Origin of the sequence: Bacteroides neonati (assembly GCF_000499785.1) — a bacterium.
Lineage (GTDB): Bacteria > Bacteroidota > Bacteroidia > Bacteroidales > Bacteroidaceae > Bacteroides > Bacteroides neonati.
Genome location: NZ_HG726021.1, coordinates 1 through 57,671, shown reverse-complemented (window position 1 = coordinate 57,671; position 57,671 = coordinate 1). Strand labels below are relative to the sequence as shown.

The 57,671-nt window shown below is 39.8% G+C and carries 47 protein-coding genes and 3 pseudogenes (1 of these 50 running past the window's edge); 6 read left to right on the top strand and 44 right to left on the bottom strand.

Annotation, left to right across the window (positions count from 1 at the left end; all coding sequences use genetic code 11):
- From TY03_RS09315 to TY03_RS09305, 3 genes are all read right to left on the bottom strand, one after another.
- Positions 1–1,936 carry the 5' portion of a patatin-like phospholipase family protein gene (locus TY03_RS09315; RefSeq protein ID WP_042369488.1) on the bottom strand. 362 nt of this gene lie to the left of the window's left edge, so 1,936 of the gene's 2,298 nt are visible here — the first part of the coding sequence; the start codon lies at positions 1,934–1,936; the stop codon falls past the left edge of the window.
- 171 nt (positions 1,937–2,107) lie between these two features.
- Entirely contained in the window at positions 2,108–4,153 is a 2,046-nt protein-coding gene (gene htpG, locus TY03_RS09310) for a molecular chaperone HtpG (RefSeq protein WP_042369487.1), read from the bottom strand.
- Positions 4,154–4,257: 104 nt separating this feature from the next.
- The gene (locus TY03_RS09305; RefSeq protein WP_042369485.1) at positions 4,258–6,795 is read right to left on the bottom strand and encodes an ATP-dependent Clp protease ATP-binding subunit; all 2,538 of its coding nucleotides are present in this window, start codon (positions 6,793–6,795) and stop codon (positions 4,258–4,260) included.
- A 605-nt stretch (positions 6,796–7,400) separates the two neighbouring features.
- Here TY03_RS09305 and gyrA point away from each other — a divergent pair.
- Positions 7,401–9,944, top strand: coding sequence for a DNA gyrase subunit A (gene gyrA, locus TY03_RS09300; protein WP_042369483.1), 2,544 nt, complete (start codon positions 7,401–7,403; stop codon positions 9,942–9,944).
- 32 nt (positions 9,945–9,976) lie between these two features.
- The gene (locus TY03_RS09295; RefSeq protein WP_042369480.1) at positions 9,977–11,191 is read left to right on the top strand and encodes a tetratricopeptide repeat protein; all 1,215 of its coding nucleotides are present in this window, start codon (positions 9,977–9,979) and stop codon (positions 11,189–11,191) included.
- A 245-nt stretch (positions 11,192–11,436) separates the two neighbouring features.
- On the opposite strand, the gene TY03_RS09290 is transcribed toward TY03_RS09295, so the two are convergent.
- The 24 genes from TY03_RS09290 to TY03_RS09180 form a co-directional block, all read right to left on the bottom strand.
- Positions 11,437–12,567, bottom strand: coding sequence for a universal stress protein (locus tag TY03_RS09290; protein ID WP_042369478.1), 1,131 nt, complete (start codon positions 12,565–12,567; stop codon positions 11,437–11,439).
- Positions 12,568–12,652: 85 nt separating this feature from the next.
- Positions 12,653–12,943, bottom strand: a complete 291-nt coding sequence (locus TY03_RS09285) for a hypothetical protein (protein WP_042369477.1) — start codon at positions 12,941–12,943, stop codon at positions 12,653–12,655.
- Positions 12,944–13,154: 211 nt separating this feature from the next.
- Positions 13,155–13,994 (bottom strand): tetratricopeptide repeat protein, encoded by an 840-nt coding sequence (locus tag TY03_RS09280; protein ID WP_042369475.1) that lies wholly within the window; start codon positions 13,992–13,994, stop codon positions 13,155–13,157.
- A gap of 18 nt (positions 13,995–14,012) precedes the next feature.
- Positions 14,013–15,854: a BatD family protein gene (locus TY03_RS09275; RefSeq protein WP_042370141.1), complete on the bottom strand. Its 1,842-nt coding sequence runs from the start codon at positions 15,852–15,854 to the stop codon at positions 14,013–14,015.
- A gap of 33 nt (positions 15,855–15,887) precedes the next feature.
- Positions 15,888–16,589 (bottom strand): tetratricopeptide repeat protein, encoded by a 702-nt coding sequence (locus TY03_RS09270; protein WP_042369473.1) that lies wholly within the window; start codon positions 16,587–16,589, stop codon positions 15,888–15,890.
- A gap of 2 nt (positions 16,590–16,591) precedes the next feature.
- The gene (locus TY03_RS09265) at positions 16,592–17,620 is read right to left on the bottom strand and encodes a VWA domain-containing protein (protein WP_042369471.1); all 1,029 of its coding nucleotides are present in this window, start codon (positions 17,618–17,620) and stop codon (positions 16,592–16,594) included.
- A gap of 34 nt (positions 17,621–17,654) precedes the next feature.
- Positions 17,655–18,638, bottom strand: coding sequence for a vWA domain-containing protein (locus tag TY03_RS09260; protein ID WP_042369469.1), 984 nt, complete (start codon positions 18,636–18,638; stop codon positions 17,655–17,657).
- A 44-nt stretch (positions 18,639–18,682) separates the two neighbouring features.
- Entirely contained in the window at positions 18,683–19,756 is a 1,074-nt protein-coding gene (locus TY03_RS09255; RefSeq protein WP_042369467.1) for a membrane exported protein, read from the bottom strand.
- Positions 19,757–19,763: 7 nt separating this feature from the next.
- Entirely contained in the window at positions 19,764–20,633 is an 870-nt protein-coding gene (locus TY03_RS09250; protein ID WP_042369465.1) for a DUF58 domain-containing protein, read from the bottom strand.
- A gap of 56 nt (positions 20,634–20,689) precedes the next feature.
- Positions 20,690–21,685, bottom strand: coding sequence for an AAA family ATPase (locus TY03_RS09245; RefSeq protein ID WP_042369463.1), 996 nt, complete (start codon positions 21,683–21,685; stop codon positions 20,690–20,692).
- Positions 21,686–21,946: 261 nt separating this feature from the next.
- Positions 21,947–23,227 carry an HU family DNA-binding protein gene (locus TY03_RS09240; protein ID WP_042369460.1) on the bottom strand — a complete coding sequence of 427 codons (1,281 nt, stop codon included), beginning with the start codon at positions 23,225–23,227 and terminating at the stop codon, positions 21,947–21,949.
- Complete coding sequence (locus tag TY03_RS09235) at positions 23,220–23,510, bottom strand: HU family DNA-binding protein (protein WP_042369457.1); 291 nt, start codon at positions 23,508–23,510, stop codon at positions 23,220–23,222. Before TY03_RS09235 ends, TY03_RS09240 begins: the two co-directional genes overlap by 8 nt.
- 7 nt (positions 23,511–23,517) lie before the next feature.
- Positions 23,518–24,816 carry a 30S ribosomal protein S12 methylthiotransferase RimO gene (gene rimO / locus TY03_RS09230; protein WP_042369455.1) on the bottom strand — a complete coding sequence of 433 codons (1,299 nt, stop codon included), beginning with the start codon at positions 24,814–24,816 and terminating at the stop codon, positions 23,518–23,520.
- Positions 24,813–25,772 (bottom strand): signal recognition particle-docking protein FtsY, encoded by a 960-nt coding sequence (gene ftsY, locus TY03_RS09225; protein ID WP_042369452.1) that lies wholly within the window; start codon positions 25,770–25,772, stop codon positions 24,813–24,815. Before ftsY ends, rimO begins: the two co-directional genes overlap by 4 nt.
- 249 nt (positions 25,773–26,021) lie before the next feature.
- Positions 26,022–26,180: a DUF4295 domain-containing protein gene (locus tag TY03_RS21830; RefSeq protein WP_002560156.1), complete on the bottom strand. Its 159-nt coding sequence runs from the start codon at positions 26,178–26,180 to the stop codon at positions 26,022–26,024.
- A 15-nt stretch (positions 26,181–26,195) separates the two neighbouring features.
- Positions 26,196–26,384, bottom strand: coding sequence for a 50S ribosomal protein L33 (gene rpmG, locus TY03_RS09220; RefSeq protein ID WP_002560155.1), 189 nt, complete (start codon positions 26,382–26,384; stop codon positions 26,196–26,198).
- 18 nt (positions 26,385–26,402) lie between these two features.
- The gene (gene rpmB / locus TY03_RS09215) at positions 26,403–26,663 is read right to left on the bottom strand and encodes a 50S ribosomal protein L28 (protein ID WP_042369440.1); all 261 of its coding nucleotides are present in this window, start codon (positions 26,661–26,663) and stop codon (positions 26,403–26,405) included.
- A gap of 121 nt (positions 26,664–26,784) precedes the next feature.
- The gene (locus TY03_RS09210) at positions 26,785–28,017 is read right to left on the bottom strand and encodes a CinA family nicotinamide mononucleotide deamidase-related protein (RefSeq protein WP_042369438.1); all 1,233 of its coding nucleotides are present in this window, start codon (positions 28,015–28,017) and stop codon (positions 26,785–26,787) included.
- A gap of 32 nt (positions 28,018–28,049) precedes the next feature.
- Positions 28,050–29,069 (bottom strand): tRNA (adenosine(37)-N6)-threonylcarbamoyltransferase complex transferase subunit TsaD, encoded by a 1,020-nt coding sequence (tsaD, locus tag TY03_RS09205; protein WP_042369436.1) that lies wholly within the window; start codon positions 29,067–29,069, stop codon positions 28,050–28,052.
- A 286-nt stretch (positions 29,070–29,355) separates the two neighbouring features.
- Positions 29,356–30,237 (bottom strand): alpha/beta fold hydrolase, encoded by an 882-nt coding sequence (locus tag TY03_RS09200; protein ID WP_042369434.1) that lies wholly within the window; start codon positions 30,235–30,237, stop codon positions 29,356–29,358.
- Positions 30,238–30,443: 206 nt separating this feature from the next.
- Positions 30,444–32,168: an amidohydrolase gene (locus tag TY03_RS09195; protein WP_042370139.1), complete on the bottom strand. Its 1,725-nt coding sequence runs from the start codon at positions 32,166–32,168 to the stop codon at positions 30,444–30,446.
- Positions 32,169–32,223: 55 nt separating this feature from the next.
- A complete protein-coding gene (locus TY03_RS09190; RefSeq protein ID WP_042370138.1) occupies positions 32,224–33,015 on the bottom strand; it encodes a hypothetical protein in 792 nt (263 codons plus the stop codon).
- A 30-nt stretch (positions 33,016–33,045) separates the two neighbouring features.
- Entirely contained in the window at positions 33,046–34,164 is a 1,119-nt protein-coding gene (locus TY03_RS09185) for a DUF1214 domain-containing protein (RefSeq protein WP_222860401.1), read from the bottom strand.
- A 154-nt stretch (positions 34,165–34,318) separates the two neighbouring features.
- Positions 34,319–35,422, bottom strand: coding sequence for a linear amide C-N hydrolase (locus TY03_RS09180; RefSeq protein WP_052332448.1), 1,104 nt, complete (start codon positions 35,420–35,422; stop codon positions 34,319–34,321).
- Positions 35,423–36,000: 578 nt separating this feature from the next.
- Here TY03_RS09180 and TY03_RS09175 point away from each other — a divergent pair.
- The 3 genes from TY03_RS09175 to TY03_RS21825 all read left to right on the top strand — a co-directional run bounded on the left by TY03_RS09175 (position 36,001) and on the right by TY03_RS21825 (position 41,366).
- Positions 36,001–40,401 (top strand): translocation/assembly module TamB domain-containing protein, encoded by a 4,401-nt coding sequence (locus TY03_RS09175; RefSeq protein ID WP_148335648.1) that lies wholly within the window; start codon positions 36,001–36,003, stop codon positions 40,399–40,401.
- Positions 40,402–40,714: 313 nt separating this feature from the next.
- Entirely contained in the window at positions 40,715–41,113 is a 399-nt protein-coding gene (locus tag TY03_RS09170) for a ribosomal maturation YjgA family protein (protein ID WP_042370135.1), read from the top strand.
- 70 nt (positions 41,114–41,183) lie between these two features.
- A complete protein-coding gene (locus tag TY03_RS21825; RefSeq protein ID WP_074434157.1) occupies positions 41,184–41,366 on the top strand; it encodes a hypothetical protein in 183 nt (60 codons plus the stop codon).
- A gap of 140 nt (positions 41,367–41,506) precedes the next feature.
- Here the strand turns inward: TY03_RS21825 and TY03_RS09165 are convergent.
- The 3 genes and pseudogenes from TY03_RS09165 to TY03_RS09155 form a co-directional block, all read right to left on the bottom strand.
- Positions 41,507–41,821, bottom strand: a pseudogene (locus TY03_RS09165) (hypothetical protein); the annotation flags it as partial.
- Positions 41,822–42,182: 361 nt separating this feature from the next.
- Complete coding sequence (locus TY03_RS09160) at positions 42,183–43,325, bottom strand: OmpA family protein (RefSeq protein ID WP_042369429.1); 1,143 nt, start codon at positions 43,323–43,325, stop codon at positions 42,183–42,185.
- A 110-nt stretch (positions 43,326–43,435) separates the two neighbouring features.
- Complete coding sequence (locus TY03_RS09155; protein ID WP_148335630.1) at positions 43,436–43,849, bottom strand: hypothetical protein; 414 nt, start codon at positions 43,847–43,849, stop codon at positions 43,436–43,438.
- Positions 43,850–44,471: 622 nt separating this feature from the next.
- Between TY03_RS09155 and TY03_RS09150 the strand changes: the two genes are divergently transcribed.
- On the top strand, positions 44,472–45,875 hold the full coding sequence (locus TY03_RS09150) for a site-specific integrase (protein WP_042369425.1): 1,404 nt from the start codon (positions 44,472–44,474) through the stop codon (positions 45,873–45,875).
- Between the two features lie 264 nt (positions 45,876–46,139).
- Here the strand turns inward: TY03_RS09150 and TY03_RS09145 are convergent, their stop codons facing one another.
- The 14 genes and pseudogenes from TY03_RS09145 to TY03_RS22625 all read right to left on the bottom strand — a co-directional run.
- Positions 46,140–46,850, bottom strand: a complete 711-nt coding sequence (locus TY03_RS09145) for a PIN domain-containing protein (protein WP_042369424.1) — start codon at positions 46,848–46,850, stop codon at positions 46,140–46,142.
- Entirely contained in the window at positions 46,834–47,490 is a 657-nt protein-coding gene (locus tag TY03_RS09140; RefSeq protein ID WP_042369422.1) for a hypothetical protein, read from the bottom strand. The genes TY03_RS09145 and TY03_RS09140 overlap by 17 nt, the downstream gene beginning before the upstream one ends.
- Positions 47,491–47,946: 456 nt before the next feature.
- Positions 47,947–48,261, bottom strand: a pseudogene (locus tag TY03_RS09135) (hypothetical protein); the annotation flags it as partial.
- Between the two features lie 339 nt (positions 48,262–48,600).
- A complete protein-coding gene (locus TY03_RS09130; protein WP_042369420.1) occupies positions 48,601–49,830 on the bottom strand; it encodes a PD-(D/E)XK nuclease family protein in 1,230 nt (409 codons plus the stop codon).
- 167 nt (positions 49,831–49,997) lie between these two features.
- Complete coding sequence (locus TY03_RS09125) at positions 49,998–50,213, bottom strand: DUF2589 domain-containing protein (RefSeq protein ID WP_042369418.1); 216 nt, start codon at positions 50,211–50,213, stop codon at positions 49,998–50,000.
- A 240-nt stretch (positions 50,214–50,453) separates the two neighbouring features.
- Positions 50,454–51,245, bottom strand: coding sequence for a hypothetical protein (locus tag TY03_RS09120; protein ID WP_042369416.1), 792 nt, complete (start codon positions 51,243–51,245; stop codon positions 50,454–50,456).
- Between the two features lie 40 nt (positions 51,246–51,285).
- On the bottom strand, positions 51,286–51,684 hold the full coding sequence (locus TY03_RS09115; protein WP_042369415.1) for a hypothetical protein: 399 nt from the start codon (positions 51,682–51,684) through the stop codon (positions 51,286–51,288).
- A gap of 163 nt (positions 51,685–51,847) precedes the next feature.
- Positions 51,848–52,483, bottom strand: a complete 636-nt coding sequence (locus TY03_RS09110; RefSeq protein ID WP_042369413.1) for an antA/AntB antirepressor family protein — start codon at positions 52,481–52,483, stop codon at positions 51,848–51,850.
- A gap of 344 nt (positions 52,484–52,827) precedes the next feature.
- Positions 52,828–53,370, bottom strand: coding sequence for a hypothetical protein (locus TY03_RS09105; RefSeq protein ID WP_042369411.1), 543 nt, complete (start codon positions 53,368–53,370; stop codon positions 52,828–52,830).
- A complete protein-coding gene (locus TY03_RS09100) occupies positions 53,367–53,762 on the bottom strand; it encodes a D-Ala-D-Ala carboxypeptidase family metallohydrolase (RefSeq protein ID WP_042369409.1) in 396 nt (131 codons plus the stop codon). Before TY03_RS09100 ends, TY03_RS09105 begins: the two co-directional genes overlap by 4 nt.
- A complete protein-coding gene (locus TY03_RS09095; protein WP_042369407.1) occupies positions 53,759–54,193 on the bottom strand; it encodes a hypothetical protein in 435 nt (144 codons plus the stop codon). The genes TY03_RS09100 and TY03_RS09095 overlap by 4 nt, the downstream gene beginning before the upstream one ends.
- A gap of 203 nt (positions 54,194–54,396) precedes the next feature.
- Positions 54,397–54,702, bottom strand: a complete 306-nt coding sequence (locus TY03_RS09090; RefSeq protein ID WP_042369406.1) for a hypothetical protein — start codon at positions 54,700–54,702, stop codon at positions 54,397–54,399.
- Positions 54,699–55,037, bottom strand: a complete 339-nt coding sequence (locus TY03_RS09085; RefSeq protein ID WP_074434154.1) for a hypothetical protein — start codon at positions 55,035–55,037, stop codon at positions 54,699–54,701. The genes TY03_RS09090 and TY03_RS09085 overlap by 4 nt, the downstream gene beginning before the upstream one ends.
- A gap of 22 nt (positions 55,038–55,059) precedes the next feature.
- A pseudogene (locus TY03_RS22625) lies at positions 55,060–57,671 on the bottom strand (hypothetical protein); the annotation flags it as partial.

Below are 57,671 nucleotides of genomic sequence, written 5' to 3'. Positions count from 1 at the left end.
TCATCGTTGAGACATAGTTCTCCGAAAAGTTTCTCGAAGCATATAAAGCCTGCAAATACCATCCTAACGTCCAATGCTCAGACATACGGTGGTATTTTTCCTTCGTATACGACAATTGCAACCAGGAATGGTCTTCTTCGGTATTCTTTTTACCTTCCAATTTCATACCGGGATAAAAGTACTCTTTACCGGTAAATATCTGTGCCACCAAAGCCTCACGGGCTCCCATCGTAGGGTATTGCCGCGAATTGAGTGTGCTTCCATTGAAGCTGATAGATCCTCCAAATAGCCGATAACGGCTTTTATCGTATTTATCCTTATCAAAATCGATCACGTTTCCTTGAAAGTAACGATCTTCTATCTGCGCCATACCAAAGCCAAACTCGGCACGCTTACTCGACAGGAAAGGAAGTGCAACCAATAGCTTGACAAACCGCTCGTCTTTCTGATTAAAAGCAGGCTTATCATTTCGAGAGAATAGTTTATCTTTTTTGAAGTAATCGAACGTAGTGATTGATGCGATAAAACGATACGAGGTCGGTATGGTAGTCGCAAAATCAATCTTAGCCATCAACTGAGCGTTATTGTAGATTTTACCTAACTGTCCGTCAAACGAAAACTCCTTTGAATAGTAGTTTAAGTTTTGGTAGCTAAGCCCCAGGTATATCTGGCTCGAACTAGTAGTCGAAAGACTCCCGCCCACACGAACCGCCAGGTTATCCTCCAGCTTGACTTTTAAGTGCAAATCGTATGAGTCATCCTTAGGGTTATATACCGCATGCGGAATAATCTCTGAGATCATATTATCGGAAAGCAACCTGAAATAACCTCGCTTCACATCCTCGTAAGTGAACTCTTTATTGTCGGAAACATGAAACTCTTTTTTCATATAAGCCTGTTGCTGCCCATTGGCACCATCAATATAGATATTCTTAAATCGCAATTCGGGATAGTTGCTTCGATAAACCAAACGCCTCAAACGGATATTATCCATATTTACCCTTCGTCGGATTCGCTTTTTGATGGTATCCATCATACTGATCGCACGATTGTAACCGATATCATGCAGTTCGTCAATTCGCTGAAAATCAAGAAGATTAACATCATCATATTTAAACGTCATTACTACTCCGACGGAATCCGGAAGAGAATAATCGGTTTTCTGCATCACCATATTTTCAATCTGGCTCATCAAATCATTCTCTTTTGGTTTAGTAGGATTAGTAGCTACTACACTGCCGATTATCACGTCGGGATTAAAATCATCCCGCATCACATCGCTCGGAAAATTATTGTAAATTCCACCATCATAAGCCAAAACGCCATTTAGTTCAATAGGCTTGAACATGAACGGAAAACTCATAGATGCCCGTACGGCATCACCTAAATCGCCGTGCTTCAACACCAATTGCTTTTTGTTATATACATCGGAGGCAACACAGCGAAAAGGAACAAAAAGTTTATCAAAGTCTCTGCCACAAGCAGCTGTAGCCCGTGCATAAAGGTCTACAAATACCAAATTCATCTGAATGGGATTGACCACACTTGAAGGCAGAAACTGTGGCTTGATGCTCAAGGAATCTTTGAAAGAGAATCGGATATTAAGAAATTCGGGAGTAGGCTGGTTTTTCTTAAAATAATACATGTATTTCTCTTCTATTTCGCCCGAGTACCAGCGTTTAAACTCTTCCGACTTCAATAATTCTTCCATATCATCGGGAGAGTAGCCCATCGCATATAAAGAGCCTATAATAGCACCCATCGAAGTGCCTGTAATATAATCAATGGGAATATTATTTTCCTCCAACGCTCGAATAATACCGATATGGGTCAATCCTTTAGCTCCACCGCCACTCAACACAAGCCCAACCTTCTGAGCGAATGTGGGAGCAAATGAAAGTAAAAAGACAAATAGCAGTAAAAGAAATTTCTTCATAAATACCAGTCAAACAAATGATCTATTTTTCAATATTGAACGCCCAAATATATACAAAAGTTTCCAATTAATCGAGAGAACCCTCTTTTTTAATATAGAAAAAGAGCATTGCAATACTTTTCAGTTGCAATGCTCTCGTTCGCTTTTATGTAATGAATTAAAAAGGGGCGCTTAAATTAGTTCAATGCTTCTTTTTACGAAGTTATTCAATGCCTCGCCTTTCAACATGTTATTTTGCAACAACGCCAAATCGATCAATTGGCGAACCACCTTATTTTCTGCTGCATACGTTGTGAAAAGAGCATTTTTCTTATGGTTCAGCTCATCCAACTTCGCATTCAGCTCATTCAATTCGTCTTTCTCGGCAGTAGGAATTTCTTCCTCTTTCTTGCCCTCTTGTTTCTTTTTCAAGTCGTCACGACGCTTAGTCGTATCGTCGATAGAGAACTTCAAAGGAACGATATCTGCAGCACAAGCAATCTCTTCATCGGCCAACACCTGTTTTACCAATTTATGATCGGCGTTCAATACCAGGTTGAACATATCGGGCATTTCGCCATAGAAGCTCATACCGGCCTGAATGTTGGCCATTTCTTTCATTCTGCGCATATACTCACTCTGAGTAATCATCACCGGAGCAGCATTTTCGCCCAAAGACTGTGCAATGACGTTAAACTCAACTTTTTCTACGCTCGGCAACTGGCTCTTGAATGCAACAGAGAGCATTTCCTGCTTATCGGGTTCGAGCGCATTCGCTTTCTTATCCTCTTTTACAATCAAATGGTCAATGATATCGCCATCGACACGAGTGAAACGAGATTTTTCGAGCTTCTGTTCGAGCATGCTAATCATCGCTACATCCAACTGACCATCCATCAACAATACATTATAGCCTTTGTTGACGGCAGCTTCGATGTAACTAAACTGCTCGTCTTTGTTATTTGCATAAAGATAAATCAGATTTCCGTCCTTATCTGTTTGATTTTCTTTAATCAATGTCTGGTACTCATCATAGGTGTAATGCTTATCATCCGTATCGGTGAAAAGGGCGAATTTTGACGCTTTCTCATAAAAATCTTCCTGAGTAAGCATACCATAATTGATAAATATTTTCAAGTCATTCCACTTCTCATCAAATTGCGGACGATCGTTTTTGAAGATCGATTGCAAGCGGTCGGATACCTTCTTGGTGATGTATGTCGAAATCTTTTTCACATTCGAATCACTCTGCAAATACGAGCGAGAAACATTCAGCGGAATATCCGGAGAATCGATTACACCATGCAATAAGGTAAGGAAGTCGGGTACGATGCCTTCAACCGAATCGGTTACATAAACCTGATTGCAATAAAGTTGAATTTTGTTCTTATTCAGTTCGATATTGCTCTTTACCTTGGGGAAATAAAGAATACCGGTGAGGTGGAACGGATAATCTACATTCAGGTGAATCCAAAACAGAGGTTCGTCCGACATCGGGTATAGGTCGTGATAGAACTTCTTATAATCTTCGTCCGAAAGCTCGCTAGGCTTGCGAGTCCACAAAGGAGCGGTTTGATTGATGATATTATCTTCGCTTGTTTCAACCTGCTTGCCATCTTTCCACTCTTTTTTCTTGCCGAAAGCCACAGAAACAGGAAGGAAGCTACAATATTTCTTCAATAAAGCCGAAATACGGGCTTCTTCGAGGAATTCTTTGCAATCATCATCAATATAAAGAACGATATCGGTTCCGCGATCTGCCTTCTCAACCTCCTCCAAGGTAAACTCGGGACTACCATCGCATGACCACTTCACAGCTTGTGCACCTTCCTTATAAGACTTCGTAATAATTTCAACCTTCTTTGAAACCATAAAAGCAGAATAGAAGCCCAAGCCAAAATGACCGATAATGGCATTAGCGTCATTCTTATATTTCTCCAAAAAGTCATTCGCTCCGGAGAAAGCGATCTGATTGATATATTTGTCAATCTCTTCGGCCGTTAAACCAATACCGCGATCGGAGATAGTAATGGTATCGGGTCCCAAAGCAACACGAACGGTCAAATCGCCCAATTCGCCCTTAAACTCACTTACTGAAGCGAGTGTATTCAACTTCTGGGTAGCATCGACTGCATTAGAAACCAGTTCGCGAAGAAAAATTTCATGATCACTGTACAAAAACTTTTTTATGATGGGGAAGATATTCTCTGTAGTAACCCCAATATTGCCTTTTTGCATAATAATGTGTATTTAAAATTATGAATATTAAATTGATTTGTTGAGTAGAAAACAAAAAAAATGCCAGACCCTAAAGTCTGACATTTTGACGTCTATTTTGCAGTTTATTTCTCTTCTGATGACACAGTTTTCAGCTCCAGCTCTCCCTTTTCTTCGTTGAGCGAAACCCGAATCGTGTCTCCATCACTAACCGAAGCAGATATGATAAGTTCTGATAACGTATCTTCAAGGTAAGTTTGTATAGCACGCTTTAGCGGGCGGGCACCAAACTGCACATCATACCCCTTAGAGGCTATGAACTGCTTTGCCTTGTCTTCTACGACCAATTTGTAGCCTATCGACTCAACTCGTTTATACAGGCTTTGAAGCTCAATATCAATGATATTCGTTATCGCATCGAGCGAAAGTTGATCGAAGGTGATAATCTCGTCGATTCGATTAATGAACTCGGGAGCAAAAGATTTCGTCAACGCTTTCTGAATAACGCTACGCGAAAATTCATTATCGTTCAAGCGGTTCTGAGTAGCAAAGCCAACTCCACGCCCAAAGTCTTTTAGCTGACGGGTTCCTACGTTCGAGGTCATAATAACAACCGTGTTTTTAAAGTCAACGACTCTGCCATAACTGTCAGTCAATCGTCCTTCGTCCATCACTTGAAGCAAGAGGTTAAACACATCCGAATGTGCTTTTTCTATCTCATCGAGCAACACGATGGAGTAAGGTTTACGACGCACCTTTTCGGTGAGCTGTCCGCCTTCTTCGTATCCTACATAGCCCGGAGGCGCTCCAACAAGACGCGAAACGGTAAATTTCTCCATAAACTCGCTCATATCAATGCGAATCAATGCATCCGAAGAGCCGAACATATATTTGGCAAGCTCTTTGGCCAGATGTGTTTTACCTACACCGGTAGGACCTAGGAACATGAATGTACCAATCGGCTTATTTGGATCCTTCAGGCCAACACGGCTACGGAGAATGGCCTTTACCAATTTCTCGATAGCAGCATCCTGAGCAATCACTTTCGATTGCAAATTCGTCTTCATCGTTGCCAATTTAAGCCCCTCGGCTTCGGCCATACGCTGAACAGGCACACCGGACATCATTGAAATAACGTCTGCAATATCTTCTCCATCAACCGTTTGACGATTCTCCTTCAAGCGTTCTTCCCAATCTTTCTTCATCTCATCCAAGCGAAGCGAAAGTTCCTTCTCTTGATCCCGGAAGCTGGCAGCCAATTCGAAATTTTGCGATTTCACCGCTGCATTCTTTTTATTCTTCGCTTCTTCGATCAGTTGTTCTTGATCTTCCATCTCCTTGGGCACACTTACATTGGTCAGATGGATGCGTGAACCCGATTCATCAAGAGCATCAATCGCCTTATCGGGGAAGTTGCGATCGGTAATATAGCGGTCTGCCAACTTGACACAAGCCTCCAATGCAGCATCGGTATAGTTCACATTGTGATGCTCTTCGTATTTATCCTTGATGTTGCGCAGAATCTGAAGCGTTTCCTCGGCCGTAGTGGGTTCTACCATTACTTTCTGAAAACGACGTTCCAACGCACCGTCTTTTTCTATATTTTTCCTGTATTCATCGAGCGTAGTGGCTCCAATACACTGTATTTCGCCACGCGCCAAAGCAGGTTTCAGCATATTGGCTGCGTCCATTGAGCCCGCAGCCGAACCGGCACCTACGATGGTATGAATCTCGTCGATAAACAAAATCACATTCGGATTCTTCTGCAACTCATTGAGAATGGAGCGAATACGTTCCTCAAATTGCCCGCGATACTTGGTTCCGGCTACCACCGAGGTCATATCGAGAGCTACTACACGCTTATCAAATAAAACGCGCGATACCTTTTTCTGTACGATACGAAGCGCCAACCCCTCTACAATGGCCGATTTGCCCACACCGGGTTCACCGATCAAAATCGGATTGTTCTTTTTACGGCGACTCAGGATCTGAGCCAAACGCTCTATCTCACGTTCGCGACCGATGACCGGATCCAGCTTACCTTCCTCGGCTGCTTTGGTCATATCTGTACCAAAGTTATCAAGTACAGGAGTATCGTTAGCTGTTTTCTTAGAAGCAGCCTGAGCTTGTCGATATCCTTCGGGTTCTTTATTTCCCGGCGAATGGGGTGAATTTAACTCGTCATCCTCCTCTTCGTCTTCCGAAAAGCCCATTCCGGCACTCGTATCGGGCTGTAAAGAGAGTTGCTCGTACACCGCTTTGTAGTCTACGTCATTGTCTTTCAATACCGAAGCAGCCATATTATCGCGGTCTCTCAAGATGGCCAACAAGATGTGCTCCGTATCGGCCACATTGCACTTGAGTCCACGTGCTTCAAGAATACACATTTTCAATATCTTTGCGGCGTTATCAGACAATGGTAGTTCCGTCTCGGGAAGTGAAAGGTCATCGGTCTCATTTCTTAGCCGAGTCTCAATTTGCTGTTTTATATCGGTTAAATTTGTGTTGAGCTTCGACAAAATCTCAATAGCCTTTCCTTCACCGTCACGAAGCAGCCCAAGCAGCAGATGCTCAGGTCCGATATGTCTGCTTCTCAACCGGTTTGCTTCTTCTTTGCTAAAGACGATAACATCGGCAACTCTTTGTGAGAATTGATTATTCATATTTATTTTCCTTCTTCTTAAGCTGTTATTTACTGGCAAATATACGCAATAATTAAGTTTACGCACCATATTCGCGGTATTTATTGTAACAGCAAATGCCGTGCCAAAAAAAACTTCATACACATTATATATATACTCATCAAAACCTCGAAAGGTTTTAGCAAGAATCGAAGTTAATAAAAACACAAGTATCTACGCTAAACCGAACCAGCCATTGAATAAGCAAAAACGTGAAGAAACGGGCAAAGCAATATGAAAACAAAGTACGAAAAATGAAATAAAAATCTGAAAAACAGCAAGATAAGACAAAACAAACAAGAGCTAAACAGAAAGCTTTTCCTTGTTGGAAGAACTAGTATATTAACGCGCTGTTAAGTACGTACTCTTGATACCAAAGAATACGTATTCATTTACAATCAAAGTACGTACTCATTCATAAGAGGAGATACAATGCTAAAAATAGTCATAGCCTACATTCACATAATCCAAACAGATATTAAGAATAGCAAAAACTTTATCCTCGAAAACTTTTGTATATCGCGAAAAAGTAGTACTTTAGCATGGTTTTTGATAAGCCAAGAATGTATAATTAATAATCTTTTTAAATGCTTGAGCAAGACAGAATTATAAAGATAAACATCGAGGAGGAAATGAAGTCATCCTACATTGACTACTCCATGTCGGTCATTGTTTCGCGTGCCCTTCCAGATGTTAGAGATGGGTTTAAGCCGGTTCACCGTAGAATTTTATACGGAATGATGGAACTGGGCAATATGTCGGATAAACCCTACAAAAAATCAGCCAGAATCGTGGGTGAAGTACTCGGTAAGTATCACCCTCACGGAGATTCCTCTGTATATTTTGCAATGGTGCGTATGGCCCAGGAATGGGCAATGCGTTATCCACTAGTTGATGGACAAGGTAACTTTGGTTCCGTAGACGGCGATAGCCCTGCTGCTATGCGTTATACGGAAGCCCGTCTGAACAAGCTTGGTGAAGAGATGATGCAGGACCTCTATAAAGAGACTGTCGATTTTGAACCAAACTTCGATAATACGTTGAGCGAACCCAAAGTGATGCCCACACGTATTCCGAATTTGCTGGTAAACGGTGCTTCAGGTATCGCCGTAGGTATGGCTACCAATATGCCGCCTCATAACCTAACCGAAGTTATTGATGCCTGTCATGCCTATTTGGAGAATCAAGAAGTAACGGTCGAGGAGCTTATGAACTACGTCAAAGCACCCGACTTTCCAACAGGAGGTTACATCTATGGTATAAGCGGCGTACGCGAAGCCTATCTTACAGGCCGTGGCCGTGTGGTTATGCGTGCAAAAGCGGAGATCGAATCAGGACATTCACACGATAAAATCGTTATTACCGAAATTCCTTACAATGTAAACAAGGCCGAGTTAATCAAATACATCGCCGATCTTGTAAACGATAAGAAAATAGAAGGTATTTCAAATGCCAATGACGAATCCGACCGCGATGGTATGCGTATCGTTATCGATATCAAGCGCGATGCCAATGCCAGTGTAGTATTGAATAAACTATACAAGATGACGGCTCTGCAAACCTCATTTGGTGTGAACAACGTAGCATTGGTACACGGACGTCCTAAGATGTTGAATCTGCGCGACTTAATCATGTATTTCGTTGAGCACAGACGCGATGTGGTTATTCGCCGTACCGAGTTTGATTTGCGCAAAGCCAAAGAGCGTGCTCATATTCTCGAGGGTTTGATCATTGCATCCGACAATATCGACGAAGTAATTCGTATCATTCGTGCAGCCAAAACCCCCAATGAAGCCATCCAAGGCTTGATGGATCGATTTGAACTGACCGAAATCCAATCTCGTGCCATTGTCGAAATGCGTCTTCGCCAGCTCACAGGTCTTGCACAAGACCAGTTGCACGCCGAATACGAGGATGTAATGAAGCAAGTAGCTTATTTTGAAAGCATTTTGGCCGACGAAGAAGTATGCCGTCAGGTAATCAAAGACGAACTACTCGAGGTAAAAGCAAAATATGGCGATACACGCCGCTCCGAAATTGTTTATTCGTCCGAAGAGTTTAATCCGGAAGATTTCTATGCCGATGACGAAATGATTATCACTATTTCGCATCTGGGATACATCAAGCGCACCCCTCTAACCGAATTCCGTTCTCAGAACCGCGGTGGAGTAGGGTCAAAAGGCTCAGAAACTCGCGACGAAGACTTTGTAGAGCACATCTATCCGGCTACTATGCACAATACAATGATGTTCTTCACCCAAAAAGGTAAATGTTACTGGCTGAAAGTATATGAAATTCCTGAAGGAACGAAGATTTCGAAGGGACGCGCTATTCAAAACCTATTGAATATCGACTCGGACGATGCCGTAACCGCTTATCTGCGTGTGAAAACACTCCAGGACGAAGCCTATATCAACAATCATTACGTACTATTCTGTACTAAAAACGGTATTATCAAGAAAACATTGCTTGAACAATACTCAAGACCACGCCAAAATGGTGTAAATGCCATTACTATTCGCGAGGACGACCGTGTTATTGAAGTACGTATGACTAACGGTAACAACGAAATCATCATTGCCAACCGCAATGGCCGTGCCATCCGCTTCCATGAAGCAGCAGTGCGCGTTATGGGTCGTACGGCAACCGGCGTGCGTGGTATCCGCTTAGATGAAGACGGTACAGACGAAGTAGTAGGTATGATTTGTGTTAAAGACCTCGAGAAAGAATCAATTATGATTGTTTCGGAGCAAGGATACGGTAAGCGTTCCAACATCGAAGACTATCGTAAAACCAATCGTGGCGGTAAAGGTGTGAAGAGCATGAATGTTACCGACAAGACAGGTAAGGTAGTGACCATCAAATCTGTAACAGACGAGAATGACTTAATGATCATCAATAAATCGGGTATCACAATACGCTTAAAAGTTGAAGATTTCCGTATTATGGGACGTGCTACACAAGGTGTTCGCTTAATTAATCTTGAAAAGCGTAACGACCACATCGGTTCCGTATGTAAAGTTACTACAGAAAGTCTCGAAGATGTCATTCCACCCATGGAAGAAGAGGAGGGCAACATCCCTGTCGATCCGCAAGTAGATATGACGGCAAATGAAGAAACAGAAGAATAGACCTAATATTAATAATTAATCAAACAACAATCATGAAAAGAGTATTATTTTCAATGGTTTTATTGATGGCAGTTAGCTTCGCATTCGCTCAACAGAAGAACGTAAAAGAAGCCAAGAGTATTGCTACCGAGGTAAAACCGGACTTCAAAAAGGCTGAACAGCTAATTAAAGAAGCTTTGACTAATCCTGAGACGAAAGACGATGCTGCAACATGGGATGTAGCAGGTTTTATTCAGAAAAGAATTAACGAAAAGGAAATGGAAAATGCTTATTTAAGAAAACCTTACGACACATTGAGGGTTTACAATAGCATCTTAGACATGTACAAGTATTTCGTTAAGTGTGATGAATTGGCGCAAATTCCTAACGAAAAAGGAAAAGTAAAGAACAAATTCAGAAAGTCAAACAGCGCAACAATGTTGGCTGAGCGTCCGAACCTGATCAATGGTGGTATTCAGTATTTTAATTTAGACAAAAATGCAGATGCACTAAAGTTCTTTGCAACATACGTTGAATCAGCTACTTATCCGATGATGGAGGATCAAAACTTATTAGAAAAAGACACGATTCTTCCTCAAGTTGCTTATTATGCTACTTTAGCTGCCGACAGAGTAGGAGATAAAGATGCTATTATGAAGTATGCTCCTTATGCACTGAAAGACAAAGATGGTGGTAAATTTGCCATGCAATTGATGGCCGATGCATATAAAGCGAAAGGTGACACTGCCAAATGGGTAGAAGTATTGAAAGAAGGTATCCTAAAATTCCCTGAAAACCAATATTTCTTTGCTAATCTGGTAGATTATTACAGCGCTTCTAATCAACCACAAAAGGCAATGGAGTTTGCTGATGAGATGTTGGCAAAAGAACCCAATAATAAGCTTTATTTATACGTAAAAGCTTACCTTTATCATAACCTTAAAGATTATGACAAAGCCATTGAGTTCTACAAAAAGACTATCGAAGCTGATTCTCAATATGCAGAAGCCTATTCAAACTTAGGATTGGTGCTTATTATGCAGGCTCAAGAATACTCTGACAAGTCGACTACAGATATTAATGATCCGAAATATGCTGCAGCTCAGGCTAAGGTTAAGAAGTATTATGAGGAAGCTAGACCATATTATGAAAAGGCTAGACAACTCAAACCCGATCAGAAGGATTTGTGGGCACCCGGTCTTTATAGAGTTTATTATAACTTGAATATGGGACCAGAATTTGAAGAAATTGAAAAAATTCAAAACTAATCAAATAGCATCATCTATTTGATAAAATAAAAAAGAGACGATCACATGTTTTTATGTGATCGTCTCTTTTTTATTGCTATTCTTACTAAAAAATATTCATCTCAAATTATTGTGGAAGAGGATAGTGTTTACGATGAATGACTCTTATACTATCTAATCAATTAGTTTACAATAAATTGAAATTTACTATTAAACATAATTGGTATTATATCATTATTTTAAACGACTTAATTTTAACTCACTGATCATCCGTTAATAACCAGCAATGGTGTATCTGAATGAAATAACATCTTTCTAGCAATTCCAGGATTAAATAATCGAGCAAATATGTTTCGTTTGTAGGATGTCAATGTTATAATATCAATCTTGCTACTTTCAATATATTGCTCCAGGTTTTTTAAAATATCATCATTCATCACTACATCATACTGAATATCCAAGTCGGGATATTGCTTATGGAAATATTCTTTTATTCCTGCCAGCTTAATTTCATTCCAAGTATCTTTCGCATCTTTCATGTCGGTCAAATAAATTAGAGAAACGGAAAAATGGAAATGTTTCCAGTCATTGATAAATGACTCGAAAGCAATCAAGTCTCGTTGATCGAAGTTAGTAATAAAAGCAATTCGTTTAACATTATCAAACTGATTGAACGGTGTATGCTCGGGAATAGCCAATACTGTGGTACGGCTACGCTCAATGATCTCGGCAGTAACACTTCCTATCAAGTCTATGTCTTTCTGATTCTTACCACGAGTACCCATTATAATGATTCTGGCTCGTTGCTCTTTATTGTATCTAAGAATTTCCTCTTCGGGGATACCTTCGCGTAAAACACAAGTATATTTTACGTCTGGAAACTCTCCCGAGGCTACTTTTGCTTTAATCTTATCAGATAAAGTATTTAAGTCGCTATGAACCTTTTGCAGAATAGTTCTAACCGCATCTTCATCATTTATTTGATAGTTAAAAACATCTCCATAAGGCAGTGAAGAAGCATATACCGGAGTAAAATAAACGTGCAATAAAACGACTTCGGCGTCATAAGTTTTTGCAAAATTGAAACCAAACTCGCAAGCTTTCATCGAATAGCTTGAAAAGTCGACAGGAATCAATATCTTTTTACGTTCTCCGTCAACTTTAGGGGACTTCTCTCCCACTATACTTTCAGCTAACCATACAGAACTTTCAGTAATTTTCAATGCACGCGGAAGGTCACTCTCCTTAATCCGTAAGCGAACACCCGATGATACAACCGGTTGTATTTGATTTACATTTTGGATATAAGTCTCTATACCTTCATTCTCAAGTACGTTCTTTAATATCTGAGCTTTGGTATATGTTAGAATGGCTAATGTAACTAATTTATCGTCCATAATTCGATTTGTTTTAAAATGAAATTAACAAATAAGAAATCCCAATTGTTTATCAATCAATTGGGATTCTGTCAGTATCTTTAAATTAAGCGCGTATAAACTCTGTAGTCGGCTCTTTTTGCATGCTTAAGTTTAATTCTTTCAAGATGCATAGCGCCCGGTCAAGTACAGTAGTATCATCGAGCATTACTAACCCGCCATCCGGACCCGGTTCAAGGTGTATCCCAACGCTTTTACCCTCTTTAAAGTTATGCCCCCCAAAGAAGTTCCTTACCGTATCCACATTCAGACCAAGTTCATCTGCTATTCTATGCATGCTACCACTGGGCAATGAATCTTTAATTTTACGTAGCTCATTGAATGTTATTGTTCTCATGACCGATAAATTTAATGGTTAATACTAAGTGATTTTACTATCACGCTATAAACTTAAGGAAAAAAAAAGATAAAACAAATTATTTGCATATCTTTTTTCGTAATTTATAGAAAAACAATTCTTAAAGGGTTGTATTCTAAAATAATTCCCCGAACAATTAGATGAAAATCTATTATTCGGGAAATTATAATTACAGTTAAAAATCTCAACTTTATATAGTTTCAATAGAAGTGGCTGGGACCCAACCCACCTTTCCATCTTCCAAACGAATTTCTTTCCACTCCTTCATTGAATTATCCTTAATCATAACCTTGCTCCCTTCATGGAGAATGAACAATGATGTCCCACTCTCATTGGGAGTGCTTCTAACGGTTACGCTCGGATTCATAACAATAGCACTATCACGATTTGACAAACTCTCTTTTTGTTGCATAGCAAAAACATTGGCAAGTATTGTACATATCAAAAACAGTAGTCCGGTTATAAAACCAACCTTTTTAAGTACAACTACTTTAGAAAAGAAGAAGAAATAGAGAGAAGCAATGAGCAAAATAAAGAAAACAATGCCCCAATTGGCCCATGCATCTACACTCATGCTGTTAATCAGTGCCTTTGTCCAAGACACAAAGAAGATTTCGGGAGTGGGCTCTACCTTATCAATCGTTTTTGAACGAGCTATTTCTAAATTGGCACGTATATCGCTGTTACCCGGCTGAAGCAATAAAGCACGTTCATAATTTAGGATAGCTTTGGCTGTTTCACCGGATTTATAGTAGCTATTTCCTAAGTTATAATAGATTTCGGCTGCTTCTCCTTTATTCAATAAAGCCTCGTAAATCTGAATGGCTGATGCATAATCGTTTTTCATATAAGCGCTATCACCTTCTGATTTGGTGGCATCTTCTAGCTTGGCCGAAGAAAAAGTAGTGTGAGCACCCATACTAACCGAATCGGTAGAGAGCGCTTGCGTTGTATCTACGGCCAATGAATCCTGACCGAAAGCCAGAGCCGAAATCAACAAAGAAAAGGTAAAAAACAATATCTTTTTCATAATGTAATTCATTCTAATTTAATGCTTAATCGAATTTTCCATTTTACTCATTACCTCCATTGAAGCTGAGTAAACTTTATCCATAGCCTGATTCTCATCGCCAGGAGCAAAACGTGCAAATTCACATTCATTTAAAGCATTCAGGAAGTCTTGAATAAGTTCCTCACTTACACCATAATTTCTCAGTTTCTCTTCGATATTATCTTTCGATAAAAGCGAAACCGGAATATTCAATTTATCACTGATATAGCCCCATAGTGCTTTAAGAACTTCGTCGTAGAATTCGCCTTTCTTGTTTTCAGCAAGCAATTTACCTGCAAGCTTCATTCGTTTAACAGCAACTTTATTGGCTTTTTTCGTACGCATCTTGGCCACGTTGGCATTTTCTGCAGCTTGCTTACGGTATACAATAAAGAAAGCAATAAAGGCAATACCGGGTATGATATAGAACAACCAATAAAGAAGCGAACCGAAGAAGAAACTTCCCTTGGGTTGCAAGGTTACATCATTCTGTTTAATATAACGAATGTCTTCACCCAAAATCTTCAAATCTTCCTTATTTGTAAAGTTAGCAATCACCTGGTCTGCATTCCCAGCTCCTTTCTCGACTTTTACCTCATAGTCTTCAGTCTTTAAAGTCTTATAGGATTTTGATTTGATATCGAAATAGCTAAAGGAAACACCAGGTATTTTAAACGTGCCGGCATGTCTGGGTATAGCTAAATATTCAATAACCTTACTTCCCGATAATCCTTCTTTCGTCAAACGAACCTGATTATCGACCTTAGGATCATATACTTCAAAATCTTCCGGGAATTTAATATCCGGATTGGAGATCAGTTTTAGATTGCCAGTGCCCGATACAACCAATTTAATGGTTATGGCATCGTTTGTTTTTACCTCCTGGCTATTGATGGAAGAACTAATACTGAACTCTCCTACACCACCCGAGAAGTTGGCAGGCTTGCCAGCCGGAAGCGCACTAACGTCTATCGTTATTTTAGGGGTAAGAAGCGCTTTTTTGATTTCAACATAGTTGCTACCTCCATTAAAGAATGCATCAAACGGGTCGGCTGTCTGAACAGGTTTAGCCACCGAAGCATCAAAGCGAGCAGGCTCAATGACCAACTTACCCGATTGCTGAGCAAAAAGTACGAACTGTCGATACACGGTTGTAGAATAGTTGCGACCTTTATAATGTTCCTGAGACCATTTTGCATTGGCAGGCATTTCGATTTCCTGCGAATGGAATCCCTTAAAGTCCGGAAGCTTTACATTGTCAAAACGCAATTGAGGTTCTCTCGTATAAATCTTAAAAGTCAACAGAAAAGCCTCTTGTTCATACACCCGCGTTTTGCTGGCAGTTGCCGTAATAAAGAGATCTTGATTTGAAATAGTCGAACCGGATGAGCTACGACTACCACTACTGTTGCTTTGAGCACTACTTCCGGAAGAGGAACCGGCATCAGCATCGGCAGGTAATACTTTTATTCTTAACGAATTAGACACCATTTGATCGCCATCTGCGGTAATTGTAGCTCCCGGAATGGTATAGTTTCCTTCTGAAGTAGCCATTAAGATATAAGTAAACGTAATGCTATTCGTAGAAGAAACATTACCGTTTATTATCTGCGTACTACTTTGTTGTGAGCGGCTAGGCCCCATTAATACATCGAACCCTTTGATAGAAGGTGCTCGGAAATCACGTACTTTTTGTGTAGTCACCGTATAAGACAACCTGAACTGATCGCCTATGGCGACTGCATCAGGCGCTGATGCAGTGAATGATATCTTCTCATCGGCCAATACCGAGATATTCACTGCCATCACTGCCATCAATAAGAAAATTAACTTTCTCATTACTTCTGAAGTTTTTATCATCTATATATATTATTACCAGTCTTTTTCGAGACGTCCTCCCTGTATCACTTGTTGCTTTTTCACCTTATCCTGAACGTCTTTCTCATCTTGCATAACCGACTGCAACAGTTGTTCGGCATTTTCTTTCGACATTTCATTCTCTTTCTTCTCAGGCTTTGGCGGTTGCTGCTGCTGATCCTTATTTTTTTCGTCTTTTTTCTTCTCTTTATCCTTTTGTTGGTCTTGCTTTTGTTGATCTTCTTTGTTTTTGTCTTGATTTTGATCTTGATTCTGTTGCTGATCCTTTAAAAGCTTTTGTGCCAAGGCTAAATTATAACGTGTTTCATCATCTTTCGGGTTATTACGCAATGACATTTTATACGCATCTACAGCCTTTGCATAATCCTTTCCTGCCTGAAATAAAACACCCATATTATGATAAATATGTGCTAATTTCATTTTATCTTTCTCTATTTTGGCAGCCGATGCATATTGCTCCATGGCATCTTTAAATTTTTGCTGTTGAGACAATGTGTTTCCCAGGTTATACATGGATACAGATGACCCCGGATTAGCCTCGAGGGCTTTGCGGTAGTTTACCTCGGCATCCACAAAAACACTATCATTGAATAAACGATTGCCTTTGCGGATATAATCACGTTCTGCCTTCTGAGCAGATACATTAACGGCCAACAATAAAAGCGCTACAATATATATATATTTATTTCTACACATAATTACTTCTTATTAGAGAACAGGTGAATGTTCTTAAACAACGGATTCTTGCGGTTCAATATCAACATCTCAGCCAACAATAACAGCAAAATAATCCATGCAATGACTTGAAATTGTTCATTGAATTCGCTATATACCTTTGACTCGACATCAGCTTTCGCCATTTTATTGATCTCTTGAATAATAGCTTTCTGTGCCGAATTTGTATTATCAACCCGCACATAAATACCTTTCCCGTCTTTCGCTATTTCCTGACACATAGCCTCGTTCAAACGTGTCACAACGACCTTCCCATCGCCATCGCGACGAAAATCATTTGTTCCTTCAATAGGAATAGGTGCGCCATCGGGCGAGCCAACCCCTAATACATTTACTTGAATGCCCTTTTCGGCTGCAGCTTTAGCGGCTTCAACAGCTCCGCCTTCATGATTCTCACCATCGGTAATTAGGATGATAGTGCGACCAACCCCTTCTTGTGGTGTAAAACTACGTGCAGCTAAATTAAGAGCCGCTCCAATAGCCGTACCTTGTTTGGAGATCAATGAGGGATTAATGGATTCAAGAAACATCTTGGCCGATATATAATCGCTAGTAATAGGCAATTGTGTAAAAGCGTCTCCAGCAAAGACAATCATACCTACTTTGTCGTTTTCCATGCCATCGACTAGTTTAGACATCAGCATTTTAGCTTTCTCCAAACGACTGGGTTGAACGTCTTGTGCCAACATTGAGTTAGAGATATCCAGTGCTATAATAACCTCCACTCCTTTACGTTTTACCGTTTCCAATTTAGATCCAAACTGCGGACGTGCCAATAACACTGCAAACAAACCAATAGCTACAAATACTAGCCAGAACTTCACATCCGGACGATATTTAGAAACGTCGGGCATTAGTTGTGCCATCAATTGCGGATCACCAAAGCGTCGGATAGCTTTCCTTCTCTTAAAATTAGAATACAGGAAGAAAGCTGCCAGAAACGGCAATAACAGCAACAGATATAAATATGTAATTTCCTCAAATCGAAACATCTTCTTTGTAATTTATCGATTTACAATCTTATCATTAAGGTATCTTTTTCAAAATAGAGTTACGCAACAGTACCTCAAGCAAGATACATAAGAAGGCAGCCAAAGCAAACCAGCGATACTCTTCCTGGCGTTTGCTGTATTCCTTCACGTTTAACTTTGTTTTTTCGAGCTTATCAATTTCCGCATATACTTCTTTCAACTTAGAGTTGCTAGTGGCACGGAAATAATTTCCATCGGTTGTTCCGGCGATTTCGGTCAATGTTTTCTCGTCAATTTCGACCGGAACATTAATGTACTGAACCGTATTTCCAACGGGATACGGATATGGTGCCATACCATTCGTACCTACTCCAATGGTGTATACGCGAATACCAAAGCTTTTGGCTATTTCGGCGGCCGTTAATGGAGAAATATCTCCTTTATTATTGGTTCCGTCGGTCAGCAAAATGATCACTTTAGACTTTGCCTTGCTATCCTTTAGTCTGGTTACTGCATTGGCAACACCCATACCTACGGCCGTACCATCCTCAATAGTACCGCATTTGATACCTTGAAACAAGTTCAGCAATACAGCATGATCTACTGTAAGAGGACATTGGGTGAAACTTTCGCCGGCAAAAAGTGTAATACCGATATTATCATTAGGACGACCATTGATAAACTCGGCAGCCACTTCTTTGGCAGCCTCCAATCGATTGGGTTTTAAGTCTTCAGCTAACATACTTGTTGACACGTCGATAGCCAACATGATATCAATACCTTCGATCTCGCTATTTTGCCAGTTATTGGTCGTTTGCGGACGAGCGAGCACTACAATGATTAATATCAGTGCCAGTATACGCAACACAAATGGCGCATGTAGCAAGTAGTTCTTATAACTCTTAGGTGTATGTGCATATACCCGGGCATCCGAAATTTGAAGCGTAGCGTCAATTCTCTTCCGTTTAAGAATATACCATACGATATAAGGTATAAGCAACAGCAATAAAAATAAATATTCAATATTGGCAAAAACCATCTTTTTTATGATTTAACTATTAACGATTCAAATGCCTCCTATGGTTATGCAAAGAGGTCGTATAGCTGCATTCCTATGTATACAAACGTTCCAACAAGTGCTGCAGAAAGTAAAGAAATGCCACAGATAAGCAATACCTTGGTGCGTAACGAACGCTTTTCGATAATGGTAATCTCTGTAGGTTGTGGCTTCGCATTTTCTTCTTCAGGTTGCTTCGTTTCATTAATAAACTCAATGGCGTTGATTAAATTCGCATCATTTTCATTCATTTGAGGATCATGCTTAGCAAATTTAACTAAATCGGCAGTCTGAAAGAGATTTTTTAAATCCGAAATAGCTCCTTTATCTTTGATTTCCATCAAGTTATCAATAATCTCAGAAGAGGTCATTTCGAGTGCATTAAAACCAAAGCGTTCTTTAATATAAGTACGAATGGTATCGGTAAGCTCCGTATAATAATCCTTCGGACGCCCCTTCTGCCATATTTTCTCTGTTTTAATACGTTCGAACTCTTTCATTGCCATCTGGTAAGGTGGAAGTTTAGGTTCTACTTTCACCTTACGGATGATAGGCTTATTATCTCTTACACGAATAATAAAGTAGATCAGCAAAGCCAACAATGGAATAACCAAAAGTGAGCAAGCAATTAAACCATACCAATCCTCCCAGGCAAAAGGTGCTTTCATGATCGCCTTTTGACCAAAGAACTGATCTGGTTTAAGAGTGTCAACCGGCACCGAATAAACTTTCAGTGCAAGTGCTTTCGTTTGATAAGCTTTATTATCGACTGTTACCGTCATGGGCGGCAAATAGTACAGAGCCGAATCAAAGGAAGTTACCGTATACTCTTGCGTGATCAATAACCGTTGGCGATCGTTCAGATATTGCGTATCCGGCTTGGCCGTTTCTACAACATCTACTCCCCGTACCAATGTATCCGGATATACAGGAAAAACAGCTCGCTGCTTCGCATCCATTGCTACTTGCAGCTTTATCTTTGCCTGTTCACCGATGAGTATCTGTAATGAATCAATCTTTGCCTCGACCGTAACAGATTGTGCTACCATTCTGCTCGATGATAAAAGTAGCCATGCTATCAGAATTATATTTCTATTCATCTTTCCGTTAATTTCGTTTAGCAAATAAATTGAGTAATGCCCTTACATAGTCTTCATCTGTTCGTACAGATACAGAGTCGACGTTACTTTTCGTAAACGTTTCGCTCAATTGCTCCTGTTTGCTTGTCCACCAATCATGATGTGCACGACGTACAGCTTTTGATGAAGTATCAATCCACTGTTCGTGACCTGTTTCAGCATCTTTTATGCGCATTAAACCAATAGGAGGAAGTTCGGATACCCTCCTATCATAAACTTGTAGAGCTACTATATCATGTTTCCGGTTAGCAATAGTCAACGCATTTTTAAAACTCTCCTGATCGATAAAGTCCGATAGAATGAACGCTGTACATCTTCTTTTCATTACATTGGTCAAATACTCCAAAGCCATTCGTATATTAGTTCGACGACTTTCCGGTTTAAAGTCAATCAGTTCACGAATAATAAAAAGAATATGCTTGCGTCCTTTTTTAGGCGGAATAAACTTCTCTATCCGATCTGAAAAGAAAATAACGCCAATTTTATCGTTGTTCTGAATAGCAGAGAATGCAAGGGTTGCTGCAATCTCTGTTACCATATCTTTCTTGAGTTGTTTGACTGTACCAAACTCTAAACTACCGGAAACATCGACCATCAACATGACGGTTAATTCGCGTTCTTCTTCAAAAACTTTAATATAAGGTTTATTGAAACGAGCTGTTACATTCCAGTCAATATCGCGAATATCATCGCCAAACTGATACTCACGCACCTCGGAAAAGGCCATACCCCTACCTTTGAAAGCCGTGTGATACTGGCCTGCAAAGATATTATTGGATAATCCGCGCGTCTTGATTTCAATCTGACGAACCTTCTTTAATATTTCACTTGTTTCCATTTACTATATTGAGAATTGAAAATTAATAATTGAGGATTATTCATTCTCAATAAAAACTAAGGCACTTCAACCTTATTCAAAATCTTGCTGATAATTTCGTCGGATGTCATATTGCTAGCTTCGGCTTCGTATGTTAAACCAATACGATGACGTAATACATCATGAGCCACTGCGCGCACATCTTCGGGAATTACATATCCTCGACGTTTGATAAAAGCATAAGTACGAGCTGCCAGAGCCAAATTGATAGATGCACGTGGCGATCCACCAAAACCGATCATATCTTTCAGTTCTTTCAGATCATATTTTTCCGGATAACGCGTAGCAAATACGATATCGACAATGTAACGCTCAATTTTCTCGTCCAGGTATACCTGACGAACGACTTTACGAGCTTCCAATATTTCCTCGGCTTTCAAGATAGGCTTTACATCAAATTTGGCGCCGCTGATATTCTGACGGATAATCAACTTTTCCTCTTCCAACTTCGGGTAATCAATCACTACCTTCAACATGAAACGGTCAACCTGTGCTTCGGGAAGCGGATATGTTCCTTCTTGTTCAATCGGGTTTTGAGTGGCCAATACCAAAAATGGCTCAGGCAATAGGAAAGTTTCTTTACCAATAGTAACCTGACGTTCCTGCATGGCTTCCAACAATGCACTTTGCACTTTGGCCGGTGCACGATTTATTTCATCAGCTAATACAAAATTCGCAAAGATAGGTCCTTTCTTAATTTGGAAAGATTCGTCCTTCTGGCTATATACCATGGTTCCGACTACGTCGGCAGGGAGCAAGTCCGGAGTGAACTGTATACGACTGTACTTCGCGTCAATCAACGAAGCCAATGTCTTGATTGCTAATGTTTTTGCCAAGCCAGGCACACCCTCTAGCAATACGTGTCCATCGGAAAGAAGTCCGATCAGCAGCGACTCTACTAAATGCTTTTGACCAACAATGATCTGGTCCATGCCTGTTGTTAAATTGGTAACGAAAGCACTCTGTCTTTCAATCCGCTCATTCAGTTCGCGGATGTCAATTGATTCAGCCATAAATACTTAATATTATATTGTTTAATTACCACAAATAAGTGAATAGCCTCTGCAACTATTGTAAGGCTTTTTAATTTGTCCCAAAAGTACATCTTATAATTAACGATTGCAATTAATTTTTATTAAAAAACAATTCGAAACCTTTAGATTAAGGTACTTTTATATGGTTTAATAGTTGCATAACATTTCGAAAACAAACAATCGCTCTAATACAACTCCACCCGAATATATACGGTTATATATACTCGGGTGGTAAATAAATTATTTCTTAACAAGTTCCGGAATCTTTAGTTTGGTTCCATAGGGCACATTGTCGGGATTCTTTATAATATCTTGATTATACTTCACGATATAGGGCCAAAAAGCTTTTGTTCCATAGAAGCGCAAAGAAACACGTGTCAGCGTTTCGCCTTCTTGTACTACATGAGTTGCCTTAGTGCCTACGATTTTATACGTCAAAGAATCAGGCTTTACCGGAACTGCAGGTTTCACATTAGTGCTTGTCTTTGTCTCCGTTTTTGCTTCCTCCTTTTTATGCTCATTTTTTTCATCTATCGATTCCACCGGAAGCGTTTTTGTCTCAGGTATACTTTCGGCAACTGTATCCTTTACGACAACCATCGTATCCAATAATACCTCCTTTTTTGCGACAGGGTGTGCCACAGTAGTCGATGGCACTTCTTTACTCGTATCCGAAACAAATAAATCCGGATAGTACATAAATAATATAGCACCACCACACAGCAGTAATGTCAGCAGTATGATTACAATAAGATAAGAAGTTGGTGAATTACCTCTGCTCTGAATCTCTTTTTTGCCCGCAGGAGATTTCATTACCACCGGTTTTATAGATCCTTTTTCGGAACTAACCGATTTAATTGAAGATGTTTTTTGCAGTTCAAGTGCTATTATTTGTTCTGCAGTCAACGTACTTCCCTTCTCAACAGAAAGTTGTTCTTGTGACGACACTTCATTTATTACAGCTTCGCTAACCATCTCTTCGGCTACAACCTCTGGATCCACCTCAGGAAGTGGGTCAGGCAGAGTATCCGAAATACTATTGACCGCTACCTCAGCAACGGTTTCCAAAGGTAATTCTTCCGAAGAAGCTATTTCTTCATTTATTGGATCAAGAGTGATCTCTTCCACTGCTTCCTCTTCAACCTCCTCTTCTGCTTCATCGTCAGATTCGTCTATAGGAGTATCTTCTAAAATAGTGTTCTCATTCAAAACAACCGTTTCAAAATGCGCAAAAGGCCTATTGATCAGATCGCGCAATGCTGTATCCGGAGTAAAAGATACCTTGGTATGCCCTTGTATCTCAAAGCGCTCCCCCGTATTTACGTTAACACTCTCACGGCTATCTACATCAATCAGTTTAAAGGTACCTAATCCTTTGATTTTCACATAGCGATCATACTCAAGAGCTTCTTCTATCAAAAGAAAAAACTCTTTCACAAATGCATCTGCATCTTTTTTATCCATACAGTGTTTACCGACCAATAAGTCTACAAGATCCTGCATATAAAATCTTTCATTCATAATCAGAGCTTTTTTTAAACTTATCCTTCTGCAATCCGCTGGGGCGATAGGTCAGAACCAATTTAGGAGGAATCAGCCTTCGTTGCTTTGTTATAGGATTGATAGAAATACGTTCGGCTTTCTTTTTCACTTCAAAAGAGCCAAAATTCTGTATTGTCACTACATTTCCCTCCTGTAGCTGTTGAGTCATCTCAGACAAAACCGTTACCATCAGCTCGGATATATCTTTTGTGGTATATCCCAATCTGCGCGAAAGCTCCGAAGTAAATTCCTTATTATTCATAATCCTCCTATATTATCTTAGCAAAAAGGTCAAAATCATCCGAATCAATAATCTCTACTTTATAAAAATTACCCAAAATCAATGTTACATCAGCACGCTGAATCAACACCTCGGGGTCTACCTCGGGAGAATCAAATTCGGTACGACCGATGTAATAATCTCCTTCAATGCGATCGATCATAACCTTCATCTGTTGTCCAACTTTGGCAGCACTCACTTCGGCTGATATACCTTGCTGAATAGACATCAGTTCATCCAATCGTTCTTGCTTAACATCTTGAGGCACTTCGTCTTCGTATTGCGCAGCAGCATAAGTACCTTCTTCTTCCGAATAGGCAAAAGCCCCCATTCTATCAAAACGAGCTGTACGCACAAACTCCTTCAGTTCCTCAAAATCGGCTTCCGCCTCTCCGGGATGACCTACCATCAACGTTGTACGAATATGAATACCGGGTACTTCTTTACGGAATTGTTCGATCAGTCGGTATGTATCCTCCTTTGTAACTTGGCGACGCATACGATCTAACATATTATCGCTGATATGCTGCAAGGCGATATCCATGTATTTACAAACATTATCGCGTTCACGCATCACCCGAAACAGATCGGTAGGAAAATGAGCCGGATAGGCGTAATGTAAACGAATCCATTCTACACCAGGAACATCCGATATACGCTCTATCAATTCGGGGAGCATTTGTTTTTTATAAAGGTCTACTCCATAGTACGTCAGTTCCTGCGCAATGATCTGAAACTCTTTAACACCTCGTGACACCAGGTATTTTACCTCATCCACAATCTCATCCATCGGCTTAGACACATGGCGACCCGTAATAATCGGAATAGCACAATACGAGCATTTCCGATCACAGCCTTCCGATATCTTCAAATACGCATAGTGCTTCGGGGTTGTCAGCGTGCGCTCAATATGCAATTCGTCATGATAAGCTTTACCCAAATCCTGCAATAGTTCCTTCCAGTTAAACTTACCGTAGAACTTATCCACCTGAGGTATTTCGACAGCCAGTTCCTTCAAATAACGTTCTGACAAACATCCCATAACGTATAGTTTCTCCAATGCACCCTCTTCTTTGGCTTGAGCAAACTCCAGAATCATATTGATAGATTCCTCTTTTGCATCACCAATAAAGCCACAGGTATTTATAACGGCAATTTCTCCGACAGGATTTTCCGAATCGTGAGCTACATCATATCCTACCTCTTCGAGTTGTCGTATCAACTGCTCCGAATCGACTAGGTTCTTTGAACACCCAAGGGTGATTATATCTATTGTTTTTCTTTTCATGCGTTCTCTCCAAATAACGAATCAACAAATTCTTTTTTACGGAAAACTTGCAAATCTTCCATTCCTTCACCCAGTCCGATGTATTTTACGGGAATCTTGAACTGATCGGATATACCGATAACAACACCGCCCTTAGCCGTTCCATCAAGTTTGGTTATAGCCAAAGCCGATACTTCGGTGGCCAATGTGAACTGCTTGGCTTGTTCAAAAGCATTTTGTCCTGTTGAACCATCGAGCACCAGTAACACCTCGTTCGGTGCATCAGGTACCACTTTCTTCATTACATTCTTAATTTTAGTAAGCTCATTCATCAAACCTACTTTGTTATGCAAACGGCCGGCCGTATCGATAATAACCACATCGGCGTTGTTAGACACGGCTGAGTTTAACGTATCAAAAGCAACTGAAGCCGGATCCGAACCCATTTTTTGCTTAATAACAGGTGCTCCCACTCTTTCGCCCCAAATAACCAACTGCTCCACAGCAGCTGCACGAAACGTATCGGCAGCACCTAGATATACATTCTTTCCGGCTTTCTTAAATTGATAAGCCAATTTTCCAATGGTAGTTGTTTTGCCTACCCCATTGACGCCCACCACCATGATTACATAGGGTTTCTTTTCGATGGGAATATCAAAATCAGCCACATCGTCCGAGTTATTTTCGGTCAACAATGCTGCTATTTCATCACGAAGAATGGTATTAAGCTCTTGCGTATTTACATATTTATCGTCAGATGCTCTTTTTTCAATACGTTTAATAATTTTCAGCGTTGTTTCTACACCTACATCCGAAGTAATCAACACCTCCTCCAGATTATCTAACACTTCGTCGTCCACTTTAGACTTACCGGCCACTGCACGAGCTATCTTACTGAACACACTTTCTTTGGTTTTAGACAATCCTTTATCTAAAGTTTCCTTCTTTTCTTTCGAGAAAAAACTAAAAAATCCCATGATAACTATTATTTGTAATATACATTATGCTACAAAGATAGAATAAAGTAATGAAAAACTAAAAAAACCCGTCAACAAAATAAGAAATAAAAAAAGGTACTTAACTCGCACAAGCGTACGTAATTAACAGTGTGATACATACATGCACCACACCCCAATAAATATATTGGTTTTGTAAAAGGACAAAAAAATCCCCTCATTGAAAAACAATGAGGGGATTTTGCTGATTATAGCCTCGCTATAACCCTATTATTTTTTGAAAAAGTCTTGTACTTTTTCGTTAGGAACCATTTGCTCATCAAAAATGTAAGCTCCTGTTTTGGGAGATTTAACCATTTTGATAACCTTAGTGTAAGAACGGCCCTCTTTGCTGCCTTCGTGCAAACTTGCTACTGTTTTCTTTGCCATGGGGTTATACTATTATTATTTAATTTCTTTGTGTACTGTAACTCTCTTCAAGATAGGATTGTATTTTTTCAACTCCAATCTCTCAGTTGTATTTTTTCTATTCTTCGTTGTGATATAACGAGAAGTTCCCGGCATACCGCTGTCTTTGTGTTCTGTACATTCCAGAATCACCTGTACTCTATTACCTTTTGCTTTCTTAGCCATAGTTGTTTCTCCTCTACGTTATCCGATTACTTTAATAGTTTTCCAATCACAATAGCCTTTAGCTACTGCATCATTCAGAGCAGCATCAAGTCCTTTCTTATTAATACAACGCAGACCGTTAGCACAAAGGCTAAGGCTGATCCAACATTCTTGTTCTACATAGTAGAACTTTTTGTTAAACAAGTTCACATCAAAAGTTCTTTTTGTTCTTCTTTTTGAGTGTGAAACATTGTTGCCAATCATGGCTTTCTTTCCGGTAATTTGACAAATCTTCGACATTTCTATCTTATTTTTATAGTTTTTATCTATACTTATTTCAAACAGAGCGCAAAGTAAGCACTTTTATCGATATAAAACAAGTAATTCCTAAAATAATTCGTTATGAAACAGCAATATTTATTCATTTCAGCAGCTCAAGAAGAAGTAAGAGCGCATTATTACCTGCCCTTTCTATATTCATCTCACGTCCACGATTCGAATCTTGTTTCATCGTACGTATTTCATTTTTATAAGCAGCAGCAATCCAGACAGTTCCCACCGGCTTTTCGTTCGTTCCTCCACCGGGTCCGGCTATGCCCGATGTAGCTACAGCACAGTCAGTTTTAAGCGTATTCATCGCGCCTTTCACCATTTCGATCACCGTTTTTTCGCTAACTGCTCCCTGCTCTGCGAGCGTTTGTGGAGAAACATTTAGCAAACTCGTTTTAACCTCATTGGCATAAGCCACAACGGCTCCTTTAAAATAATCCGAACTTCCCGCCACAGATGTCAACCGGGCGGCAATACTACCACCTGTACAACTTTCTGCTGTTGATAAGGTAATTCCTTTTTTTCTAAGCAAGTCTCCAATAATTCTTTCGAGGGGGGCATCTTCTTCATCGAAGATATCGTCACCAAGTATTGCTTTTAACCGCACGCTTGCATCATCTATCAATGATTTAATTTCCTCTTTCGATTGACCGCGACCGGTTAACCGCAAACGAATAATCCCCGGTTTAGGCAAATAAGCCAGCTTAATACATAAAGGCAAAGCTGCTTCCCAATACTCCAGCTTCTCGGCCAGTACCGACTCGGGCTGATTCTTTACCGTAAATGTTTTATGTACAATGACATCCGTTCGAAATTTGTCCGATAGGCGAGGAATAACCTCTTCACTCATCACCGTGGTCATTTCTTGCGGAACGCCCGGCATAGAAACCAACACTTTACCATTGCGCTCAAACCAGCTCACCGATGCACTTCCGACCCTGTTATTGATAACCAAACAATCTTTAGGAACCATTGCTTGGCTCTTATTGAGCGCATTCATCGGGATTCTACCAGGCAAGACCCGCTTAACATTTTCAAAAATTTCTTCGCTAAAAACCAATTCGGTATGAAAATAATCGCAAAGAGCTTGCTTTGTTATATCATCCTTGGTCGGACCTAGTCCACCGGTTACAAGCACAACACTCGACCGATGCATCGCTGCATCTATGGCCTCAATTATTTCATCGGAACGATCGCGTACAGAAACTACGCGAATCACCTCAATACCTACTTTGTTTAGCTCTCTACCTATCCAAGCAGAGTTCGTGTCGACAACTTGCCCTATCAAGAGCTCATCGCCAATGGTTATTATCTCAGCAAACATAAATCTAACGTTTTATGTGTAAAAGCGATGAATTAAAGTGTAACGCGTGAATAGGCCGGAAGGTCAATGGTACAGAAATCTTCATCTTGATACTTAAAACTTCCGGTAATGGCAATCATAGCCGCATTATCGGTCGTATAACCAAATTTAGGAATATAAATGTTCCAGCCGTATTTTTCGGCATGCTCACGAAACGAATTGCGCAAACCATTATTGGCCGAAACACCTCCCGCTACTGCGATTTCATTGATTTTATATTGCTTGGCAGCTTTCCGAAGCTTATCCATCAGAATATCGACCACTGTAGCCTCCAACGAAGCTGCCAGATCTTCTTTATGATGCTCGATAAAATCGGGGTCATCTTTCATCCAGTCGCGCAATGAATAGAGAAAAGAAGTTTTCAAACCGCTAAAGCTATAATTCAACCCCGGTATATGTGGTTTGCTAAAGGAATAAGCCTTCGGGTTGCCCTGACGAGCCAATCGATCGATAATAGGACCACCCGGATAGCCAAGTCCCATTACTTTAGAGCATTTATCAATAGCTTCTCCTGCGGCATCATCAATGGTCTGCCCCAGAATTTCCATATCATTGTAAGCTTTTACCAAAACAATTTGTGAGTTACCACCCGATACCAACAAGCATAAGAAAGGAAATTTCGGTTGCTTATCATCTTCACCTTCTTCTTTAATAAAATGAGCTAACACATGCCCTGTTAAGTGATTAACATCAATCATCGGAATACCTAATGAACGGGCAAAACCTTTGGCGAAGGAAACTCCAACCAACAATGAACCCATCAACCCCGGACCACGTGTAAAAGCGACCGCGCTCAATTCCTCTTTGGTTACTCCGGCTCGTTTAAGCGCTTCGTGCACCACCGGAACAATATTTTGCTGATGAGCTCTCGAAGCCAATTCGGGTACTACTCCGCCATATGCTTCGTGCACAGCCTGATTAGACACCACATTCGACAGCAGATAACCATCCTTGATAACGGCTGCCGATGTGTCGTCACAAGAAGATTCTATTCCAAGAATTATTGTACTCATATTTTTTTGATGTTTAACGGTGCAAAAGTAATGATAAAAGTAGGATTCACAGCAATATTTTCTTTTAAAAAGCATTATTGGATAAAGTTCAATATATTGAACTGACAATGAAAAACAACTTGTATATGCAAGCACCCAAAATATAAAGGGTAGCCTAGACTACCCTTTACTATGCGAATCAGCAATTGAAATATGAATCTTGATTTTAGAAAATTAGAGATATCATTCTTTCAAGCAAACGAAATCTGAGCATAAATAAATAGCACGACAAAATATATTTATATTGTTATGGTTTTGCTGCCTTTATCTCATCAGAAGGTGTCTTCTTGATAAAATTCACAATCAATTCTTTGATATCATCACCACGTTCATTCAGCATATTATGTCCGCAATTCGGCAAGCCAACGAGCCAAGTATTTCGCCTTTTTTTAGCAATACTCAAAGCACTTTCCGGCAATGCAACCCTGTCATCCAAACAAGTAAGAATCAACATTGGCGCAATGCCTCCCATTGACCACTCGTCTTTGGGTGTTCTATTACTAGCCTTCACCTGTTCGCCTGCCAGAACTGGAAATTCACCCTGTTCAGCATCTATTTTCGCCAAATTTTCATTTCCAGGAGCATACATCAACAACCCTTGCAACCTCATCCACTCTTCTTTACTTATATTGGGATCAGTGTATTGCTTGTATAATTCCATCGTTTCTTTGGATGGATTAACATCGCCACCTGCACCAATCAAAATTACCCCTGCAACCTTATCCGAATGATCTTGAGATGCAGTTCTTACAACGCGGTTTCCATAAGTTTTTCCTCCCAAATATACTTTTGTTAGCTTTAAATTGTCTACAATAGCCATTAAGTCGTTTGCATAATCATGCAGCGTAATGTTTTCGATCACTCCGGTACTTGCACCTAAAGTGCGGTAATTATAAGTAATTACTTGAATGCCATTTGCTGCAATAGCCGTAGCCAATTCCTCAAATTGCGCTGCAGGACGACCATTTCCAGCTGCCAAAATTAAACTTACATCACCCTGACCATAAACAAAAATTTCTATCTGATTATTTCCGTTTTTAATAAGTTGTCTCTCAGGTTTTAAATTCTGCGCAAAGGTAAGAGCTGTTATAAAAACGAGCAACAGTGAAGCTATGAGTACTTTTTTCATGACGTTGATATTTAGTGGTTAATAGTTCGTGCTTCTTCATTTCAAATAAAATTTAAAAAGAGATGTTGTAATAAAAAAAATGACAAATTGTATTGTGCATATAAACAAGTTAATAAAATAGGGCAGAGTTTCCCTATTTTATTAACCTGAAATATAGGATGATGCATTTCAACACAAAATGGTCTTACAGTTTTAAATCTTCACGATTATTTTTTATAAACTGTATTTCCCTCTTTTATCGATTCAAGAATTTCAATCTTATTGATTTCTAAAGGGTTAACTTTTAAAGGGTTTTTATCTAATATAACCAAATCTCCTAATTTGCCAACCGTAAGTGTACCTTTTGAGTTTTCTTCAAAATACTGATAAGCAGCCCAATCAGTTAATGTTTTAAGGCCTTCGTAAGGTGTGATTCGCTGGTCGGGACCTAGAATTTTACCACTTCGAGTGACCCTATTAACAGTGGCATCCAGAACACGCATCGAATTGGGAAAGGTTACCGGTGCATCATGATGTGACGTTATCGTCAGTCCGGCATCAATCACATCTCTACAAGGCGAAATATAGTCAGCTCTTGGTTCACCCAAAACAGATTCAACGTGCCAATCGCCCCAATAATAAGTGTGCATCGGAAAAAGAGAGGGAAGTATTTTCAACTTAACTAGTGTCGGTATTTGATCTTTTCGTAAGGTCTGAGCATGAATAATAACCGTACGGTGGTCATCGTAACCATATTTTTTTTCGGCATCTTCTACAGCTTTCAAATATTGATCGATGGCAGCATCGCCATTGGTATGGCAAAGAATTTGCCATTTATTTTTAAATGCCAGTTCAACATATTCATCTGCTTTTTCATCACTCATAACCGGGTAGCCAGTGTAACAACCCTTCTGACCGGCTGGATTTACATGGTAACATTGCGTTAGCCAGGCTGTTTTTCCTTGAGGTGACCCATCCAATGTGAGCTTTACTCCACCAATACGATACCTATTTTTGTATGTATGTTGGGGGCTGTAATAATCATCGCTCATACACTCTGTTCCTAATGTAATATCAGGATAGGAAACAACATCAAGATAAAATTTCCCTCTATCGGCAGCCGACTTTAAAGCTTCCATTTGCTCCACGGTTGTTCGTCCGTCTTGTGCTGTTAAATATCCTTTTTTTGCATATTCTTCTTGCCCCTTCTCTATAAATTTATCCGCCATTTCAGCATCTGATTTTGCTAAAACCGTAAATAACACAGCAAATGCGGCATTTTCTTCGAGTACCCCATTGGGTGTACCATCAGCATTTCTTCTGAACGTTCCCCCTTTTGGATCTTTTGTACTTTTATTATAACCCAAAAGCTGCATTGCCTTAGTGTTAATTACGGCTAAATGACCCGACTGATGAACGATCATGACGGGAATTTCGGTGCTTACTTTATCCAAATCAGTTGCCTTGGGATGATCTTTCTCGGATAGCTGCGAATCATCGTAGCCATTACCGATAATCCAGCCAAACTTTTGTATCATTAACTTGCCGTCTTCAGTGTCTTTATATCTATTCAGCTCACTAATAATAGAGGCATAATCCTGGCCGGGTCCATCGGGAGGAGGCAATAAATTGGCACAAGCAGATGTAAAACCAACGTTGTAAAAATGTCCATGACCATCTAAAAATGCCGGAAGTAATGTTTTGCCTTGCAGATCAATTATTTTGGTACTATCGCCTTTCAACTTCTCAGCTTCCCCCTTAGAGCCGACAAACATAATCGTACCATCTTTTAGTGCAACAGCTTCAACATAATTGGCACTATCACCTTCCATTGTAATAATATCACCATTAATATAAATGGCATCGGCAGCTGCATCCTTTTTAACTTTCTGTTGGCAACTTATTACACTCAATAAACTGAGAACGCATAAAAACAAATTAATTTTTCTCATAATACTTATTTTTTTTCGTTTTTTGTACTTAGAATTCATTTTAGTTTTTGCCTGTTTATTTCGGGAATAAAAATATAAGAGTTGCCCGCAAACCAAATTTTGACTTAACGGCAGTAGGTGCGTACAAGTTAAAACGAGGACCAACGCCTATACTCACTTTTTGTTTACCAAACGATGTTACTCCCGAGAACATAGTTGTTAATGTTACACTACCTGTATTATCTTTCCAGTTTTGAGTCCAATCAATATTCGCAGTTATACCTGCACCACTTTTCCAGTTATGGCTGATAAATGGATTCATGTACATCTGGCTTATATCACTCCTTGATGATGATCCTGCAATACTCCATATCTGGTTTATAAGCGCTCCATATGTCCATCCTCCGGATTGCTGGAGTATAACTGCTGTTGGTCCTACGCCTAACTTCTTAGCAGTAAGAAATTCATTACTTCCGGTTGGAAGCAAAAGCACCGGTCCAACTCCCCAGGTTATTTTGTCAGTACTGTTAATAGGCGAAAAGAAAGCGCTGGCTACAATATCGGATATGCCTGATTCTACAGCGGAAGAGCCACTAACATTATACTGTGATACAATAGGTACAATTATTCTTGTAATCAAATTGACTTTTTTACTGATGGTAAATGGAATGACCGGCTGAAGATTTAAGGTATAGCGCCCCCCTTTGAGTACTCCAATACCCAGATCCATATTGTTTTGTAGAGGAACGCTAACCAATGCTGCAACAGGATTTGACAGTTTTTTTGCTAATTCCGCAGCATCTTCCTGCGCATAAAGCTTGGCTGACACAGAAACCAACATAATAACAAGTAGATAATTGATTTTCATTTTGTTATTCATTTTACAAATAGTATCGTCTTAATTATTTTTCACTTCTACCAGCTCAGGACATTTCCAAGTACCATTGAGTATTTCATGGCGAGGTCTGTACAGCCGTATCATATAATTCCATCCTTTCATGATATATAGAAAGTTAGGCTGATTGGGATCTCCCCCAAAATGTATGGTCACACTGCCGTCTGCATTCTTCTTGGATGTAATAGAATTAAAGTTATAGCTATTGTACTTATTCACCTCGTAATAGCCTTTTGCATTGTATAGTGAAACAGACCAAAACGCATCAACAGGCACATCCTTCAAGGTTAAAGTATATGCTGTTACCCCATCATCATTAGGTGGATTAAAATTGAGATAAATGGCATCTTTTTCCGGATTTCCGCCATAACCGCCGGCTGTACCCAAGAGCTGGCGTACTTGGGTTACTTCCCACTCTGTACCAAAAGCCGCTTTGCTGTTGGGTAAATCTTTGGCCAATGCTAAAAGTAGGTTACGAGTTTTGGTAAGACTTTCCTGATCCCAATCCGGAATATCTAATTTACCCGTATTTGCTTGTTCAACAATAATAGCATCTTGTATTGCAGATACTATTTCATTATCTTCTGCACTATTGGGGTCTACCAACGTTCTGATGGTTATGTGAATGAACTCGGTACCTGTATTTTCTTTTGTAAATGTATAAGATCCGGGCTCATAAAACACACGAATGTAAGAGTCTTCATTGATAACCATCATTGACTGAAATCGTCCTTTGGTGTCGGGCAATGTAATAGTCAGTGGACTACTTAGATCAAAAATACCGTAGGAATACCTTGTATCTCGATTGGTGCGGATAATCGACTGATGTGTAACATCTGCTGGTCCGCTGTTATGACACAGTTTACCAAAGCAACCGTCATCCGTTCTTATTTTGAAATAGTTGTCCGTCTCAGCACGAACAAAATTATCAATAGTTACTTTTTGTTTGCCGTTGGAAAGAGTGATTTGTTCGTACAACTTTTCCGTATTTTCTTTACGAGGTTTGCAAAACGTATTAACCGTTAGGTCAATCATTTCTTTTTGATTCTTGGTTTCTTGGCTGTATACACCAGAACTCAATAAAGTCAATAGTGCTAAAATGCTTAGCTTGAGCTTTTTCATATCAATCAATTATTAATGCGAATCAGTAGTTGAAAGTACTTGCTAATTCAGTTAGTATAAAAGATCTTATTCAATAATCAAAAAAGTGATTTATCGAATAAGATCTTCGAAAATCAAGACATTACCACAGAAAACCTGTCGAATCTAAAGGTAACTACTTATTCGCATGAATAGTAATTTCTTCTATATTTTGCTTTTCTACTCTATCCAAAGGTATTACCTGAAGCTTAACCTTTCCAAAATCAATCGCTTTCAAATCAAGTTTCCGAATCTGTCGGTTGAAGTAAGTTGTATAATAAAACTCAATATTAGTAACATCGCTTACACTTGTCCATTGCGTAGATGATGGAAGATCAGGAGCTTTATGATAGGGATATACCGAACCGATAGGAATATTAAAATTATCAAGAATAACAAAGGCCTGACTCATCAACTTATATGCATCCGACAAAGCAGGAGCAGTAGCACAATAAGCAGTGGCACGTACAAATCGTGATGGAGGGGTAAAATCGCCCGGAATACCTAAAAAGCCGGAGCCAACCCCAAATGGAGACAACTTGAGAACACCCATTACCTCTTTATCATTGGCAGGAACCGAATGAAGATTTACATAATTGCGAAGGTTTGTTAATTGCCAGTCGTATGTCGGTGAATTGGTTATAATTCCTATTTCAGAATCATACACTTTCACTTCGCCATTATTAATAATTTCAAGAACAATTACCTTTCCCGATTTATCGGCAATTCTCCAATGTACAGGAGGAACTGAATTGATCGATTCCCAAATCATCGGTACAATGACTATTTCAGAGAGTCCTTTTTTCACCTCATCAACTGTTGAGAACTGTGTAAGAAGGTATGTACCTAATTGAAGCACAGAAATTCCTTTAGCGGCTTCGCTTTTATCGAATGGCTTATAACTGGCATATCCGGGAAAGTAAAAGACTCCCATTGACAAACCTTTTTCATTGATTCCTTCCCCAAGTATAGGTGCATTTGCGAGTGATATACCTACCGCCCCGTAACGTGACGTCCACTGTTTTCCTGTTTTGCCATCTGGAGTTTCGCCAATCATAGATACACCTCTTGGTATAATAGCCAACTTTGAGTCAAGGTTGAATGTACCCCACTCCATTGTGCGGGCAAGAACATATTCATTTTTTTCACTTTTAAGAAAAATACCAGTACAAGGGAAAACACCCTGAGTACTTAGCATAAAGATAGCAAAAAAACATAGCGTTAGATGTTTTCCTTTCATAAAACTGTTTTTTAATGGTTTATAATTAATGAGACCTACTTAATGAAACAAATCCATACAAAATAAAGTTCATAAAAGCAGTTTTTTTTCTATTAATCGACAAGTATTATTTTTGACTCATTCTTAATAGATTTTGTCTATAAAGAAACTGTATATATATTATTTACAAGCCGTTTCATTTATATTACACTATCATTAAAATAACAATTCACTAAGAACTGTTCTTTTTTTGTATCGTTTTTGCAATGCGTATAATTAGGAAATTTGAATAAGGCATATTTGACAACAGAACCAGTCCTTATTTTAAACCCACACATGTGGTTAGGCATAATAGCTTTCATTTTTTTGACGGATACCTTTTAAGGGCATTCACATCTCATTTTAGAATACGAAAAGGTATATTAATTTTAGTGATAAAAGTAGGATTCGTAACATAATATTTTATATTTTTGTTGGCTAAATTAAAATAACCGCTTATCAGAACGCTGAAGAAGACCGTACGCTGGATCGTAGGTATTATACTCGGAGTATATATCGGAACCATTGTTTTGCTGAATATTCCTTATATTCAACAAAGGATTACCGTATTTGTTGCCGAGGAGTTATCGCATATAATGGGCACGCAAGTAACTATCGGTAAGATAGATATCGGATTGCTAAACCGCATTATCATCGACGATGTGCTACTTGACGACCGCTCGGGCAAAGAGATGCTAAAGGTCACCCGACTTTCGGCTAAATTTGATATTCCTGCCTTGATGAAAGGGAAAATAGCCATTAGTAGTGTACAACTGTTTGGTTTCAATATCAACTTAAACAAGCAAACTCCTGAGTCAAAACCTAATTTTCAGTTTGTAATAGATGCATTTGCTCCGAAAGATACGGCCAAGACTGCCAGTCCTATTGACTTACGTATCAATTCTGTTCTGATACGACGCGGCAGAATAACCTACGACATACTATCAGAAGCCGAGACTCCGGGCAAGTTCAATCCCAAACATATCAAACTACAAAATATCATTGCCAATATATCGCTCAAAGCATTGCAAGCTGATTCGGTCAATGCCTCGATCAAGCGTCTGAGTGTTGAAGAAGGATCAGGGTTCATTCTCAAAAAGCTGAGTATGAAGCTTGTTGCCAATGACAAGAAGATGCATATCGACAATTTCCTTATCGACCTACCGGGTACCTCGCTAAAAATGGATACTATTCATTTGAAATACGACAGCTTGGGAGCTTTTAAGCATTTTGCCGACCAGGTTCATTTTTCATTCCGCACGCTTCCTTCGCATATTACACTCAAAGACTTCTCTCCTTTTGTTCCTGCACTCTCGAACTTCAAAGAAGAGATTGAGTTAGGAATCGATGTTAGCGGAACGGTGAATCAACTGAACTGCTCCAAACTTGAGATTACAGCCGGAAACCATTTCCAATTACGGGGTGATGCTTCACTGCAAGATCTGTCTCACCCGCAAAATACCTATATCTTCGGTAATCTGTCGCGCTTATCGGCCAGTAAAGACGGAATTGGTTTCCTTGTGCGCAACCTCAGTCAGAACTACAACGGAGTACCTCCTATCCTGACACGCTTGGGCGATGTATCCTATACCGGAGAAATATCGGGTTACTTTACCGATTTGGTTACCTACGGTACACTTCGCACCAGCATTGGTTCCGTTCGTACCGACTTAAAGTTAGGGTCGAACAAGGAGAAGGGGATCTTTTCTTATTCGGGGGGTATAAAAACCGAGAATTTCTCTCTGGGCAAGCTGTTGAATGACAATAAGTGGGGACAAACTACCTTTAACCTCAATGTACAAGGCAAGCATTTCGAGAAACAGCGGCCGGCTGTGGTACTGAAAGGATTGATTGCCGCTATCGAATACAGCAACTATACCTATGAGAACATCACGCTCGACGGTGAGTATATACGCGGCGGATTCAACGGAAAAGTGGCCGTCAACGATCCCAACGGCTCTTTGGTGGCCAACGGAAGCGTCAATTTGGCCGATAAGGTACCGACGTTCAACTTTTTGGCTGAGATAAGCAAAGTTCGTCCACACGATCTGCATCTCACTCCCAAATACGAGAATGCAGAGTTTTCGGTTAAGGTAAAGGCAAACTTTACAGGAGGCAGTATTGACCAAATGGTGGGTGAGATCAATGTAGACAGTTTTTTGTTTGTTGCGCCCGAGAAAGAGTATTTCATGCGAAACCTCAATATATCGGCTACTCATCCCGGTAATAAGAATCAATTGAAGCTCACCTCTGAGTTTATCACAGCCGATGTAGCAGGAGACTTTCTCTTTCGCACGGTACCCGCCAGCGTGATCAACATCATGCGCCGCTACATACCTTCTCTTATACCGATACAAAAGAAAGCAGCAACATCGCTCAATAACTTTACCTTCGATATCAATATCTATAATACAGATCTCTTATCGACCGTTTTCGATATTCCGCTGAAGGTGTATACCCACTCTACCATCAAGGGGTACTTTAATGATGCCGCTCAACGGGTACGGATAGAAGGTTATTTTCCGCATCTGCAATATGGCAATATGTTTATCGAATCGGGATTATTCATCTGCGAAAACCCATTGGATCAGTTTCGCGCGCACGCCCGGTTTACGAATATGAAAAAGAATGGAGCTGTAAATGTTTCGCTTAACACGTTGGCCAAAGACGACGAGCTGACCACCACCATAAACTGGGGAAACAATGCTGCCGTGACCTACAGCGGAGAGTTATCCACTGTGGCCAAGTTTTTCCGTACCCCCGGAGATAAACCGCTACTCAAAGCAGTGGTCGACATACAGCCTACCGATGTGATTCTCAACGACACCCTGTGGCAAGTACACCCTTCGCAGGTTGTTGTCGATTCGGGGCATATCGATGTGAATAACTTTCACTTCAGCCACCGTGACCGTTTTATACGCATCAACGGTAGAGTATCAGACAAAGAGAGCGATACCATCCGCGTCAACCTAAAAGAGATCAACGTGGGGTATGTATTCGATATGGTCAACATCAAAGATGTTGATTTTGAGGGAGACGCTACCGGAACTGCCTATGCAAGCGGACTACTTAAGAAGCCCGTCCTCGACACCCGTTTGTTTATTAAGCGATTCAGCCTGAACAAAGGCGTATTTGGCGACATGGACATCTACGGTGCGTGGCATAACGATAAGGAAGGTATCTTTCTGGATGCCCGTATCAAAGACGGCACCAACGCCCAGACACGTGTCAATGGCTATATCTATCCCCTAAAACCGGCAAGCGGGCTCGATCTCTATATAGATGCCGATTCGCTCAACATCAAGTTCCTTGAGTTCTACATGAAGGACATTGTGCAGAACATTCAAGGGAGAGGTACGGGCAAAGTGCATTTCTACGGAAAATTCAAAGCGCTGAATCTCGATGGGTCGGTCATGACCCGGGCTTCGCTCAAAGTAGGCATTCTCAATACCTCCTTTGCACTGAATGACAGTATCCACCTGGCTCCTACCGGCATTACCTTTAAGAAGATACGCATCTCCGATCTCGAAGGGCATCAGGGAAGCATGGATGGCTATCTGCACTTTCAGAACTTCCGCGACATGAAGTATCGTTTTGACATCGATGTCAACAATATGTTGGTCATGGATACGAAAGAATCTCCCGATATGCCTTTCTACGGAACCGTTTACGGAACCGGAAACGCTTTGCTCAACGGCGATTCGCAAGGACTCGATGTCAATGTGGGTATGACCACCAACCGCAACACCACCTTTACCTATACCATCGGCAGTGTTGCCTCGGCTGCCAGCAATCAGTTCATAAAGTTTGTCGACAAAACACCCACCCGTAATCAACGCGATTCGATCCGCCTGATGAATGACTACGAACAGGCACAACAAGAACAGGAAGAAGAAGAAAGAGAATCCGGTGCCAATATCCGTCTCAACCTATTGGTTGATGTAACACCCGATGCGGCTATGAAGATCGTTATGGATCCCATTGCTGGCGACTACATCAGCGGACGCGGTTCGGGCAATATCCGTACGGAGTTTTACAATAAAGGCGATGTGAAAATGTTTGGTAACTATCACATCGATCAAGGTATCTATAAATTCAGCTTGCAGGAAATTATACGTAAAGACTTTATCATCGAAAACGGAAGTACGATTACCTTCAACGGGCCTCCGCTTGATGCTACACTTGATATCAAGGCAACCTATACCGTGGCATCAGCTTCGTTGAACGACCTGATTCCCGAAGGAGGATCTCTCACACAACAGCCCAACGTGCGGGTGAATTGTATGATGAACCTCACCGGCATTCTGCTGCGGCCTACCATTAAGTTGGGTATAGAGATTCCGAACGAGCGCGACGATGTACAAGCGATAGTGCGCAACTACATCAGCACCGAGGAGCAGATGAATATGCAAATGCTCTACCTGCTGGGTATCGGCAAATTTTATATGCAAGACAATACCAATACCAACCAAGGTTCGAGTATGATGACCTCAGTACTGTCTTCTACCTTATCGGGGCAGCTTAACAATATGTTATCACAGGTCATCAACAACAATAACTGGAATTTCGGAACCAACCTGAGTACGGGAGATAAAGGTTTCTCCGAGCTCGAAACATTCGAAGGTATCCTCTCGGCACAACTGCTCAATAATCGCCTGCTCATTAACGGAAATTTCGGGTATCGCGATAACCCATTGGCCAATACCAACTTTGTGGGCGATTTCGAAGCAGAATGGCTACTCAACCGTTCGGGTGAGGTACGCTTGAAAGCATATAACGAAACGAATGATCGCTATTACACCAAAACCAATCTGACAACACAAGGAATTGGTATTATGTATAAAAAGGACTTTAATAAATGGAACGAACTCTTCTTCTGGAACCGATGGAAGCTAAATCGCTTGAAGAAACAGTCGGAAAGTGTAGAAGAAAAGGCCAGGGCAAAGAATAAAAGGGAATAAACCATCGGACTGATAGGGGAACTTTATTCCGAGCAGATTTCAACCCTTTTTAAACATAGTGACCAAACTGTTTTTGCCTGATTTGTAAGGCCCGCGAATAAAGTCGGAGAACCTGGCGGGCTTTTGAAAAAAGCTCGTGGGAAATTTGAAAAAGCCGGCGATCTTTTTGTAGAAAGCCACCAGCTTTTTTCAAAGAATTAAGTATGTATATAACAAGCTGTTATTTCTCATCCCTATTTCCTTGTATACGATGAGAAACACAAACGGAATCTTGTTGCTTTTTATAATTTTGCGTGTATTTAAAAACTTAAGTGTGAGGTATAAACGTTGGGTTTATTTAGCTGCCACGTTCCTGATAATACTGGCAGGACTGGCTTCGCGAAGGTATAGTGATCTATTGCCCGAGTTCATCGCAGCTTATGCAGGTGATACACTCTGGGCGGCTATGGTCTATTTGGGGCTACGTTTTCTGTTCGTCCCGGTATCTGTAATGAAAACGGGCATTGCCTCTTTACTTTTTTCTTATGGCATAGAATTCAGCCAGCTATATCAAGCAGACTGGGCAAATATGGTGCGAAGTAATACACTTGGAGCGTTGATCTTTGGGCATGGTTTTTTATGGTCCGATATGATATGTTATACCATCGGAATACTGGTATGTGTTGCCGTAGACTATTCGATTGAGCATCGCACAGCTTCGTCAAATACATAATCGAATTTCTTGCTTTACTAACGAAATTACGTATATTTGAACCGATTATCAACTTAAACCAATTTATTATATGAGAGCTGTTTTTTTACCCCTCATCTGTATCGTAGCCATAAGTCTTAGTTTTTCATCATGTTCAAGCCATGTTTACGTGAAAGCCAAACCAAACAAAGTGAAAACGATTCCTCCCGGACAAGTGAAGAAAATGACCGGTGAAAAATCGGCAAAGCGATATGCGCCCGGACACAATAAATAGTAGCTTACTATGAGCAAAGGCAGCCCATTATGAGCTGCCTTTGCAAATCAGATTTTAGCTAAGGTTTATTCAGTCGGTTGTTCCGATGCTGTTGGTTCTTCCTTTGCCGGAGCTTGGGTTACTTGGATCAGTTCACCTGTTTCTGTTACTGATTCTCCTTTTTCATTGAAGAATACGGTCGACTCCTGCCCGTCTTTCGATACGGCTATTACCTTAAATACCTTGCCCGATGCTTTTTCGGCAACGAAAGCTTCCTTAATCGTTCCCCCCTCAAAGCTTTTGGCCAGCGCGTTCATTACTTCCGATGGAAGTTCTTTGACTTCTATACTCTTAAACTCATCTTGCGGGTTCTGTTGAGACTGTGCAACAGCCGTGCTGTCTACCGATGTTGAAGCGAATGCTACTGAAGTTCCCAATCCCATAATCATTGCTACTGCTACTAATACCTTTTTCATAATCGTATGTTTTTAATGTTGATACTGTTGTTAAACTCTTATGCTAACTATATAACAAAGGACGTGCCAGAATACAGAACAGCCACTTACCTTTTAATTATCAACAACTTACATGAAAATACGGAGAAATCCACATTGGGGAAATAATGGGGGGGTAAGTACACACATTGTAGACTTTATACACAGAAAATGATATTCGTTTGCGTGCCGGCACATAATGATGCAGGGTATGAATAGAAAAAGCTACGGATACCCTTGGAATATCCGTAGCAGTTCTCCAAACATTGCCTTGCCGACCCATAAAGATCATAAGCCAGGCCGCCTGGTCATCGAAAGAAAAACAGAATATTGACAGAAAGGTTTACTCCAATTCATTGAGAGTACAGATACTCACTCGGTTCCAATCAGGCTCTGAAAACAGATCGCCCACTCCCTGACCCTCTGCTACAATGCGACTTACCGCAATCTTATACTTACTGATAAGAAGCGATTTAACCGCATCCGCTCGCTGAGAGGCTATTTTTGCATTTATCTCGGCACTGCCTTCGGGAGAGGCATATCCTTTGATTGTAACAGTAGCTGCCGGATGACTCTTCATATAGGTTGCTATACGTTCTACATTCGGAAGTTGCGATGCATCAACCAAGGTTTTTCCTTGACGGAAGGTAACAACAGATTCCAAAGTCTGGCTCGTTTTCGTCACCGTTTTTAGAGTTGGTTTCTGATTGCGACAATAATCCAACTCGCCCAGCAACTGAGCGATCTGGCGATTAGCAGCATCCAACGAATTGTTTGCATGAACACCTTCTTGAACTTGTGCACGCAACTCATTGATCTCCGCATTCAACCCGTTTACCTCAGACTGACTATAAGGCCTTTCCAATGTCATGTGGTGCTTACCATTACTACCTTTGAAATGATAAATCAAACCGGTAGTCAGCTCCACACCGGCATGATTGGCATTGAAACGTCCTTGTCCGAACATCATATTTCCATCCAGATTATAGACCAGAGCAGGTTTCACAGCTATTGTCCAAGCCTTCTCTGTTCCTAAATTGAAATTAAAATTCAAACCGACTTTAGAGGATATAAAATTCTCATCACCTTGCCCATTCACGTATGAATGTAACCACCCGGCTCCGGCAACGGCTTCTATTTCGAAAGTACGAGGCGTGCCAAGGTATCCCCCGAATAGATTATTCAAGTTAACCTTACCCAATAGGCTCACATTGGAGTAGTCAAATACCGTAGAACTTCGACTTGTATTGACCGACCACATCCCTTCAAAACCAAAGCCAAAGATGGGAGTCAATTGTTTGCCGAGCTCCACTCCCATTACAGGGCGCATACTTTTCCAAAAAGGATTATGGGTAAGTGGAGTAACCCCACCGGCATTAAGCCCAACAGACCAATTGTCGGTAAGCTTACTGCCATTTATCAACTTCTGAGCAGAAACGGTTAATGCAATAGCACTAAACGTGACCAAAGCGATCATTTTTTTCATAACAAAACGTTTTAAATTAGAGGTAAAACATACTAAATACTTAGCTTATATATTCTCAAAAAAAAATCTTATAAACATCCGCACTTTCTCTACGATAAAAAGCTTCATCGTTATAACGGCTTTTGTACCAACAGTGAATAGGATGTTTCCGTATTGGGGGTGCTGTCCGAACCTCTCATCCACCCAACGGTAATAGTATATATGCCTTGCTTCATCTCACCCTCCCAAGTTGAATAGGTTTGTCCTGTCAGGTTCATGCCATCCTCGTATTGAACGACATATATAAGTCCGGGATGATCGGATGCAAGATGAATCTTACATCTTTCATCAGCGACAATGGCTATGGTATGTTTATTGATTTCAGGGGCTGCAACATCTCCTTTTACGTAGAATATCGTATCGGAGGTCATCGTAGAGTCAGACAAATCTCTTGGCTCTTGAACAGTATTCTTCTTTATACACGAAACAAGGAACGGCAGCACACAAAGGCAAATCACCGCACAAGATTGTTTTACTTTGTTCATAGCAATATTAGCTTTACTTCATTTTTGAATCATTCTATTAATTAATACATCATATCAATCAATACAGTGGTATTAAGATGCATCAAGCAAGAGGCTACCGATGAAAGAGATCGGCACCCCATTAATAAGTTAAATGACAAAGTATATGCCAGAAATAAAAAAACCACAAACAACTATAAATTAATAATTTATATAAAAAGAAGGAGTTGTATAGATGTGGAAACAGTGGAGAAAGTACACAGTAAGTGGGGAAATTATCCACACAGTGTATAGGATATACGTCTTATCTTTCGACTCAACGTTTCCGGCTTATCTTTTTCGGTATGATCCCTTTTTCCGTCCTATAAGAGTTATGGGAATATTGTGTCAGTAGACAAAAATAAAACCGCAAAAGCTTTATTACAAGCTATTTGCGGTTTTCTATTGTGATTCCGAAGCGATTCTATATATGAAATTAAATAAAACAGCACAAATCATACTTCTCTTATTTATCAGCACTTTATAAATTTCTATCATTGCATAGTTGTGCACTATATTTCATAATATTGCAAGTTTGCGGACAAAATAATTGTTGTTTGTCCGCACTTTATTTACTTTTGTGCATATCTTCAATATAAGAAATATGGCAAAAATTGACGTAAGTATTTCATCATTAGTAAATGGAAGTGGTAAGAGTGAACTTTTATTTCGAGTGAATGTAAACAGAGACATAAGACTAAGAGTAAAGTCAGGCATCTTTGTTTATCCAAATAGGTTTAAAAACGGGGTAATAGTTTTACCACGTGCCGAAGATGGAAAAGGGACACGGAAAGAGATGCTAGATGCGAGCACGACTTTATCGAATCTAACTGTTTCGATTATCAATTTCTGTGAGACAAATAAATCCATTACAAAGGATGAACTTGTTGTCTATATTGATAAGTATCACAATCCGGAGAAGTATATTCAAAAAGACGATAAGAAAGAGCCACTATGCGAAATGTTCCAGCGTTATGTAGATGGATGGTTAGACACAGGTGTTATAGGATTAGGTAGAAAAAAACACTATGATGTAGTTATCCGGGAATTAACACGATTCTTTATCATCAACGGAATAGATAGGTGTCCGGTAGAGGATTTCAATAAAGAACGAATTCTCAAATTCCGTGATTTTCTTCGTACTGAATACACTTTAGTTGAAAAATATCCCGGCTTATATGTGGATATGAATAACAGAAATAAACCGTCAAAAGAAAGAAGTCAGAATACAATTGCTGAAAAGCTTCTATTATTACAAGCGTTCATGGTTGAACTTGAAAGTAACGACATTATTCCTGTTTCTCCATTCCGTAAGATAGGAAAAGAAAAGGAAGCGATAATGAAACAACAATACGACGAGCCAGTATTTCTTACTAAAGCAGAATTTAATATGCTCTTAACAAAAGAATGTCTGGAATCGCTACAGCGAGTAAAAGACTTATTTATAGTGCAATGTTGTTTCGGATGCCGTGTGGGAGACTTTAGGCGGTTTACTTTTGACAATATTGGCATTGAAGAAGGAATACCTTACATTCATTACTTACCTCAGAAAACACACAAAGATGGACTTATACGCACTGAGATTAAAACTCCTATTATTCGCATTGCTTATGATATTATTATGAAGTATAAAGGCGAACTGTCAAACAATGCTTTGTTACCCTATTATCCTGATGGAAATGGTGAAACTGGATACAATTATCAGATAAAAAAACTACTTGAATACTGTGAAATCAACCGGAAAGTCGCAATGTTCAATACTACATTGAAACTCAATGAATACAAATCCATATATGAAGTTGCGAGTAGTAAAATAGCGCGTAAAACACATGTAGATTTGATGAATAAAGTACAAGTTGATAAATATGCGGCCGGCCTCCATGCGAAAAACAGCAGTGCAGTAAACAGGTATACCAATATGGGAGTTAGAGAACGTTTTATCCTCATGTGTGCTGCTTTTGGAGATGAAGAATATAGAGTTGATTCGGAACTCGGTATAAAGAGATAGATGAAGGAAACATAAGGTTATCGATTATATCAACCAATACAAGAATACAAAAGAAGGCTACTGTATAGTGCAGTAGCCTTTATATTTTCATTAAATAGGCAATCCATTAACCCTGTTCTAACTTCTCTCTAAAGTCATACAACTGAGCAATATTTGACCGAAACGTCTTAATAACAAAACGGATACATTATCGGGGGCTTACAGAACTACCGCCCAGCTACTTTCCATGATCATATGCGGGGAAGAAAGTAGCAAAAAAAACAATTATATTCCCAAATTAATTAATTCACCTCTAACACTACCACTATTTAATAGAACTTTTATTCCGTTTTGATTACAATCATCACTAATCCGTGAATCTAAATCTCTTTTGTTATTAATATCGCAATAATCATCAGTGTTTTTTGTAAAAAAAAGTACAGGAACGTCCCAAGGTTTCCTATTTGCTAATTTCATACACGTTCCCCAAATATAGCAATCTTTATATTCTCCTTTCTTATGTGCTGGGGCAAATTTATGTTTTGTTCTAAAATGAGCAAATTGTTGATACGTCTTTTGTTCTCGAAGAATATATGTTTTAGACCATAGTATTTCAGAGAAATTAACGAACGTTGTAATTGCATCAAGACTATTTATACTTCCAAGTATATTTGCGGAGTGTTCATCAGTTTGAAAAGCGCAATATTTCTTGATAATATCTTGGGCAGATGTTTGCTTCCGGCGAAATTCACTTTCTATTTCCTGTATGTGATTATTATACTCATATAGAACAAGTTCTGAAGTTACTGAAATAAGCTCATCATTGTTGATTTTTTCTAAAATATACTGGTAGTTATCATACGCGTTAATATTCTCTCTATCCGCTATTCTTAGAATGTCCAAGAGAGCGCAAGTGTCCCAAAAAATAATAGGTCTCTGTATTATTTTACTCAAAAAGACTGATAGATAAAAACTCCCTCTATTTGCTATTTTCATAATATTTTAATAAAGCAATACTATATTCATAGTACAGAGTTAAGTCATTTACTTCATGGTTAATATAAGATTGATTCCAGCCTTTGTCTTCAATTAACCATTTCTCAAAATCGGAAGCATTTAATTCGTCGTTATTTTCTACTATTTGTTTTAAAAATTCAAACCATAATGCTTCATCATAAGCATATCCTATTGGGTTTGATTTATTGCAAGTTGCTTCCCATCTCGATAATGCTTCATACGCTTTCGGACTAATTAATGAATCCATAGAAATCATTTCACCTGAATAATGGACATTGTATCGTTGGTCTAAATAGTTTTTTAGAAAATCATAATAAAAATCATTCATCACTTTGTTATATCTATCAATACCCAAATCCGAAATTGTGTTTGACACGATATTAGTAACTTTAAACTTTGCATTATTTGCTACAATCCATATTTTAGAATCGAAGTGTTTTTTTGAAGTGGTTTTGAAACAAGCCACTTGATTTTCCTGAGCAAAAATATTTTGCGCATACTCTTCGGATAACTTTTTCTCGAAGACAAATTGTTTAGAATCGTTTTTTTTCAATTTGTCTAATAATTGAATGAGATATACTTCCTCCGACTCTATTACTAATTCTGTAAACTTTTTCATATAGTCATTATTTTTTTTGCAAAGTTAATCACAAAGAAACACCCAACAATAAAATGTTGAGTGTTTCTTAACACATTCATACAAAAAAAGTTTATTTCTTCTACTTGTCACTATCGTTATTGAATGAGAAAGAGCCGTACCAACTGTCCGAAATAATCTTCCACATACACGTCAATGACCTACTGATCGGTTTAGGCAGAGGTGTAGTAAAGGCAGAGCATACCTAACAATCGGATTACCTCGAAAAAAGCAGTGCTTATATATCTACCGAAAAAACAAGACCGATAGAGCATAACCAACTGTGCAAATCAATAAAAGTATCATACTAAAAAAGACAACCCATTTTCTGAGTTGCCTTTTTTAGTGAAGTCTTGCTAATGTTTATTCAGCCGATTGTTCGGGTGCTGTAGGCTCTTCCGGTGCGGGAGCCTGAGCCTGCTGAATCAACTCACCTGTTTCTGATACTGCCTCCCCTTTCTCATTGAAGAATACGGTTGACTCTTGTCCGTCTTTTGCTACGGCTACCACCTTAAAGATTTTGCCCGATGCCTTCTCAGCGACGAAGGCTTCTTTAATCGTTCCACCGTCAAAGTCTTTGGCTAGTGCGTTCATTACTTCCGATGGAAGCTCTTTGGCTTCTATACTCTTGAACTCATCCTGTGGGTTCTGTTGAGACTGTGCAACAGCCGTGCTGTCTACCGATGTTGAAGCGAATGCTACTGAAGTTCCCAATCCCATGACCATTGCTACTGCTACTAATAACTTTTTCATAATCGTAAGTGTTTATCGTTAATACTTTTATTGAACTCTTATGCTAACTACAAAGCAAAGGGCATGCCACAAGGCAAGTAAAACAGTATAAGCACTCGTTATCAGCGACATAACAAATCATGGACATAGCTCGTTATTGGGGAAACAGTGAGGATCGGTACACAAGTTGGGGAAATTATACACATAACACCCTCAGAAGATGCCAAAATTGGCGACACTGCTCAGTGAGTGCGCAAGGTGGGGGTATATGGTGCTGATAGGGTTTGCGACCGGGAGCACGAAATGAATAAAGGCAGCTTATTGGGCTGCCTGTAAATCTTATTAAATATATCACAATATTTATTTACAATCATCAACATGCCTCACGACTTCCTTAATATAATTACTTAGATCTCTATAACCATCTTCAAAAGATGTATATTTCCAACTATACCACCATTCATTAGCTTTAAATCCATCCAGTATAGACGTCATATGTGCTTTCAATTCATCAATAATATTTTCAGAAGAATAATGGCGCCCAATACCATAATAGATAGTATTGGAATTATTATCTTTTTCAATCAATACGGAAAAAGGTATATTATTCCAAGAAAGTTTTACTCCAATTTTAGGGTAATTTCTATCATCAATATAATTCATTGATTCTAAATCAGGGAAATCTATTTTCAATCTCTTACTCCATTCCGCCCAACACTCTCTTTCATTTTCAGATTGCATAATAGCTAATTGGTCGCGGATAGCATTCACTTCTTTTATCTTTTCGTCCAAAATAAAGTGATTTTGCTCTGGTGAAACACCAAGTCCTAGCACTTCAGAAATTTGTTTTTTTAGTTCCTTATTCATGTTTTTTTGTATATTTCGTAATGAAAATAATCCTTCTAAATGATCGATATATTGCTCTACACAACTTTTTAAATAAACATCTTTGATTCTAATGTTAGGCAACAAAAAGTCTCGTAACCAAGGTAAAATATGATTCCGGTAAGTCAGTCTTATATATCTGTTTTCAAATAAGTCTTTATATTTACCCCAGCTATCATCATTTGGGGATTTACCATCATCACGTGATAGATAGAGAATATAAATCTGCTCTTTTTTATACCCTAACTCAGTCACTTTATCAATATATCGACTTAATTGGCGCTCTTGATCAATTGCATTATGTATCTTATTCTCAAAAATAAGGGCGTATTCCTTATCTAGTACAAGAACATCTATTCGTTGTTTTTCTGCTGTAATAGAAGGAGAAGATACATTTAATTTAAAGTCTGGAGTGTTTGACACGATATAGTCTAATAAACTTTCCAATATTTCAAATCGCTCCTTGTTAGATTGCTTAAGCAAATGTTCTAAAATTTTGCTGTGAGCATTCTCATTAGCTCCTATCATATCAATTATATTAATATGATAAGGTAGTTTAGTTTTTTCTTCCTCCACTTTTGCTATGAAGGTTTTCAGCAAACTATTAACCCCTAAAAACTTTTGTTTTTCTAAGTCAATAGATACTCCAGTGATCTTGTCAACTAAACACATATCACAAGCCAAATTATCTTTGTCAGTTTTCATAATATTATTAATGTTAAAAAATAGCCTCCCATCACATTAATCTATGTGCAATCTGATTTGAGACGTGCAAATGTACAAAAGAAGTTTTGAACTTTCGCAGAAAAAAGAAAAATCCACTTCCGAGGAAGCAAGACAAAAGAAAATAGCGTATTATCAACACAAGATATCTATTGTCCTTTATTTTCTTCAGCTGCCATTTTTTTCAAGAATTCTTTTGTACTATTTGCAAATTCTTGTTGTGCTTCAGCAGCTGCTCTTAAAGGTCCTCCGATTAGACCATCTATTGGGAGTCCTTTAAAACTATCAGGTACACAGTTATCTGGACGCTTAGAAGATTGTTCTTCTTGGCTTTGTTCAGGAGATAGATTGCTTTGCTCTTCCATGGTATAGATTCTTTAGTCCAGACGCAAAGGTAAGAAAAAGACAATACAGTGTATTTCGTTATTGAAGGATTTTCTTGAAAGCGTTATAGATTTGCGGAAATGCAGTATTTATTTCCGGGCTATATATAATTCGCTCCAAATATTGTATTTTTCAGCATATAATTTTCGGGGAATATTGTATAACGAAAAAGCCCCGTTTCCGAGGAAGTAGGACTAATTTAGGAGACGCAATGGGATTAGTTAAACATTCATTCTCCTAATCCGACACGTCACTTTCTCTACTATAGAATCAACTTTCTCTAAAAGCAAATCTATCTGTTTTCTATCTATTAAAACCAAAGCTCCATCAATAGTATATCCAATCCTGTGAACAAGGTCATGTCGAATTTTTAGTTCAGGTTCCAAGTTTGCCATTCCTGGATTTACATCAAATGCAGCTTCGTATAAAGCTGTAACCTTTTCTTGATTATGAAAAACAACTCTCTGAACTTTCTCAATGAATACTTTCTCCTTATTAAGGCAATCTTTTCCATCTAAAATTTTTCTTGCTTCACTTTTTTTATCACGCACAAGAATCTTCACCTTTCGAGATATTACACGGTTGTATAAATTGTAGTTATTACACACCTGCCTCATAAAAGTGTTAAAGAGGAAATTTTCCAGTGCTCCAAATATACTTATGAATTGCTGCTGAAAAAATAAGTTAACAAGATCTTCTGAAGCAACAATGCTTTCAATCATCTTTCTTACTTTAGCAATATTTTCTTTATAAAGATTATATGTAAAATCATGATTATCAAAAAAAAAGACAGCATTTCCATCCTCCACACCATAAATTACAAAATCTCCTTTTATATAATAATATGTAAAGATAGACCCATAATCTTCTTTAATTCTTAAAATGCCTTCTGGTGGAGTTATTATTTCAGCATTTGCTTTAAATTCATCTCCGGCGTATATCATAATATCTTTTGAATAAAACATACAGCGTTCAACAACGACAGTCCCATCTATATAAACTATATTTTTCATAAGTACTATAAAACTAAATAAAAAACGTCACTTCTGATAATTATTTCTTTAAACCAACTATAGGCAAATCTTTGTTGCCTAATTTCAAATCGGCTCTAATGGACTTAATCAGTTTTGTAAAATAGATATCATGAATCTCGGCGGGTTGTCCAATTACTCCTTTCTCATACTCATCTAATTTTCGCATAACGTCAGAGCTAGCAGTTAACAACAATTCATTTCTGGCCTCTGAGTATGCTGAAAGTGCTATTTTATGCTTATCTGTACCATTATTGCGTGCATATCCTGACAACGCTCTAAGAAAATTTATATAGTACACCTCCTTTAATTTTCGATTTTGGAGAATAACACTATTTCTGTTAGCAAGATATGCCCCTATAATGGATACAACAATTGCGACAAATGCTCCCAAAATTGATATAATAAGCTCTGTGCTCATATTCTTTTTTTTTGCGATAAAGATACATATTTTATTGAAATAAATGAGATAGCCGTATGAAAAGCTTAGCCGCTTTTCTATATTCGATAAATTTTCACATGAAGACGAAAAAGCCCCGTTGGTAGACGGGGCGTTAATTTCTTAGAGAGAAGAGTAATGCAATCTATGCAATCGAGCGACTATACATCAAGAACACATCCTTATGGTAGATATTCACCTGTCCGTAGTTTGCGTCAAAGACCTTCTTTACTTCATATCCATTTTCGAAAGATAATGCTTTCAGTACTCTCCAGCTGATTTTTCGCCAGTTCATACCGTGATCTTTCGCCCATCTTTTTATAGAGAACCATTCTTTTGATTCATCAAGCTGCTTTGTTTTCTCTTCAAGAAGCAAATTCGCTCTTTGCCCCTTCTCGTATTCATCGGCCCATGCGCGTGCTGCTTCTGCCGGGTTAGAAAAGTCGGGAACAATCAAAGCACCTTTCCTTGCTATCTCTTCCATTTTAATGAAGTACTTCCGTGCTTGTTTCCCTTTCTCGTTGCCTTCAACCATTGATAATTCTTTGGCGGCATCGACTGAAAGAACATAATCCACTCTATTCAATCCCCCTCGCCCCTGACTTTCGCTTGATAAATTTGTCAAGCGAACAAAGTCTACATTTTCGACTAAATCGTACTTATCAATACGATTCTTAATCCAATTGGCAAACTCTTGTTTACTCTCCAGGAAAGAGTGCAATTCTCGTGCGCTTACTGCCTTCTTTCCATCTCTCTCAGTGATTTTAATCAGTTCATTCATACACTATAAATTTTAATATTACTCTTACCAACCATAGAGTTGTCCGACAACTCCTGCCTAATACCATCTTACCGCCACGTTTGGTAGCGCTGAAAGTAAAAACTCCATCCTTTCATTGCCCTAAAGTGGTATGCAGGCAATTACTCAGACAGAGCTTTAATATTGTTATCGGACCGATACCACTCGGCCATATTATTCGTTTTGTAAGGTGTTTCTATATTAAAGTATAAATCACTTTTAGTTTTTCCCGGTTTTCGTTACCAACAAATGTGAAAAATAAATAATTGTGCAAATGTAGGTGGTAGTATTACGACCTACATTCTACATATTAATTTCGATAGAAATTATTTCTTTCTCCACCTATACACCAGCCATCCTAAAATAATCACAAGTCCGATCAGCGCGACCACTCCCCAGATAATCCCACCAATCTGCCTTGGTACCGTCGTTTCTTGCTTCTGCTTATCCTCTTCTCTGGCATCCTTAACCTTAGTACTATCATTTGAGTGCTCCATGCTGGACTGATTAAGCGTCGTATTGCTACTTTCTTCCTTTTTCTTATTGGTACCCTTCTTCGTATTCTTTTTCGTCTCAGAGAGAACAGGAGACTTACCGGTTGATGGGTCAGCTAGCTTGCTTGTATCATAGACAGTAGTAACCTCTTCCGTCTCCTCAACGACGTCTTCGGTCTCGACCTTTTTGTTCTGCTCGTTGAGTGAAGCAGTATCTTTCCGATTGGTTTGGCTCCCGGATTCGATTGATGTTTGTTGCTTAGATGAAGATTTACTACTACCACACGATGAAATCAAAGAACCGCAACACATAAGTAACGCAACAATAAGCGCAAGCATAAAGCATGCACTTACTTTCAACTCTTCCCGTTTCATAGCTTCAGCGTCTGTTTCCTGTTACCACTCTTCTTATAACTCACGTGTACCCAGCTAAAGTCCCTTTCGTCTATCAGTTGATCAAACGGCAACTCTCTACGGATGATCTCAAACAATGCCCGGTTTCCCTCCTTACTACCAACGGTGATATCAGCCGCCTGGCCTAACCTGTGTTGGCTGGATGTAGCGCCGTTAACACTCCGATTCAGTGAAGGACAACGATAGCCGGAACTTATCCGTATGGGCTTGCCATACTTCTCGCGCAACGGATCGAGCACATTGTTTACTAACTCAGTCAGATTGCTGATCGCTTCCGCAGTGGGATAATTATCAATACCGCGAGCCAAGGCCGTATCGCTATGACTCAATTCTTTCAGTGTAAAATACTTCATTTTGTTTCCTCCTCTTCTACTTCAATGATATCGCTCTTCTTAGCGAAGAACTTGAATATATTTACCTTGATCTTCTTTCCCTTCGCCTCAAAATAATTAGCGAAGCAAGAGTTGATCTCTATGCCGTACACAACAAGCATCACCAGTGCCGGCAAGGTGGTGATGCCAAAAGAGACACCAAACGTTGCCCCCAATGCTCCAGCCGTGAAAATCCAACACAGATAATCAATAATCTTGTTTATAGTTCTTCTGACAGCCCGTGACGTGCGAACCTTCTCCTTGCGAACCTTGGCCGCACTAATCCCGAACCGTAGGTCGGCAAGGATGAGAATTAACCCCAGCAAGAAGAACCACCGAAGCGGCTCCAAGAACTCAATACAACCGCTTAAGGCAGCGGTGGTAATACCTCCAATCACATTCCTTTCATCCATTTACTCTTTATTTACGATTATACTACCTTGTTATAATTACACTAACTTAAACTATACCTACATAAAGCGATTGTGCGCAGATAATCAATGCCCTATCTTTGCAGTGTGAGGAATTAATTAGTCATAAATTCATTACGTAGCTATATTTAAGTTAGTGGAAAAACCGCCCGGTCTGTGATAGGTCGGGCGGTTTTTCGTTTGGTTTATAACTCCCCTCCGGCTACAAAGTAGTCAACTAACGCAGACTCAAGCTGTGCTCTTTCTTCTCCTTGTAAGATAGAGACACATTCTCCCTCTTCGTTATACTCGTGATCGACAAGTAGCTTCTGAATATAACCGGCCTTTTCTTGATCGACATTAGTAGTTAACTCTTCGATAATGGGAGCAACTATTTTAGTTCTATTCTCACCTCTGATTACTCTGAGTTGACGTACCTCACCTGAGGATACTTTGATGAATGAGAGACTATCCAATAAGGATAATCGTCTCGCTAATGCTTCTTGATTCATGATTTTGATTGATTTTGATTAATAATATTGTCTAATATAGGGCAAACAGACTCTTGAATGAAGGCTACAAGACCCATACGAATATACTTATTCAGCACAACTGCCTGTTGTGCATCTATATCGACCTCACCATTCCTATAGATTTCGCGTCCAAGTTCCATTTCGCCAAGATCGGGTGTGTTATTGTAAATCACATTGCCCAAATCCTTAGAAATGTCATAAACTTCGGGGATGCCTTCCAAAGGGTGAAGTTCTCCATTTTCATCTTTCACCTTCTTCCATCGAGGACCGCCATCAATGTCTTTCACCTCAATTTGTCTAAAATCGATTTTCATAATTTTGTTGTTATTAAATTTATTAAAACTTGTTTCTACCGAATATCATCACTTGAAATTCTGCCGGATCTTTCTCACTTCCGCCATCATCTTTAAACAATAAGGAAAATTGGCTCGCACTATGCCCGAAAAAACTGACCGTAGTATTCCACCAGTTCCAATTATCGCGAATCTGAGCATTGCCAATCGCATGAACAAAGTAATCTACATGACCAAGATTATGTGTTATTGTGTAACACCCGGCTCTTTGTCGGCTTATACCTGTGACAGTCAATCCGTCTCCCCATGATCTTACTAGTCTAGGATTCCAGTTTGAACAACTATACTGACCACACCATAGCACACCGGGCGCGTTCCAAACCTCACTTGGTCGCTGACCAAAGATGTGCCCCCCGTACGATTTAATTGCATGGCTTTTTCCGCCACCGTTAGACCTCACATATAATGCAGTTGCACCTGAGTTGTCAGCTGTAATAGTACAGCCGTCTCCTTTATCGTTTCTGATAGAAAGCATAGGTGCAATATCGCTGTCGTTAATACGTAAGAAGCGTATCATATCATCTCCAATCATAATTCTACCCGTACTATCGGATGATGTTAAGCTTCCCCCATTAACCGTAAATCCTCCGATCTTAGCACCGTCCGTTAATACCATGCTACCACCTTTAAGCATATTGTTTTCAATGATCATACCGCCGATCTTAGCACCGTCCGTTACAGTTAGCCGCCCGGTTGTTATATCCAACGATTCTATTGCTTTAGCTGTGACCAAAGCAGCCTGTACGTTAGCAGCATTCAGCTTATCAGCAGTAATAGTACCGCCGGCTATTTTATCGGCAGTGATTGATAGGGCTGATATACGAGCCGCATTCAGAAACCCGGTATTAATCTTACCGGCATCCAAAGTGGCAATCTTAGCATTGGTAATGGTACCGTCTCCTATATTAGCCGTACCAAAGACGACATTGGTAGAAGTTATTTGCTGTGCAACGAGTGTACCGGTATACACTCCGTTCGAATCAATGTAGGTAGTACGATCATTGGCCATCGTGTCGAATACGGTGGCATAGGCTACTTCAACGTTAAATGCAACGTCAGGTCCAACAAAAAAGAAGAACATACCACTAGAGAATGTACCCGTACCGGAACATTTGACACGGTAAACGTATTCGGTATAAGTGCCGGTGCCGATGTTGGGCGTCAACCACTCCGAAATAGGATTATCGCCTGACGCATTGGTCGCATAATTAATGGTATACCCCTTGGGGATATTGGCTATAATACGAGCAATAAACTCACAATGCCTATAGGTCTGCGTGCCGAAATAGAATCCACCGAGTCCGGGTGAAGTTGAACCACCACCTAAATACCGATATCTCATATAATAGCCACTTGGACCCGGCACGCCATCGGGCTTTACTAACCGTTCCCAAATGCTGGTAGTACCACCGGAATTATTATATCGGTTCGTGGAGTTTGCACTTGTCCGAAAAAACGGATCGGCATACTTCATGACTCCATTCATGTAAGAGGATGCAATGGCGTCACCTTTGTCCCCTTTATCACCTTTGCCACCTGTGGGGCCGATTGGTCCAACGGGACCAACTTGACCTGTTGCACCGGTAGCTCCTGTTGCACCGATGGGACCGATAGGACCCGTTGGCCCAACTGCACCCGTATCGCCCTTTACCTTCGTCCATGTATAAGCCGAAAAAGTCATGCTGTCGGCTTGAGTAAAATCGACATACTGACCAATGTACTGCCCGGGTGTTTCACCGTTGTTTGCAGTGAAAGTCGTACCATTATCCGAGTACTTTATATGCAAATAAGATGTTTGCCCGTTTGCACCTGCTGGACCTGCAATACCATTTGTACCTGCTGGACCTTGTGAACCTTTGAACTGTGCCCACATATATGAGGTGTAGGCAGCAGGTGCTGTCGAACTTCCTGTGACCGCTATACCGATATAAGTGTTGGGAGTGGTCACCATCGGATTACCGTTGGCATTGGCAGAGTAACGAACGTGCAGGAACTGCGATGTGCCGGGGATACCTTGCGAACCCGTAGGGTCTGTGGCTCCTGTTGCTCCCGTGGCACCCGTTGGGCCAACTGCACCTGTTGCTCCTGTATCACCTTTTACCTTCGTCCAAGTATACGCTCCAAATACAGTACTATCTACCCGCTCGAAGTCCGCATACTGACCGATCCATGCACCCGGAGTCTCACCATTGTTTGCGGTAAAGGTAGTACCATTGTCCGAGTACTTGATATGTAGGAAGCTTGTTCTTCCATCTACACCTGCAGGACCTGCAATACCGTTTGTACCTGCTGGACCTTGCGAGCCTTTGAATTGCGCCCAAACGTATGAGGTATACGATGTGGGAGCGGTTGAACTAGAGGTTACAGCGGTGCCGATGTAGGTGCTTGGTGTGGTAAGCATTGGGTTACCGTTGGCAGCAGTAGAATAGCGTACATGAAAGAATTGAGATGTACCCGGTATACCTTGTGATCCTGTAGGACCCGTTGCCCCTGTTGGGCCTACCGCTCCGGTGGCACCTGTTGCGCCAGTATCGCCCTTTGATATAGATTTGAGCCAGTCCGTAGCATTGTCGCCCGGCACTTGCGTAGTAAAGC

What these genes read in the sequence shown, in the direction of transcription:
- TY03_RS09090 (WP_042369406.1), bottom strand. Translation starts at nt 54,702, where the DNA reads ATGAATCAAGAAGCATTAGCGAGACGATTATCCTTATTGGATAGTCTC.
- TY03_RS09140 (WP_042369422.1), bottom strand. Translation starts at nt 47,490, where the DNA reads ATGAAAAAGTTTACAGAATTAGTAATAGAGTCGGAGGAAGTATATCTC.
- TY03_RS09145 (WP_042369424.1), bottom strand. Translation starts at nt 46,850, where the DNA reads ATGAAAATAGCAAATAGAGGGAGTTTTTATCTATCAGTCTTTTTGAGT.
- TY03_RS09095 (WP_042369407.1), bottom strand. Translation starts at nt 54,193, where the DNA reads ATGGATGAAAGGAATGTGATTGGAGGTATTACCACCGCTGCCTTAAGC.
- TY03_RS09295 (WP_042369480.1), top strand. Translation starts at nt 9,977, where the DNA reads ATGAAAAGAGTATTATTTTCAATGGTTTTATTGATGGCAGTTAGCTTC.
- TY03_RS09180 (WP_052332448.1), bottom strand. Translation starts at nt 35,422, where the DNA reads ATGAAAGGAAAACATCTAACGCTATGTTTTTTTGCTATCTTTATGCTA.
- TY03_RS09200 (WP_042369434.1), bottom strand. Translation starts at nt 30,237, where the DNA reads ATGAAAAAAGTACTCATAGCTTCACTGTTGCTCGTTTTTATAACAGCT.
- TY03_RS09110 (WP_042369413.1), bottom strand. Translation starts at nt 52,483, where the DNA reads ATGAATGAACTGATTAAAATCACTGAGAGAGATGGAAAGAAGGCAGTA.
- TY03_RS21830 (WP_002560156.1), bottom strand. Translation starts at nt 26,180, where the DNA reads ATGGCAAAGAAAACAGTAGCAAGTTTGCACGAAGGCAGCAAAGAGGGC.
- ftsY (WP_042369452.1), bottom strand. Translation starts at nt 25,772, where the DNA reads ATGGGATTTTTTAGTTTTTTCTCGAAAGAAAAGAAGGAAACTTTAGAT.
- TY03_RS09210 (WP_042369438.1), bottom strand. Translation starts at nt 28,017, where the DNA reads ATGTTTGCTGAGATAATAACCATTGGCGATGAGCTCTTGATAGGGCAA.
- rimO (WP_042369455.1), bottom strand. Translation starts at nt 24,816, where the DNA reads ATGAAAAGAAAAACAATAGATATAATCACCCTTGGGTGTTCAAAGAAC.
- rpmG (WP_002560155.1), bottom strand. Translation starts at nt 26,384, where the DNA reads ATGGCTAAGAAAGCAAAAGGTAATAGAGTACAGGTGATTCTGGAATGT.
- TY03_RS09115 (WP_042369415.1), bottom strand. Translation starts at nt 51,684, where the DNA reads ATGAGCACAGAGCTTATTATATCAATTTTGGGAGCATTTGTCGCAATT.
- TY03_RS09150 (WP_042369425.1), top strand. Translation starts at nt 44,472, where the DNA reads ATGGCAAAAATTGACGTAAGTATTTCATCATTAGTAAATGGAAGTGGT.
- TY03_RS21825 (WP_074434157.1), top strand. Translation starts at nt 41,184, where the DNA reads ATGAGAGCTGTTTTTTTACCCCTCATCTGTATCGTAGCCATAAGTCTT.
- TY03_RS09240 (WP_042369460.1), bottom strand. Translation starts at nt 23,227, where the DNA reads ATGAATGAAAGATTTTATATGCAGGATCTTGTAGACTTATTGGTCGGT.
- TY03_RS09125 (WP_042369418.1), bottom strand. Translation starts at nt 50,213, where the DNA reads ATGGAAGAGCAAAGCAATCTATCTCCTGAACAAAGCCAAGAAGAACAA.
- TY03_RS09280 (WP_042369475.1), bottom strand. Translation starts at nt 13,994, where the DNA reads ATGAAAAAGATATTGTTTTTTACCTTTTCTTTGTTGATTTCGGCTCTG.
- TY03_RS09190 (WP_042370138.1), bottom strand. Translation starts at nt 33,015, where the DNA reads ATGAAAATCAATTATCTACTTGTTATTATGTTGGTTTCTGTGTCAGCC.
- TY03_RS09195 (WP_042370139.1), bottom strand. Translation starts at nt 32,168, where the DNA reads ATGAGAAAAATTAATTTGTTTTTATGCGTTCTCAGTTTATTGAGTGTA.
- TY03_RS09120 (WP_042369416.1), bottom strand. Translation starts at nt 51,245, where the DNA reads ATGAAAAATATAGTTTATATAGATGGGACTGTCGTTGTTGAACGCTGT.
- TY03_RS09085 (WP_074434154.1), bottom strand. Translation starts at nt 55,037, where the DNA reads ATGAAAATCGATTTTAGACAAATTGAGGTGAAAGACATTGATGGCGGT.
- TY03_RS09255 (WP_042369467.1), bottom strand. Translation starts at nt 19,756, where the DNA reads ATGAATAGAAATATAATTCTGATAGCATGGCTACTTTTATCATCGAGC.
- tsaD (WP_042369436.1), bottom strand. Translation starts at nt 29,069, where the DNA reads ATGAGTACAATAATTCTTGGAATAGAATCTTCTTGTGACGACACATCG.
- TY03_RS09185 (WP_222860401.1), bottom strand. Translation starts at nt 34,164, where the DNA reads ATGAAAAAGCTCAAGCTAAGCATTTTAGCACTATTGACTTTATTGAGT.
- TY03_RS09275 (WP_042370141.1), bottom strand. Translation starts at nt 15,854, where the DNA reads ATGAGAAAGTTAATTTTCTTATTGATGGCAGTGATGGCAGTGAATATC.
- TY03_RS09260 (WP_042369469.1), bottom strand. Translation starts at nt 18,638, where the DNA reads ATGGTTTTTGCCAATATTGAATATTTATTTTTATTGCTGTTGCTTATA.
- TY03_RS09305 (WP_042369485.1), bottom strand. Translation starts at nt 6,795, where the DNA reads ATGAATAATCAATTCTCACAAAGAGTTGCCGATGTTATCGTCTTTAGC.
- gyrA (WP_042369483.1), top strand. Translation starts at nt 7,401, where the DNA reads ATGCTTGAGCAAGACAGAATTATAAAGATAAACATCGAGGAGGAAATG.
- TY03_RS09160 (WP_042369429.1), bottom strand. Translation starts at nt 43,325, where the DNA reads ATGAAAAAAATGATCGCTTTGGTCACGTTTAGTGCTATTGCATTAACC.
- htpG (WP_042369487.1), bottom strand. Translation starts at nt 4,153, where the DNA reads ATGCAAAAAGGCAATATTGGGGTTACTACAGAGAATATCTTCCCCATC.
- TY03_RS09250 (WP_042369465.1), bottom strand. Translation starts at nt 20,633, where the DNA reads ATGGAAACAAGTGAAATATTAAAGAAGGTTCGTCAGATTGAAATCAAG.
- TY03_RS09105 (WP_042369411.1), bottom strand. Translation starts at nt 53,370, where the DNA reads ATGAAACGGGAAGAGTTGAAAGTAAGTGCATGCTTTATGCTTGCGCTT.
- TY03_RS09155 (WP_148335630.1), bottom strand. Translation starts at nt 43,849, where the DNA reads ATGAACAAAGTAAAACAATCTTGTGCGGTGATTTGCCTTTGTGTGCTG.
- TY03_RS09285 (WP_042369477.1), bottom strand. Translation starts at nt 12,943, where the DNA reads ATGAGAACAATAACATTCAATGAGCTACGTAAAATTAAAGATTCATTG.
- TY03_RS09290 (WP_042369478.1), bottom strand. Translation starts at nt 12,567, where the DNA reads ATGGACGATAAATTAGTTACATTAGCCATTCTAACATATACCAAAGCT.
- rpmB (WP_042369440.1), bottom strand. Translation starts at nt 26,663, where the DNA reads ATGTCGAAGATTTGTCAAATTACCGGAAAGAAAGCCATGATTGGCAAC.
- TY03_RS09100 (WP_042369409.1), bottom strand. Translation starts at nt 53,762, where the DNA reads ATGAAGTATTTTACACTGAAAGAATTGAGTCATAGCGATACGGCCTTG.
- TY03_RS09235 (WP_042369457.1), bottom strand. Translation starts at nt 23,510, where the DNA reads ATGAATAATAAGGAATTTACTTCGGAGCTTTCGCGCAGATTGGGATAT.
- TY03_RS09130 (WP_042369420.1), bottom strand. Translation starts at nt 49,830, where the DNA reads ATGAAAACTGACAAAGATAATTTGGCTTGTGATATGTGTTTAGTTGAC.
- TY03_RS09245 (WP_042369463.1), bottom strand. Translation starts at nt 21,685, where the DNA reads ATGGCTGAATCAATTGACATCCGCGAACTGAATGAGCGGATTGAAAGA.
- TY03_RS09270 (WP_042369473.1), bottom strand. Translation starts at nt 16,589, where the DNA reads ATGTGTAGAAATAAATATATATATATTGTAGCGCTTTTATTGTTGGCC.
- TY03_RS09265 (WP_042369471.1), bottom strand. Translation starts at nt 17,620, where the DNA reads ATGTTTCGATTTGAGGAAATTACATATTTATATCTGTTGCTGTTATTG.